The sequence below is a fragment of the Dorea sp. AF36-15AT genome (assembly GCF_003477705.1).
Lineage (GTDB): Bacteria > Bacillota > Clostridia > Lachnospirales > Lachnospiraceae > Claveliimonas > Claveliimonas ammoniilytica.
In genome coordinates this window covers 1-57,671 of the sequence record NZ_QUDV01000009.1, presented here as the reverse complement: position 1 = coordinate 57,671, position 57,671 = coordinate 1, and the positions used below count along the sequence as shown (strand labels likewise).

Annotated in this window: 52 protein-coding genes, 1 tRNA gene, 1 other RNA gene, 1 riboswitch and 1 other annotated feature (1 of these 56 running past the window's edge); of the genes, 51 read left to right on the top strand and 3 right to left on the bottom strand. The window is 43.4% G+C overall.

Translation table 11 applies throughout. The features are described from left to right. The 27 genes from DWZ93_RS14880 to cytX all read left to right on the top strand — a co-directional run. Positions 1–85, top strand: partial view of a helix-turn-helix domain-containing protein gene (locus DWZ93_RS14880; protein ID WP_178035716.1) — the 3' end only. The gene continues 596 nt to the left of window position 1, outside the view; the window shows 85 of its 681 coding nt (coding positions 597–681); its start codon lies beyond the left edge, outside the window; it ends in the stop codon at positions 83–85. Between the two features lie 266 nt (positions 86–351). Beyond that, on the top strand, positions 352–1,692 hold the full coding sequence (locus DWZ93_RS12410; RefSeq protein WP_118453113.1) for a sodium-dependent transporter: 1,341 nt from the start codon (positions 352–354) through the stop codon (positions 1,690–1,692). A 246-nt stretch (positions 1,693–1,938) separates the two neighbouring features. Beyond that, positions 1,939–2,487 (top strand): DUF3793 family protein, encoded by a 549-nt coding sequence (locus DWZ93_RS12405; protein ID WP_118453112.1) that lies wholly within the window; start codon positions 1,939–1,941, stop codon positions 2,485–2,487. Between the two features lie 30 nt (positions 2,488–2,517). Continuing rightward, the gene (locus DWZ93_RS12400) at positions 2,518–2,940 is read left to right on the top strand and encodes a flavodoxin (RefSeq protein WP_118453111.1); all 423 of its coding nucleotides are present in this window, start codon (positions 2,518–2,520) and stop codon (positions 2,938–2,940) included. Positions 2,941–3,071: 131 nt separating this feature from the next. Further along, on the top strand, positions 3,072–5,177 hold the full coding sequence (gene pflB, locus DWZ93_RS12395) for a formate C-acetyltransferase (RefSeq protein ID WP_118453110.1): 2,106 nt from the start codon (positions 3,072–3,074) through the stop codon (positions 5,175–5,177). 1 nt (position 5,178) lies between these two features. After that, positions 5,179–5,421, top strand: a complete 243-nt coding sequence (gene grcA3, locus DWZ93_RS12390; RefSeq protein WP_118383670.1) for an autonomous glycyl radical cofactor GrcA3 — start codon at positions 5,179–5,181, stop codon at positions 5,419–5,421. 21 nt (positions 5,422–5,442) lie between these two features. Further along, entirely contained in the window at positions 5,443–6,183 is a 741-nt protein-coding gene (pflA, locus tag DWZ93_RS12385; protein WP_118453109.1) for a pyruvate formate-lyase-activating protein, read from the top strand. Between the two features lie 98 nt (positions 6,184–6,281). Further along, on the top strand, positions 6,282–8,003 hold the full coding sequence (locus tag DWZ93_RS12380) for an ABC-ATPase domain-containing protein (protein ID WP_118453108.1): 1,722 nt from the start codon (positions 6,282–6,284) through the stop codon (positions 8,001–8,003). A gap of 104 nt (positions 8,004–8,107) precedes the next feature. Continuing rightward, positions 8,108–8,181, top strand: a tRNA-Arg gene (locus DWZ93_RS12375). A 61-nt stretch (positions 8,182–8,242) separates the two neighbouring features. After that, a complete protein-coding gene (locus DWZ93_RS12370; RefSeq protein WP_118383997.1) occupies positions 8,243–8,653 on the top strand; it encodes an SIS domain-containing protein in 411 nt (136 codons plus the stop codon). A gap of 173 nt (positions 8,654–8,826) precedes the next feature. After that, positions 8,827–9,978, top strand: a complete 1,152-nt coding sequence (locus tag DWZ93_RS12365; protein WP_118383998.1) for a hypothetical protein — start codon at positions 8,827–8,829, stop codon at positions 9,976–9,978. Positions 9,979–9,996: 18 nt separating this feature from the next. Continuing rightward, positions 9,997–10,788: a Uma2 family endonuclease gene (locus DWZ93_RS12360; RefSeq protein WP_118383999.1), complete on the top strand. Its 792-nt coding sequence runs from the start codon at positions 9,997–9,999 to the stop codon at positions 10,786–10,788. A 95-nt stretch (positions 10,789–10,883) separates the two neighbouring features. After that, the gene (locus DWZ93_RS12355; protein ID WP_199665573.1) at positions 10,884–11,588 is read left to right on the top strand and encodes a PrsW family intramembrane metalloprotease; all 705 of its coding nucleotides are present in this window, start codon (positions 10,884–10,886) and stop codon (positions 11,586–11,588) included. A gap of 325 nt (positions 11,589–11,913) precedes the next feature. Then, entirely contained in the window at positions 11,914–12,930 is a 1,017-nt protein-coding gene (locus DWZ93_RS12350) for a glycosyltransferase family 2 protein (protein ID WP_118453107.1), read from the top strand. A gap of 89 nt (positions 12,931–13,019) precedes the next feature. After that, complete coding sequence (locus DWZ93_RS12345) at positions 13,020–14,687, top strand: diphosphate--fructose-6-phosphate 1-phosphotransferase (protein ID WP_118384002.1); 1,668 nt, start codon at positions 13,020–13,022, stop codon at positions 14,685–14,687. A 135-nt stretch (positions 14,688–14,822) separates the two neighbouring features. After that, a complete protein-coding gene (locus tag DWZ93_RS12340) occupies positions 14,823–16,502 on the top strand; it encodes a S8 family peptidase (RefSeq protein ID WP_118453106.1) in 1,680 nt (559 codons plus the stop codon). A 76-nt stretch (positions 16,503–16,578) separates the two neighbouring features. Then, positions 16,579–16,785, top strand: a complete 207-nt coding sequence (locus tag DWZ93_RS12335) for a helix-turn-helix domain-containing protein (RefSeq protein ID WP_118453105.1) — start codon at positions 16,579–16,581, stop codon at positions 16,783–16,785. Continuing rightward, a complete protein-coding gene (locus tag DWZ93_RS15025) occupies positions 16,775–17,131 on the top strand; it encodes a KilA-N domain-containing protein (protein WP_243061282.1) in 357 nt (118 codons plus the stop codon). Before DWZ93_RS12335 ends, DWZ93_RS15025 begins: the two co-directional genes overlap by 11 nt. Beyond that, entirely contained in the window at positions 17,052–17,513 is a 462-nt protein-coding gene (locus tag DWZ93_RS15020) for a KilA-N domain-containing protein (RefSeq protein ID WP_243061281.1), read from the top strand. The genes DWZ93_RS15025 and DWZ93_RS15020 overlap by 80 nt, the downstream gene beginning before the upstream one ends. An 81-nt stretch (positions 17,514–17,594) precedes the next feature. Next, entirely contained in the window at positions 17,595–17,936 is a 342-nt protein-coding gene (locus DWZ93_RS12325) for a hypothetical protein (protein WP_118384005.1), read from the top strand. A gap of 668 nt (positions 17,937–18,604) precedes the next feature. Further along, the gene (locus tag DWZ93_RS12320) at positions 18,605–21,751 is read left to right on the top strand and encodes a response regulator (protein WP_243061280.1); all 3,147 of its coding nucleotides are present in this window, start codon (positions 18,605–18,607) and stop codon (positions 21,749–21,751) included. A 92-nt stretch (positions 21,752–21,843) separates the two neighbouring features. After that, complete coding sequence (locus DWZ93_RS12315) at positions 21,844–23,565, top strand: Na/Pi cotransporter family protein (protein WP_118453104.1); 1,722 nt, start codon at positions 21,844–21,846, stop codon at positions 23,563–23,565. Positions 23,566–23,620: 55 nt separating this feature from the next. After that, positions 23,621–23,726: riboswitch (TPP riboswitch) on the top strand. A 103-nt stretch (positions 23,727–23,829) separates the two neighbouring features. Further along, positions 23,830–24,651 carry a hydroxyethylthiazole kinase gene (gene thiM, locus DWZ93_RS12310; RefSeq protein WP_118384007.1) on the top strand — a complete coding sequence of 274 codons (822 nt, stop codon included), beginning with the start codon at positions 23,830–23,832 and terminating at the stop codon, positions 24,649–24,651. After that, positions 24,638–25,279 carry a thiamine phosphate synthase gene (gene thiE / locus DWZ93_RS12305; protein ID WP_118384008.1) on the top strand — a complete coding sequence of 214 codons (642 nt, stop codon included), beginning with the start codon at positions 24,638–24,640 and terminating at the stop codon, positions 25,277–25,279. Before thiM ends, thiE begins: the two co-directional genes overlap by 14 nt. Then, positions 25,276–25,923, top strand: a complete 648-nt coding sequence (locus DWZ93_RS12300) for an HAD family hydrolase (RefSeq protein WP_118453103.1) — start codon at positions 25,276–25,278, stop codon at positions 25,921–25,923. Before thiE ends, DWZ93_RS12300 begins: the two co-directional genes overlap by 4 nt. Positions 25,924–26,039: 116 nt before the next feature. After that, positions 26,040–26,855 (top strand): bifunctional hydroxymethylpyrimidine kinase/phosphomethylpyrimidine kinase, encoded by an 816-nt coding sequence (thiD, locus tag DWZ93_RS12295; RefSeq protein WP_118453102.1) that lies wholly within the window; start codon positions 26,040–26,042, stop codon positions 26,853–26,855. A gap of 1 nt (position 26,856) precedes the next feature. Beyond that, positions 26,857–28,035, top strand: coding sequence for a putative hydroxymethylpyrimidine transporter CytX (gene cytX, locus DWZ93_RS12290; protein ID WP_118384011.1), 1,179 nt, complete (start codon positions 26,857–26,859; stop codon positions 28,033–28,035). Here cytX and DWZ93_RS12285 read toward each other — a convergent pair. Next, positions 28,032–28,925, bottom strand: coding sequence for an RluA family pseudouridine synthase (locus DWZ93_RS12285; RefSeq protein WP_118453101.1), 894 nt, complete (start codon positions 28,923–28,925; stop codon positions 28,032–28,034). The genes cytX and DWZ93_RS12285 overlap by 4 nt on opposite strands. Before the next feature lie 71 nt (positions 28,926–28,996). Between DWZ93_RS12285 and DWZ93_RS12280 the strand changes: the two genes are divergently transcribed. From DWZ93_RS12280 to DWZ93_RS12245, 9 genes are all read left to right on the top strand, one after another. Further along, positions 28,997–29,473: an NUDIX hydrolase gene (locus tag DWZ93_RS12280; protein WP_118453100.1), complete on the top strand. Its 477-nt coding sequence runs from the start codon at positions 28,997–28,999 to the stop codon at positions 29,471–29,473. 25 nt (positions 29,474–29,498) lie between these two features. After that, on the top strand, positions 29,499–30,239 hold the full coding sequence (locus DWZ93_RS12275) for a peptidylprolyl isomerase (RefSeq protein ID WP_118453099.1): 741 nt from the start codon (positions 29,499–29,501) through the stop codon (positions 30,237–30,239). Next, positions 30,226–32,967, top strand: coding sequence for a translation factor GTPase family protein (locus DWZ93_RS12270; RefSeq protein WP_118453098.1), 2,742 nt, complete (start codon positions 30,226–30,228; stop codon positions 32,965–32,967). The genes DWZ93_RS12275 and DWZ93_RS12270 overlap by 14 nt, the downstream gene beginning before the upstream one ends. Before the next feature lie 141 nt (positions 32,968–33,108). Then, positions 33,109–33,420, top strand: a complete 312-nt coding sequence (trxA, locus tag DWZ93_RS12265) for a thioredoxin (protein WP_118384014.1) — start codon at positions 33,109–33,111, stop codon at positions 33,418–33,420. A gap of 130 nt (positions 33,421–33,550) precedes the next feature. After that, positions 33,551–34,099: a DUF6465 family protein gene (locus DWZ93_RS12260; RefSeq protein ID WP_118453097.1), complete on the top strand. Its 549-nt coding sequence runs from the start codon at positions 33,551–33,553 to the stop codon at positions 34,097–34,099. Positions 34,100–34,151: 52 nt separating this feature from the next. Then, positions 34,152–35,015: a TMEM198/TM7SF3 family protein gene (locus DWZ93_RS12255; protein WP_118384016.1), complete on the top strand. Its 864-nt coding sequence runs from the start codon at positions 34,152–34,154 to the stop codon at positions 35,013–35,015. Positions 35,016–35,136: 121 nt separating this feature from the next. After that, a complete protein-coding gene (locus DWZ93_RS12250; protein ID WP_118384017.1) occupies positions 35,137–35,979 on the top strand; it encodes a PHP domain-containing protein in 843 nt (280 codons plus the stop codon). A gap of 61 nt (positions 35,980–36,040) precedes the next feature. Continuing rightward, a complete protein-coding gene (locus DWZ93_RS14765) occupies positions 36,041–36,214 on the top strand; it encodes a hypothetical protein (protein WP_158567127.1) in 174 nt (57 codons plus the stop codon). Positions 36,215–36,240: 26 nt separating this feature from the next. Then, positions 36,241–37,605, top strand: coding sequence for an aldehyde dehydrogenase (locus DWZ93_RS12245; protein WP_442873184.1), 1,365 nt, complete (start codon positions 36,241–36,243; stop codon positions 37,603–37,605). Positions 37,606–37,690: 85 nt separating this feature from the next. On the opposite strand, the gene feoB is transcribed toward DWZ93_RS12245, so the two are convergent. Together feoB and DWZ93_RS12235 are read right to left on the bottom strand one after the other, a co-directional pair. Next, on the bottom strand, positions 37,691–39,736 hold the full coding sequence (gene feoB, locus DWZ93_RS12240) for a ferrous iron transport protein B (RefSeq protein ID WP_118453095.1): 2,046 nt from the start codon (positions 39,734–39,736) through the stop codon (positions 37,691–37,693). Beyond that, positions 39,729–39,962: a FeoA family protein gene (locus tag DWZ93_RS12235; RefSeq protein WP_118384020.1), complete on the bottom strand. Its 234-nt coding sequence runs from the start codon at positions 39,960–39,962 to the stop codon at positions 39,729–39,731. Before DWZ93_RS12235 ends, feoB begins: the two co-directional genes overlap by 8 nt. A 142-nt stretch (positions 39,963–40,104) precedes the next feature. Here DWZ93_RS12235 and DWZ93_RS12230 point away from each other — a divergent pair, with 142 nt between their 5' ends. The 15 genes from DWZ93_RS12230 to DWZ93_RS12165 all read left to right on the top strand — a co-directional run. Beyond that, positions 40,105–40,983: a putative ABC transporter permease gene (locus tag DWZ93_RS12230; protein WP_118384021.1), complete on the top strand. Its 879-nt coding sequence runs from the start codon at positions 40,105–40,107 to the stop codon at positions 40,981–40,983. Positions 40,984–41,132: 149 nt separating this feature from the next. Next, positions 41,133–43,076 (top strand): MSCRAMM family protein, encoded by a 1,944-nt coding sequence (locus DWZ93_RS12225; RefSeq protein ID WP_118453094.1) that lies wholly within the window; start codon positions 41,133–41,135, stop codon positions 43,074–43,076. A 16-nt stretch (positions 43,077–43,092) separates the two neighbouring features. After that, entirely contained in the window at positions 43,093–44,370 is a 1,278-nt protein-coding gene (gene leuC, locus DWZ93_RS12220) for a 3-isopropylmalate dehydratase large subunit (RefSeq protein WP_118384023.1), read from the top strand. Further along, entirely contained in the window at positions 44,370–44,864 is a 495-nt protein-coding gene (locus DWZ93_RS12215) for a 3-isopropylmalate dehydratase small subunit (RefSeq protein WP_118384024.1), read from the top strand. The genes leuC and DWZ93_RS12215 overlap by 1 nt, the downstream gene beginning before the upstream one ends. Positions 44,865–44,885: 21 nt before the next feature. Beyond that, on the top strand, positions 44,886–46,376 hold the full coding sequence (gene thrC, locus DWZ93_RS12210; protein ID WP_118453093.1) for a threonine synthase: 1,491 nt from the start codon (positions 44,886–44,888) through the stop codon (positions 46,374–46,376). 74 nt (positions 46,377–46,450) lie between these two features. After that, a non-coding RNA gene (ssrS, locus tag DWZ93_RS12205) (6S RNA) lies at positions 46,451–46,632 on the top strand. 312 nt (positions 46,633–46,944) lie between these two features. Beyond that, the gene (locus DWZ93_RS12200) at positions 46,945–48,267 is read left to right on the top strand and encodes a SpoIID/LytB domain-containing protein (RefSeq protein WP_199665943.1); all 1,323 of its coding nucleotides are present in this window, start codon (positions 46,945–46,947) and stop codon (positions 48,265–48,267) included. An 83-nt stretch (positions 48,268–48,350) separates the two neighbouring features. Continuing rightward, positions 48,351–49,256, top strand: a complete 906-nt coding sequence (locus DWZ93_RS12195; protein WP_118453092.1) for a YihY/virulence factor BrkB family protein — start codon at positions 48,351–48,353, stop codon at positions 49,254–49,256. Positions 49,257–49,317: 61 nt separating this feature from the next. Continuing rightward, positions 49,318–49,556 (top strand) — a binding site (T-box leader). A 116-nt stretch (positions 49,557–49,672) separates the two neighbouring features. Further along, positions 49,673–50,692: a phenylalanine--tRNA ligase subunit alpha gene (gene pheS, locus DWZ93_RS12190; protein WP_118384027.1), complete on the top strand. Its 1,020-nt coding sequence runs from the start codon at positions 49,673–49,675 to the stop codon at positions 50,690–50,692. 180 nt (positions 50,693–50,872) lie between these two features. Next, positions 50,873–53,293 (top strand): phenylalanine--tRNA ligase subunit beta, encoded by a 2,421-nt coding sequence (gene pheT / locus DWZ93_RS12185; RefSeq protein ID WP_118453091.1) that lies wholly within the window; start codon positions 50,873–50,875, stop codon positions 53,291–53,293. A gap of 19 nt (positions 53,294–53,312) precedes the next feature. Then, positions 53,313–54,338: a tRNA preQ1(34) S-adenosylmethionine ribosyltransferase-isomerase QueA gene (gene queA, locus DWZ93_RS12180; RefSeq protein ID WP_118384029.1), complete on the top strand. Its 1,026-nt coding sequence runs from the start codon at positions 53,313–53,315 to the stop codon at positions 54,336–54,338. A gap of 307 nt (positions 54,339–54,645) precedes the next feature. Then, the gene (locus tag DWZ93_RS12175; RefSeq protein ID WP_147364676.1) at positions 54,646–55,395 is read left to right on the top strand and encodes a LytR/AlgR family response regulator transcription factor; all 750 of its coding nucleotides are present in this window, start codon (positions 54,646–54,648) and stop codon (positions 55,393–55,395) included. Between the two features lie 578 nt (positions 55,396–55,973). Then, positions 55,974–56,714, top strand: coding sequence for a sensor histidine kinase (locus tag DWZ93_RS14760; protein WP_158574320.1), 741 nt, complete (start codon positions 55,974–55,976; stop codon positions 56,712–56,714). Positions 56,715–56,726: 12 nt separating this feature from the next. Continuing rightward, positions 56,727–56,870, top strand: a complete 144-nt coding sequence (locus DWZ93_RS14755) for a hypothetical protein (RefSeq protein WP_158574319.1) — start codon at positions 56,727–56,729, stop codon at positions 56,868–56,870. A 61-nt stretch (positions 56,871–56,931) separates the two neighbouring features. Beyond that, positions 56,932–57,671: ABC transporter permease (locus DWZ93_RS12165; RefSeq protein WP_330421783.1), on the top strand; the 740-nt coding region annotated here is incomplete at its 3' end.

Below are 57,671 nucleotides of genomic sequence, written 5' to 3'. Positions count from 1 at the left end.
TGTTTCATTTTTTACTACTTCACCAGGAGGAGTTAAACAAAACTATAAAACTAATATTGATATTGCGGAATTAATAGACAAATAATATCTTAGATAAATTCCTGTTTGTATGCAACAAACGTTTGAACACTTTTTGAACACCGCAACCGTGATGAAGTCTTCAAAGCCCCTTTCTATCAGTATTTGAGATTAAGTAAAACGGTTCGATTCCGGTCTGCGGCATTAAGTAAAACAAGAGAACCGTTGAAATTACAGCGTTTCTCTTATTTTTTATATTAAGAAGCAAAGGCAGGAATATGAATGGGCTTCGCCGATTGGTCGAGAACAGTGGTAGTTGGAGGATTTATTTAAATGGGGAAACATGAAAAGGAAAGAGACGGATTCAAGAGCAGGACAGGGTTTGTCCTGGCCTGCATCGGGTCTGCGGTTGGTATGGGAAATATCTGGCGATTCCCATATATGGTGTCAGATTGGGGTGGTATGACATTTCTGCTGCCATATATTTTGTTTGTAATATTGATTGCGTCTACCGGAGTGATTGAAGAGATGGCACTGGGACGGGCAGCGAAAGGTGGTCCGATTATAGCATTTGGCAATTGCACGGAGATGCGAACTGGTAATGCGAAAGTGGGAAACACAATTGGCTGGATTCCGGTGCTGGGATCGCTTGCCATGGCAATCGGATATACAGTGATAGTCGGATGGATTTTTAAATATACATTTCTTGCGATCACGGGTCAGATTGCAGACATGGGTCAGGATATGGATGTGATCGGAGGAGTGTTCGGAAGAACCGCGGCAGCATTTGGTAATAATTTCTGGCTGGTTATTGCTGTACTTATAACAGCTGTTATTATGGCAATGGGAATTGCCGGGGGAATCGAACGTGCCAATGGTGTCATGATGCCGCTGCTGTTTGTGTTGTTTGTCGGTCTGGGAATTTATATTTTTACATTGCCGGGAGCGGTCGGTGGATATCGTTATATATTTACGATTAATCCAAGTGGACTTTTGGATCCTAAACTTTGGATCTACGCGTTTGGGCAGGCGTTTTTTTCATTATCTATTGCCGGTAACGGAACTGTGATTTATGGATCGTATCTGAGTGAGTCGGAAGATCTTGTGAGTTCAGCACGTAATGTGGCGATTTTTGATACGATTGCAGCGATGCTTGCGGCGTTGGTGATCATACCTGGTATGGCAGTTGGCGGTGCGGAATTGTCATCGGGTGGCCCGGGACTGATGTTTATTTATTTGATCAATGTATTTAATGGTATGGCAGGTGGCAAAATAGTAGGAATTGTATTCTATATTTGTGTGCTGTTTGCTGGTTTAAGTTCTCTTGTGAATCTGTATGAAGCGCCAATTGCTGCTATGCAGGAGATATTTGGAATGAAGCGTGTGACTGCAGTGGGAAGTATTGCGGGATTCGGATGTATCAGTGCGCTTATGATCCAGGGGATCGTTTCGGGGTGGATGGACGCGGTATCAATCTATGTCTGTCCGCTGGGGGCGATGCTTGCAGCAATCATGTTTTTCTGGGTGGCTGACAGGGAGTTTGCACTGAAAGCTGTGAATACCGGACGAGAGAAAAAGATTGGAGCATGGTTTCTGGTGCTCGGAAAGTATGTGCTTGTTCCGCTGGCATTGGTGGCATTAGTTGCAGGGGCACTGCTTGGTGGTATAGGATAAAGTAATGGGATTACTTTTGTGTATAAAATAAAAGACATGGAATTGCTTGACACTTTAATGAGAATATATTATATTAGAAAATGAGTTAGGAATAACTAACTCATTTCTTTTAATCAACGGTTAGATAAAACTAATCCAAATGTGTTAAAACTAACTTGTGGGTTTAAAGAAAAAGAATAATTCATGCAGAATGGGTGACACTAAAAGAACTGAAAAGTGTCTGACAGGCTGAAAGGAGACCTCGGAATGGAAAGATATCTGGTGGAGAACTGTTCTCCAACGCTTGCTTCGCTGAAAACCGGGAATTTATTTTCATATAAATACGATTCGCTGGAAGAAGTAGAATTCTATGTGGAATTCTGGAATCAGTGCATGGCAGAGAAAGGGGTATCCGTATGTATTCTGAAGATCCGAAAGCAGACGGCATTGATCTACGTATTCAGAAAAAACTTTCTTGAGCGTGATATGAAGCGTCCGGGAGTGGCGGAACTTCTGAAAAAATGTGGATACGAAAGTACTGATGCAGACTATGCGCTCAGACACTTGCGAGGACGTCTGGAAAATAATGAGGATTTTCCACACGAAATCGGTCTGTTTCTTGGTTATCCGCTTGGAGATGTGATTGGATTCGTGGAGAATGAAGGACGTAATTCTTTGTGTTGTGGGTGCTGGAAGGTGTATTGCAATGAATGTGAAGCGTTGCAGACGTTTCAGAAATTCAAAAAGTGCACAGAGGTTTATACTCATCTGTGGAATCAGGGAAAGAGTGTTTTGCAGCTCACGGTAGCTGCTTGACATAAGTTTAAATTTAAGGAGGATATCATTATGAGCAAAATTGCAGTTGTATATTGGAGTGGAACAGGTAATACAGAGGCTATGGCAAATGCTGTGCTGGAAGGTGTGAAAGAAGTAGGAGCGGAAGGAGAACTTCTGAATTGTGGAGAATTTGATGCGGCGAAAGTGGCTGACTATGATGCAATTGCATTTGGATGCCCGGCTATGGGAGATGAAGTGCTGGAAGAAGGCGAATTTGAGCCAATGTTTGAGGGATGCGTGTCAGCACTGAAGGATAAGAAAATCGCGCTGTTTGGTTCTTACGGATGGGGAGACGGCGAGTGGATGAGAAACTGGGAAGATGAATGCCGTAATGCAGGAGCAGTACTTGCGTGTGACAGCGTAACATGCAATGATGCACCGGATTCTGATTGTGAATCTGCTTGTAGAGCACTTGGAAAGCGGTTGGCATAATTGACGTGAAAAATGTATTCAAAAATATACATTTTTTAAATGCGTTGGAGATTGACAAGAGAGTTGATTTGACGTTAGAATGATTGAAGCAGAACAGGGGACTGCGGGAAATATACTTTTAGGAGGAAGTTATGGAACAGGAATGGAATTCATTTGTTGGAGGAGTTTGGCAGAAAGAAATTAATGTCCGTGATTTTATTCAGAAGAATTATACACCATATGAAGGTGATGATTCTTTCCTGGCTGGTCCGACGCAGGCTACAAAGGATCTGTGGGATCAGGTAATGGAGCTGTCGGCTGAAGAGCGTGCTAAGGGCGGAGTTCTGGACATGGACACTAAGATTATCTCAGGTATTACATCTCATGGACCTGGATATCTGAATAAGGATAAAGAGAAGATCGTAGGTTTTCAGACAGATAAGCCGTTTAAACGTTCACTTCAGCCGTATGGTGGTATCCGTATGGCAGTTAAGGCCTGCGAAGATAATGGTTATCATGTAGATCCACAGATCGTTGATTTTTTCCAGAAACACAGAAAGACTCATAACGATGGAGTGTTTGACGCATATACACCGGAGATGCGTGCATGCCGTTCCAGTCACATTATTACCGGTCTTCCGGATGCTTACGGACGTGGACGAATCATTGGCGATTACAGACGAGTAGCTCTGTACGGAGTGGATCGTCTGATCGAGGATAAGCAGAGACAGAAAGACGGTACCAGAGTGATCATGTATTCTGATGTTACCAGACAGAGAGAAGAGCTTTCAGAGCAGATTAAAGCACTGAAAGAGCTGAAAGAGTTGGGTAATATCTATGGATACGACATTTCCAAGCCGGCTTCTAATGTAAAAGAAGCAATCCAGTGGCTGTATTTCGGTTACCTTGCTGCTGTTAAGGAGCAGAATGGTGCAGCAATGTCGCTGGGAAGAACTTCTACATTTATTGATATTTATGCAGAAAGAGATCTGAAGAATGGCACATTCACAGAGGAAGAGATTCAGGAATTTGTTGATCACTTCATTATGAAGCTTCGCCTGGTTAAATTTGCCAGAACACCGGAGTATAATGCACTGTTCTCTGGTGATCCGACATGGGTAACAGAGTCTATCGGTGGTATGGGTATCGATGGTCGTACAATGGTAACTAAGATGTCATTCCGTTACCTGCATACACTGGAGAATCTTGGAACAGCACCGGAGCCGAATATGACCGTACTGTGGTCAACAAGACTGCCGAAGAACTTCAAGAGATTCTGTGCTAAGACATCCATTGCATCATCATCTATCCAGTATGAGAATGATGATCTGATGCGAGTAACACACGGAGACGATTATGCAATTGCTTGTTGTGTATCTTCTATGCGTGTCGGTAAAGAAATGCAGTTCTTTGGCGCTCGTGCGAACCTGGCTAAGTGCCTGCTCTACGCTATCAACGGTGGTGTGGATGAGGTATCTAAGAAACAGGTTGGACCAAAATACCGCCCGATTACTTCAGAGTATCTGGATTACGATGAGGTTATGGATCGTTTCCAGGATATGATGAAATGGCTGGCACAGGTATATGTTAATGCACTGAATATCATTCATTATATGCATGACAAATACTGCTATGAGCGTATTCAGATGGCACTTCATGATAAGCAGGTAAAACGCTGGTTTGCAACCGGTATTGCAGGTCTTTCAGTTGTTGCCGATTCGCTGTCAGCGATCAAATATGCAAAGGTTAAGACGATCCGCGATGAAAATGGAATCGTTGTTGACTATAAAGTAGAGGGAGATTTCCCGAAATATGGTAACGATGATGACCGTGTAGATGACATCGCTTACACTGTAGTAAAAGAGTTCATGCATTATATTAAGAGTAATCATACTTACCGTGGAAGTATTCCGACAACATCAATCCTTACGATTACATCCAATGTTGTATATGGTAAAAATACAGGATCCACACCAGACGGAAGAAAAGCAGGTGAGGCATTTGCTCCGGGAGCTAACCCGATGCACAAGAGAGACAGCCACGGTGCAGTAGCATCTCTGAGCTCTGTGTCTAAGCTTCCATTTAAAGATGCACAGGATGGTATTTCTAATACATTTTCTATCATTCCTGGAGCGCTTGGTAAAGAAGATGCAGTATATATGAGCGATATCAGCCTGGATGACTTGAGTTTCTCTATGGAGCCAGACTGCGCTTGTGAGGAACCGAACCTTACAGATGACAGAGAGGAGGAAATGTAATATGAATATCAGCGAATCACAGATTGATAATTTGGTAAACCTTCTGGATGGCTATGCAGAAAAAGGTGGACACCATCTCAATGTTAATGTATTTACAAGAGAGAAACTCCTGGATGCACAGGCACATCCGGAAAAATATCCGCAGCTTACCGTCAGAGTATCCGGTTATGCAGTAAACTTTAATAAACTGACGAAAGAGCAGCAGGATGAGATCATCGCAAGAACTTTCCATGAGAGCATGTAAGGTTCTGGCGGGGAGAATCAATTGACAGGATATATTCATTCCACAGAGAGCTTCGGGACCGTAGATGGTCCCGGAGTTCGTTTTGTAATATTCTTTCAGGGATGTCCTATGCGTTGTAAGTACTGCCACAATCCGGATACGTGGGAGATTAATGCGGGCACGGAAGTGACCGTAGAAGAACTCTTGGAGCGCTATGAAAGAAATAAAGAATTCTACCGCAAGGGTGGAATTACAGCTACAGGCGGAGAACCGCTGCTGCAGATTGGATTTCTGACGGAGCTTTTTACAGAAGCGAAGAAGCGTGGAATCCATACCTGTCTGGATACATCTGGCATTATGTACAGCAAGGAAAAGCAGGACGAATTCGAGCGGTTATTCCATGTGACAGATCTGGTGCTGTTGGATATTAAACACAGCGATCCGGCAGGACATGTGGAACTTACCGGAAGAAAGCAGGAAGCGGTACTTCAGTTCATGAAAGCTCTTGAAAGGGCAGAGATACCGGTAGTAATTCGGCATGTGGTAGTGCCGGGGATTACTGACGGTGAAAAGGAACTGACAGATACCGGACATCTGATCGGAGGTCTGCGTAATCTGGTGGGATTGGAGATCCTGCCATACCATACGATGGGAATTAATAAGTATAAAAATATGGGCAAAGAATACCCTCTGGAAGGTGTGCCAGAGATGAAACCGGAGCAGGCAAAGAAAGCGCGTATGACCATATTGAGAGCAATACAGGAAGTGAGGAGAAATTTGTAGGAATTTCTCCTTTCTCTTTATGTTATAATAAGATGTCAGGAAAAACACGAGGCAATCCACAGGCATCATAATAAGAAAAGAAAAAGGATGGAATAAGTATGAATACAGAGGCACAATTAAGAGAGCAGTTGAACAGGATTAATCGCAGAAGCTATCCTGCGTATAAAGATCTGAGAGGAAGTTATCAGTTTCCGGGATACATTCTGCATATTGACCATGTGCAGGGAGATCCATTTGCAGCTCCATCTAAAGTGAGTGTTGAAGTTATGCAGAAAATGGCAGGGTTTCCAAAGACACTTTTTAGTGAACCACATAGGAGAATAGCGTTACAAGATCATCTGATTCGTGAATTTGGAAAGGTAATGAGCGGATATATGTTTCAGGCAAAAGGTTCCGGCAAAAGTGGTCTGATGAGTATATCAAAATGCGGTCAGCAGGTGCTGGAACGAACCGCTTTGACAATGGATGACAGGCGGATTCTGGTGAGATTTGAAGTGGGCTTTTCTGCAAATGGACGTACGATCAATGCGCCGGAACTGGAGAAGATACTTTTTCGTTTTGTCCCGGAATGTGTGAAACGAGCATTATACTATAATAACATGGATGCGAAGAAGATTCAGGAAATCGTGGAATTGGCAGATGATCAGCAGGCAATCAGGGAACAGCTTCCAGAGCGCGGGCTTGTGGCGTTTGTGGCAAATGGTGCGATGCTCCCACGAGAAAGTGGTGTGTCAGATCGACCAATGCGAGGAGCAGTGCCATTTGAATCGCCGGAATCAATGGAAGTAGAACTTACACTTCCGCATAAAGGTAAAATCAAAGGCATGGGAATTCCCGAAGGGATCACCTTGATCGTTGGCGGTGGCTATCATGGTAAATCTACTCTTTTGAAAGCACTGGAACTTGGAGTGTATAATCACATTAAGGGAGACGGAAGAGAATATGTGATTACTGATCACACGGCGATGAAGATACGTGCGGAAGATGGACGGGCTGTGTCTCATGTTAATATATCTCCATTTATTAATAATCTTCCAAACGGAAAAGATACGGTGGATTTCTCGACAGAAGATGCCAGTGGATCAACTTCACAGGCTGCGAATGTAGTGGAGACAGTAAATGCAGGCGCAAAAGTATTATTGATTGATGAAGATACTTCTGCAACTAACTTTATGGTGAGAGATGAATTGATGCAGTCAGTGATCGCTAAGGATAAAGAGCCAATCACGCCATTTATCGATCAGGCAAGGAATCTTTATAAAAATCAGGGCGTATCAGTTATTTTGGTTGCCGGAAGTTCCGGGGCGTATTTTCATATCGCAGATAAGGTCATACAGATGGATACATATCGTACATTGGATATTACAGAAAAAGTCAGAGCCATCTGTGAGAGAACACCGGAAAAGGAGGGCGGTGTTCATGAACTGGCGTTGAGTATGCTGGGCAATAATCTCTGGAAACAGAATGACAGAGTTCTTACAGCGTATAAGGTGGAAAAGAAACATGAACAGATTAAGGTAAAACAGTTTGGGAAAGACAGTTTTTCCATCGGTAAAAGTGCAGTAGAATTAAAGTATGTAGAGCAGATTGTAGATGTAGAGCAGACTACAACTTTGAGTTATGTGATGAAATACGTACTGGAACAATTAGAAAAGAACCCGCACACAGAGATTTATGAACTGTTGGAAATGATATGTGACAGGATCAATGAGGAGGGACCTGGAGCAGTGTGTGGCAGAAACGTGCCGGGAAATCTGGCAGAAGTGCGCAGACAGGAAATCTATGCCTGTGTGAACCGATACCGTGGATTCAGGATATAGGATAGGAGCTATATAGAAAAAAGTTTTAAAAAAGTGTTGACAAAACAGATGCTTTGCTATAAAATAAATTTTGTTGTGAGCGAGATAATTACTCACAACAATGTGTGGGCGTAGCTCAGCTGGATAGAGCGTTTGGCTACGGACCAAAAGGTCGGGAGTTCGAATCTTCTCGCCCACGTACTTAAGCCTGTAGGTGTTTGCCTACAGGTTTTTTTTATTCAGAGCATTTTGCACATTTAATGTGTTGTGCAGAAAAGCCGGCGAGGTTCCTTTCTCCGGCAGAAGCAGTTCACGGAGCGGGCGGATTTATGCAGTCTGGTGATGTATTAGTATGGGCATCCAGAGGCGGTAAGACTGATGAATTATTTCCGATATTAGACATTTGCCATAAGAAATCTGTGACCGTAATTGGTATTACGGAGAGGCCGGAATCAGAACTTGCCAAAGAGTCAGATATTATACTTCCGATTCGTGTAACGGAAGAGACGGATAAATATAATTGTCAGGGGACATCAAGCTTTGTGGCTGTAACAGCAGTGTTTGACGCGCTTCAGGCAGCGGTGATTGAAGAGACGGGATATCAGAATGAACAGTTTGCTTTGATTCATCCGGGCGGAGCTGTAGGAAAAAGATTAGCGGAAAAACGGTAAATTCGGGAATAAAAATAAGGTAAAAAAATAGAAACAGCACTATATACATAATAATGTGTATGGTGCTGTTATTTTTTTCTCAAAATAAAATAAATGAAAATAGATATTGACATAACAAACAAAACGAGTTAGCATAATAATAAACTTATGTAAAATTAAAAGGAGATGGGGAATTGGAAGAAAAAAGGAACTATGAGATTCTGAAATTTGTAATGCATGGTGACAAATGTTATATGAGTACGGATATTGTGAAGGGAAAACCGTTGATCGTATGGCTGAAATATCATGCGCACATTACAAAAGAACAGTTTTATGAATGGGCTCGGCAGATTATTGCTGATCTGGATCACTTTCACAGATGTCGTGGTAATCCTTGCTATCAGTATGTGAATCCATATAGCGTAATCGTTGGGGAGGATAGGAAGGTATATTTGTTGGATCTTGCAAGCAAAGAGCAGGAAGACATGATGCATCTTATGCAGCGGCGCTATGTGAGGGAAAATTTTCTGTCGCCAGAGAACCAGTATTATCAGAAGTCAGAAGAGAAGGAAGATATCTACGGTTTTGGCAAGATGATACAGTATGTTTTATCGTCAGTTGAGCTGGAACCTGAACTCAAATTTCTGGAAAGCGTACGTATTCAGAAGATTATAACCAGATGTCTGGATAAGCAGGGTAAGAAGAGGTATCAGAAATTATCAGATCTTTCAGGACAGTTTTCTTTGTCAGAAAAAAGAAATGGAAGTAAAAAGATAATGTATGTGATGATTGCGTTGGCAGTAATAGGACTGCTGGTCTTGTCAGGAAACAGGATTGTTTCATGCATATCCGGACAGAGTCGCCGACAGGGCGGACAGGATACGAAACTTGCTGATACAGAACGGAAAGAGGACATGAAGGCGCAGGCGTATCAGGAACAGTTTCAGGAGTTAAAGGAACAGTGGGAGACGGAAAGAAAAGAATTGCAGGATGAAAGTAGCAAGCGGGAGCAGGAATTGCTGTATGATCTGGCATTTGTGTATTTCAGTCAGATGAAAGATTATGAAGTGTGCAGCAGATATCTGGAAGAGATGAAAGAGCCGGATGCATTTGCAAAGGATATGGTCAGATTATGCGGGATGATGAGCAGGGCAGACGGAGAAGACGATAATACAGAGAAGCGGACTGAGGATGAAGAAGAGTCGGTGGAAATGTTATTGGAGCGTATGCGTCAGGAAATTCCGGATGAAGAGGATGAAAGGTATGCGGAGTGTATTGAATTCGCAAAAGAGCAGCTGCAGAAGGAGGATGTTGTGGAAGAACAGACATCCGGGGAAGAAAGTTAAGTACGAGGAGGCAGGAGTATGTATATAAAATCTAGCATCGAAGAAATGAAGAACCGAAAGAGAGAACTAGGATGGACGAACCAGAAGCTTGCAGATCAGGCCGGGATACCGGTGGGGACACTGAATAAGATTTTCAGCGGTATGACAAGATATCCAAGAGACAAGACGATGAATGCGCTGATTCAGGCACTGGGTATGGACTATTACACCATGGGAGGTAGTATAGAATTGTCCGTGGCAAGAGAACAAGGCGTCTATCAGTCTGGAAAGCCGGAACGAAGAATTCCGAGAAGTGCTTATGACGCACTTCCGGATGAATTGAAGGCAGAATTGATTGATGGGAAACTTTATTACCGCAGGTCTCCGTCTGTGAGACATCAGGAACTTCTGGTAATGCTTGCATCAGAGCTTATGTATTATATGCATAGCCATGGCGGGGGCAGAAAAGTACTGGCAGCTCCGTGTAATGTATGCCTGGAAGGAGATGATTATACGGTTCTGCAGCCAGACATTTTTGTGGTACAGCGTAAGGAAATGCTTCGGGATGGCAAGAACTGTATGGGGGCGCCGGAACTGATCATGGAGATTGTATCGGCAGAAGATTCCAACCATGATTATGAACTGAAGCGCCACAAGTATCAGAGTGCAGGAGTGAACGAATACTGGATCATTGATCCGGCGAAAATGAGGATTGTAGTGTATGCAGAGGAACGGGACGCTCTGCCGGCAATTTATACGTTTGATGAATGTGTAGAATCTGTGTTGTATGAAGGATTTCAGGTGGATTTTTCAAAAATGAAATACTGCTAGAAAATTTGTGATATAGGATTGACATTAACAGGTTGACTTGCGTGTTATTAGTTTATTATACTCAAAGTAAGATTATGAGAGAAGAGGGCATGTTTATGTTTGGAATCTACTATTATTATCGCAATTTAATTCTTCTTGCAGTTGTACCGGCAATCATTCTTTTGGTAAAAGTATATCAAAAGGACAAAGTTGAAAAAGAGTCTCCCAAGATGTTAGTGACACTGATTATGTGTGGAATATTCTCTGCGTTTCCGGCATTGCTGGTGGAGATGGCAGGGGATTGGGTGTTACAGAGCTTTCTGTCTGAAAACAGTCTGGTCTATCATCTGATTACCTGTATGATAATTGTGGCATATGCAGAAGAGGGTTCCAAATACATAATGTTAAAATTAAGAACCTGGAAATCAATAGAGTTTAACTGCCTGTATGATGGAATGTTGTATGCTGTGTACATTTCTCTTGGCTTTGCAGTGTTGGAGAATATTAGTTATTCTATCGGTTATGGATGGGGGACAGCGCTAATCCGTGCTGTGACAGCTGTTCCGGGACATGCATGCTTTGGCGTGTTTATGGGTGCGTTTTATGGATTTGCAAAGCAATATGAACGCATAGGACGAATAGATCTTTCCAGACGGTATCGAAAGTTTGCTGTTGTAGTGTCGGCATTTATCCACGGCTGCTATGATCTGATTCTTTCGGTGGAACTTCCGACGATTGCATTCTATACATATACAATCGCAATGTTTGTGTTGGCATTTCGGTTGCTTCGAAAGATGTCAGATATGGATCGGTACATATAGAATGAAAAAGAGTCCTAAAAGGGAGGATGCCGGGTCACCGCTTTCGCGGGCCCGGCACGTATTATGAAAAAGTTTTATCTATGTTAATTTACTTATCGTCTATCTCTTGTTGATGATTATAGTATAGCCGGTATCTGTGAAAAAATAAGGTTTAATAAGTGAAGTATTTTTGAAAGAAAAATGAACAAACTGTGAACAACTGGAGTTATGACGGCATATTTACGACCTTTTCGGACATTTTTTGGTAAAAAAGGCGAATTGGAAAAAGTGATAAAATGGGATATACTATTATGGTATCTATTGAATGAAGTGAAAGGATAGATTTATGAAGTATATTTCATTTGCAATTCCCTGTTATAATTCGCAGGAATACATGGCGCATGCGATTGAGACCATTCTTACCGGCGGGGAAGATGTAGAGATTATTATTGTGAATGATGGATCAAAAGATAATACATCTAAGATTGGACATGAGTATGCAGAAAAGTATCCGGATATTATCCGCGTGATTGACAAAGAGAATGGTGGACATGGTGACGCAGTTAATTATGGACTTGCCAATGCCGAGGGAAAATATTTTAAAGTTGTAGACAGTGATGACTGGGTTAATACAGAATCATTACAGAATATTTTGAATGTACTGAAGAAGATGGAAGAACATGGCGAAGAAGTAGATATGCTTATAGCCAATTATGTATATGAAAAAGAGGGAGTATCGCATAAGAAGGTGATTCATTACCGTAATGTACTGCCTCAGAACCAGATTTTTAAATGGTCAGATGTGGGCAGATTCCATATTGATCAGTATATTTTGATGCATTCAGTTATTTATCGTACTGATATGCTGAAACTGTGTCAGCTTACATTACCGAAGCATACGTTCTATGTAGATAATATCTATGTATATTATCCGCTTCCACATGTACGTAAGATGTATTATATGGATGAGGATTTCTACAGATATTATATTGGACGAGAAGATCAGTCGGTCAATGAAAAGGTTATGATCAAGCGTGTTGACCAGCAGATATTTGTAACCAGAACGATGATAGATATGTACCAGATGCGTCAGATTTCTAATAAAAAACTGCGCGCATATATGGAAAAATATCTGGCAATCATGATGACCGTTTCTTCTATTTTGTGCATTCGCTCCAAAGATCCGGAGAATATGGAAAAGAAGAAGGAACTCTGGAAATATCTGAGACAGAAGGATAAGAAGACATTTGTACGTATTCGATATGGCATTCTTGGTCAGAGTATGAATCTTCCGGGCAAGTCCGGACGTAAGATTTCATCACTGGCATATCTGCTTGCAAGAAAGATTATCGGATTTAATTAAAATATTTGAAGAGTGCGTGTGTTTATGGTAAAATACGTGAGGAACCGAATGGGTTAATTAATAAACATTATAATAAAGGAGAAATGATTATGAGAATTTCACCACTTCAGAAGGCAAGATATGAGTATACTCCAAAACTTCCTGGAATGCTCAGAAATGGTATCGCAGAAATCAGCGTAAAAGAAGGAGAAGCAACTCAGAGCGTTGCTGATCAGGAGAAGATTGCAGAGCTTTTCCCTAACACATATGGAAAGCCGGAGATCACATTTATAAAAGGACAGAACACAGCTGCAGATAAGAAGCAGGTTGTAGGTGTTATCCTGTCAGGTGGGCAGGCTCCTGGTGGACACAACGTAGTAAGTGGTCTGTATGATGCACTGAAGGCTACTAACAAGGACAATGTCCTCCTTGGATTCAAGGGTGGTCCGAGCGGACTTTTGGAAGATAAATACATCGAGATGACAGATGAGTACATTGATCAGTATAGAAATACCGGTGGATTTGATATCATCGGTTCCGGAAGAACGAAGCTTGAGACTCCGGAGCAGTTTGCAGTAGCAGCAGAAGTATGCAAGAAGCACGGAATCACAGCGATCGTTATCATCGGTGGAGACGATTCTAATACAAATGCATGTACACTTGCTGAGTATATGGCGGCTAATAACACAGGCGTTCAGGTAATCGGATGCCCTAAGACAATCGACGGAGACCTTAAGAATGAAGATATCGAGTGTTCATTTGGTTTCGATACAGCAACTAAGACATACAGCGAGCTGATCGGTAACATCGAGAGAGATGCTAACTCAGCTAAAAAGTACTGGCACTTCATCAAGGTTATGGGACGTTCAGCTTCTCACGTAGCACTGGAGTGTGCACTTGAGACTCAGCCGAACATCTGCCTGATCGGTGAGGAAGTAGCAGCTAAGAAGATGTCACTGTCTGAGATCGCTGATTACATTGCTGATTCTGTAGAGAAGAGAGCAGCTAACGGAGATAACTTCGGTGTAGCTATTATCCCAGAGGGTATCGTAGAGTTCGTTCCTGAATTCTCTGTACTGATCGCTGAGATCAATGAGCTTCTTGCGGGTGAGAAGACAGAAGAGTTCAATGCACTTCCATCATGGGATGCTAAATATGAATTCATCAAGGCTGGACTTACAAAAGAGTCTATGTCTGTATTTGAGATTCTGCCGCAGGGAATTCAGCAGCAGCTGTTCCTTGAGAGAGATCCGCACGGTAACGTACAGGTATCTCTGATCGAGTCTGAGAAGTTGTTTGCAGCACTGGTAGCTGACAAGCTTGCTGAGAGAAAAGCAGCAGGAACATACACAGGTAAATTCGCTACACAGCATCACTTCTTCGGATACGAAGGAAGATGTGCATTCCCATCTAACTTCGATGCTGACTACTGCTATTCACTTGGATACAATGCATTCATGCTGATCCAGTATGGCTTCAATGGATATCTTTCTAAGGTATCTAACCTGTCTAAGCCGGCTGAAGAGTGGGTTGCAGGCGGTATGCCGATCACTAAGATGATGAACATGGAAAGAAGAAATGGTAAAGATAAGCCGGTTATCAGAAAAGCACTTACAGAGCTTGATGGAGCTCCATTCAAGTACTTTGAGGCACACAGAGATCAGTGGGCTGTTGAGACTGCATTCTTATTCCCAGGTGCTATCCAGTACTATGGACCAGCTTCTGTATGTGATATCACAACAAGAACACTTGCACTTGAAAAAGGCGAAGAGATCTAATTAGATTTGAATAATGATATATTATTGTAAGGCGCACGGATTGACCGTGCGCCTTATTTTATGCAATAAAGCATCATTAGCAGGTTATTCATTTCATAGATATGAGAATAAAAGCGTGAACGTGTGGAGCGAAGTGTGAATAATCAGAAGCTGGAGAATTTATTAAACTTAGCATTAGATGCAGACGAGAATGAAAGAGAACGGTCTGAGATTCTGGATGTGGGCTATGATCCCATTGAAAAAGAGTGGGAGCTGATCGTAAAATATTCCGGAGATATAGATATGATCCGTCCACTGGTTGTGGACATGACAGTGCTTTTGAATGAGTATATGATTGTGACAGTGCGAGAGTCTGTGATTGATCAATTGTCTGCGATTCCACAGGTAGAATATATAGAAAAGCCGAAACGATTATATTTTCAGATTGCAAATGGAAAGAGGGTGTCTTGTATTGATTCAGTACAAGGTTCCCGGTTTGGGTTATCCGGAAAGGGAGTGCTGATCGGTATGATAGATTCCGGGATTGATTATAGTTTGGATGCATTTCTCAAAGCGGATGGAAGCACAAGAATCCGTTACCTTTGGGATCAGACAAATGGAAAAGAATATATTTCGGAAGAAATTAATCAAGCACTAAGCGCAGGAAATTTAGCAGAACGATATCGTATAGTACCAAGCGTTGACAGTTCCGGACACGGAACAGCAGTTGCTGGAATTGCAGCAGAGGTAGCATCGGAGAGTGAACTAATTGTGGTGAAAATGGGACTGCCAAGGCAAGAAGGATTCCCAAGGACAACGGAACTGATGCGAGGTGTAGACTATGTGATTCGGAAAAGTATAGAACTTGACATGCCTGTGGCAGTGAATATCAGTTTCGGCAATTCATACGGCGCGCACAACGGACAGTCGTTGGTTGAGCGTTATCTGGACAGCGTGGCGGGACTGGGACGATGCTGCATCTGTGTGGGAGCAGGCAATGAAGGCGTCGGAGCAGGGCATGCTTCCGGCATAGTAAGAACCGGTGAGGAACAACGGACAGAACTGGCGGTACAGGAAAAAGAAGCAGGATTAAATGTACAGATCTGGAAGAATTACACGGATGAAATGAGCATTACGCTTGTGAATCCGTCAGGTATACAGATCGGACCATTGCAGGAAGTGCTTGGACCACAGCGATTTCGTGTAGGACAGACAGAACTGTTTTTATACTATGGCATGCCAGCTCCTTACAGCACAAGACAGGAAATCTTTATTGATTTTCTGGCAGTAAACGATTATATTGCTTCTGGGCTGTGGCAGATCATTCTGACTGGCAATCGAGTGGTAGATGGAAGATATGACCTTTGGCTTCCGGGAGGTGGTGTGCTAAATAGCGGAACCGGATTTACCAGGCCAAGTGCACAGGCAACCATGACCATACCGGCAACGGCAAGTCGGGTGATCACCATTGGTGCATATGATGCAAGAACATTTACCTATGCGGATTTCTCCGGACGTGGTCCGGCAGACGAAAACACTTTCTGGGAAACGGCGAAGCCGGATCTTGTGGCACCCGGGGTGGCGGTAAGAAGTGTGGCGACAGGTGGAGGATATGGAGAGTATACAGGGACTTCATTTGCAGTACCATTTGTAACAGGGAGCGCAGCACTACTGATGGAATGGGGAATCATAAAAGAAAATGATCCCTACCTGTATGGGGAGAAAGTAAAGGCATATCTTAGAAGGGGGGCGAGAGAGCTGCCGGGATTTGCAGAATATCCCAATAATCAGGTGGGGTATGGGAGACTATGCCTTTCAGAGAGCATACCAAAATGAAGATGATAGATGTAGTAATAAATGAAAAAATATGCTACAATACATACACAATGTGTAAATGAAAAGGGGGGAGAAAATGGAAATAAAAGATAAAATAAAAGAATTACGAGAAAGTACCGGAATGAACAGAAAGGAATTTTGTGAATATTTTGAAATTCCATACAGAACAGTAACAGAGTGGGAACGAGGAACCAGAAAGATGCCAGATTATGTGTTACGTTTGTTGGCGTATAGAGTAAGGATGGATAATCTTATCGTAAAGGAAGATGTGAATGAAGAATAAAATAATTGAAGTGCAAAACGTGCAGATTTCTATTTCGAAACAGGAGTTAGATGATTATATTTGTATTACAGATATTGCTAAAGCTAAATCAGATTCTGTCAGGGCAGCAGATGTGGTAAGAAATTGGTTAAGAAATCGTGGTACTTTGGAATATTTGTCTGTATGGGAACAGATATATAATCCCAATTTTAAAGTGTTCGAATCCGAACACTTTAAAAAGCAAGCAGGGTTATTGACTTTTACACCTAGTGTTTCGGAATGGGCAAATGAAACAAATTCAACGGTTAAAGGAAGAAGAAAACAATTCTGGACAAAAGGAATGGGATGCAAAACGTTTTTTAAGTAAAAATAATTATCTGATCCAGACGGATGCTGTAAAAAGATACTTGCTTCCTCAAATGAATTACAGAGAAAACCTTCAATGGCTGGCATATGCGGAAGAAGCAGATATATTAAATGTAGCATTATTTGGATTTACGGCGAAAGCATGGAGAGAGGCAAATCCTGAACTTGCGAAGAAAAACAATGTCAGAGATTTTGCAACAATTAATGAATTAACAGTTCTATCCAATCTGGAATCACATAATGCACAGATGCTGCGTGAAGGAAAAGAAAAAGGAGAAAGATTTAAAATATTACAAGAGATTGCTGAATATCAGCTGAATGTCTTGAATGCAGCTGAAGAGATTAAAATGATAGAGAGTGATGGAGGAATGCCAGAGGTATGAATTTGAGGAGAATTTTGTAAAGTATTTTTCCTATATCATAATATTTGATGTAGGATATAACAGCCAAGGAAGAGGAAAAATATGGATTACGTTTATAACTATAATGATATGCAATTTTTTGCCGAAACAAAAAATGATATAGAAGAAAGAATGCAGAGAAGGCTTACTTATTACAGAATGTACTTATATGCGTATATGGTTGGGAAAATCAGCAAAGAAAAGACGGAAGGCTGTGTAAAGAAAAGCAAGATGTCTTCGTTCTGGGACAAAGAAAGTTGTTTAGAGCAGAAAATATATGGGATGATGACAAAATGGAAGGTAAGACATCCTATAATTGGGATTGTTCTTTGCACGATATTAGGAAGTGTGCTTCTTAGTTTGGTGACGGAAATTATTATAGATGCAATTATTATGATGCTATAAAAAGCCGCATATTTTTGCGGCGATTTGATCTTATTTTATGTATCGATATTACACAGGAAAAGGGGCGGCAGCATGGATATAATTAAGTTAAAAGAAACGATACTCCAGGATAAGGTATTTCTAATTCAGATATTCAAAAAATATTCGGTTTGGGAGAAAAAGAGAAGGCCAAGGCATCGAGACTTCTTACCAGTGCCGTTGAAGGTGGATATATTAAAGTAATGGACCCGGATACAACACCCAGATATAAAAAGTATATTCCATATTGGGCATAATTTAAGTTTCGCTAAGCTTGATTTGATAGGCTGGCTATAGTGGTAATAATATGACATTTGTTGATGGATAAATGTGACAATGACGTTACATCCTCCCCACTGATTTTGTGACAACAATATAACGTCCTCCGTTCCAAAACAACGGTTTTATAGGAAAAATCGAAGGAAAAAAGGTTAAAAAGTTTGTAGCGATGACTTGACATCCTCGGGGGAGGTTGTGTTTGGAGAGAAGTTTACCAAATCAAAAATCAGATGTAAAGATATTGTAAGCATAAGGCAAGTTTGTTACGATATATAAGTCGAGGTCTTGGATTTGCGGTACTTGTGAAAAATGATTCCGTTATGATGGAAGACTGTGTGGGAAAAGAATTGGAGTGATACGGAGCAGTAGAAATGATGAAAAAGACACAAAATAAATTAACATATATTATGCGTACATTGATGATGGTGATGACGAGTATTTTGATCATATTATTTTTTGTCATCATATCGCTTGTTGGACAGATACAGGGAACTGCACGAGTGGTGAATTATGCCGGACTGGTGCGTGGCGAAACCCAGCGTATGATCAAGCTGGAAGATGCGGAAGAACCACAGGATAAGATGATGAATACCATCAGTTCCTATATTCAGGGACTCCGAGAGGGAAGTAGTGATCTGAACCTGGTGTGTCTGGATGATAAGGATTTTCAGAACAAGATGGAAGAACTGGACTCTTATTTTGAAGAACTTAAAAAAGAGATTCTGTCGGTCCGTGAGAATGGGTATGAGAATACGGATATTATCGAGAAGAGTGAGACTTTTTTCGGCATCTGTGATGAGGCGGTTGGTTATGCAGAAGCATATTCTCAGCGAAAAGCTTCAGCATTGAATGTGTTGGAGCAGATTGTATTTGCGGATATTGCAGGTCTTATTATCCTGATTGCATTTGAACTGATCAAAGCATTGAGATTCGCAGCGCAGAATCGTATGCTCCAGAAGAAGGTATATCTGGATGAGGCGACAGGACTTCCAAATAAGAATAAATGTGAAGAAATCCTGGGGAACCCGGAACCGGTACCGTTGGATGGACTGACAGCAGTCTGTGTATTTGACCTGAACAATCTGCGTACGATCAATAATAATCTGGGTCACGAAAAGGGGGATGAGTATATCAGATCCTTTGCGGTGGAATTGCGAAAAGCTGTACCAGTTGAATATTTTACAGGAAGAGATGGCGGCGATGAATTTATTGCAGTATTTCATGGACTGGATCATTCGGAGATAAGGAGAATGCTTCGGATGATTCGGGAGCATATGGTTGCGTATTCTGCAGAACACCCGGAGATGCCGCTAAGCTATGCAGTAGGATATGCATTGTCCTGTGATTTTGAACAGTGTACCATGCGGGAATTATTCCGATTGGCGGATAAGAATATGTATGTAGATAAGAATCATGCCAAGATGGAAGAGGCAGCGGAAAGACAGAGAAAAAACCGGAGCCTGCTGGCCTGGGTGAGGAAACAGGAATACTATTTTACAGATTGTATTTACTGTGATGCTATGTTGGATCAGTACCGGATACTGCGTGCAGGTTCCGAGTTCTTCCTGGCGGAAGAAGGAAGTTATTCCGGAGCAGTCGAACAGATTGTGCAGATATTAGCTACAGATGATACTCGTAGAGATATGTGGAGGAAGCTGCAGATTGATTATATACAGATACATTTGAGTAAGGAAAAGGAGATTATACAGTCATATCTGAGCGGAAATGTACCACCTGTGAAGAGAGGACGTATGACAATCCTGGATGTGGACCATGCGCCAGATGGACGTCTGCATCATTTTATCCTTGGCTTTGAACCATTCCGTGACCGGAAGGAAGTTGCACAGAATGAAAAGCTGCAGCTGACCAGATATTATGATCAGGTGAAACATTCTCTGATGGAAAACGGTGATTATGTAGATGCGCTGATGGAGACGGCACAGGCGATATATTCAGTGGAATTGACACATGACTGTCTGGAAAAAGTGTATTATCCGGAGGGTGACCCTGACTCTGATTCTCATATAGAACCACCGTATTCTTATAATGCATATTGTGCAGAACGCAGAAAATATGTGACGGAAGACACACTGGAAAATTACCGGATCATGGATTCTTCTGAAAAGCTTCTGGAGCGTTTTGAGAATGGTGAGAAGCAGATTACGGTGGAATACTGTGAGCGCGGTGTAGAAAGAAGATTATACTGGCTTCAGAAGACGGTGCTCATGTCCAGAGATATGGTGTATGACAGCAGAACGCAGCAGGAAAGCAGAGTGGTTCATGGTATTATTCTGTTTAAGGATACATCAGAGTTCCATGAGAAGGAGCATCAGGAAAAGGAACGCCTGGAATCAGCATTTCATAAAGCAGATCTGGCAAGTAAGGCGAAGACAGAATTCCTGAACCGTATGAGTCATGATATCCGTACGCCGATCAATGGTATCATGGGTATGTTGGAGATTATGCGTCGGGCAGAAGAAGATCCGGAGAAGAGCAGAGAATGTATGGAAAAAATACAGATTTCAGCAGGTCATCTTCTGGAATTGATAAATGATGTGCTGGATATGAGTAAGATTGAAGTAGATCAGATTGAACTTCCAAGAGAACCATTTGATCTGGTAGAATTGATGCGGGAAGTGAGAGCGTTAGTAGAAGCACAGCTTACGGAGATGGGACTTGAACATCGAATTTCCAGAGGACATATGGTACACACATCGCTGATTGGAAGTCCGTTGCAGCTTCGTCAGATTATGGTGAACCTGTTTAGTAATGCAATTAAATATAATAAAGAAGGCGGTTCTATCGAGACCTATGCCGGAGAATTATCCTGTGACGGAAAGATAGTATACTATGAATTTATCATTACAGATACCGGTGTTGGCATGAGTCGGGAATTTGTAGAAGAACATTTATTTAAGCCATTTACGCAGGAACAGTCAGATGCAAGAACACAGTATAAAGGAACCGGTCTGGGTATGTCAATCGTGCAGGGGCTGATTCAGAAAATGCATGGTTCCGTTCAGGTAGAGAGTGAGCTTGGGAAAGGGACAAAAATTACCTGTCAGATACCATTTGAGCTGGATACAGAAAGCGAAATGATAAAAGAGACAGGGGGAATATCAGATGTCACTGCAATAGAAAATCTTCATATACTTCTGGCGGAGGATAACGAGATTAATATGGAGATTGCGGAATTTTACCTGGAGGATATGAAGATTAAGGTAGATAAAGCGTGGAACGGTAAAGAAGCTGTGGAGATGTTTGCTGCTTCTGAACCTGGAACATATGATATGATCCTGATGGATATCATGATGCCGGTCATGGATGGACTGGAGGCGGCCAGATACATCCGTCAAATGGAACGGAGCGATGCGAAGAAGATTCCGATTCTGGCACTGACAGCGCAGGTGACATCAGAAAGTATCGTAGAATGCGGCAAGGCCGGAATGGACGGACATCTTACCAAACCGATCGAGGCACAGAAGCTGAAAGAGAAGATTTTTACATATTTTACATAGATTTAACCTAAATCTGCAAAGATAATCATATTTCTCTGATAATGTTTACTTGATAAAGAAAGAGGAAACACATAGGAAATGAGGAGAATGTGATGAATGAAGTATGTAAGGTAGTATTTGGATTGGCTGGCGGTCTGGCACTGTTTTTGTATGGGATGAACAGTATGAGTGATGCGCTGCAGAAGGCTGCCGGAGAGAAAATGAAGAAGATTTTGGAGTTCCTGACTAAGAATCCGATTATGGGAGTGCTGGCAGGAGCACTGGTTACAGCAGTGCTGCAGAGCAGTTCTGCAACTACAGTTATGGTGATTGGTTTTGTCAGCGCCGGACTGATGAGTCTGCCACAGGCAATTTCTGTTATTTTTGGTGCCAATATTGGTACAACAATGACTGCACAGCTTATGGCATTTAAGATTACAGACTATATATATCCGATTATTTTTGTTGGCTTTATGCTTTACTTTGCTTCTAAGAAAGAAAAGGTAAAGAATGTTGGTCTGGTTATTTTTTCTTTTGGTCTGTTGTTTGAAGGCATTGAGATCATGGGAAGTGTTATGAAGCCACTTGCAAACAGCCCGATTTTTGTAGAACTTATGGCGAAAGTATCAGATATTCCGGTGCTTGGTGTTCTGCTTGGTGCCGTGATGACGCTGGTTGTGCAGAGCAGTTCAGCTACGATTGCGGTGCTGCAGAATTTTGCGTCACAGCCTGGACCGGATGGAGTGACCAGTGTGATCGGTCTGGCAGGAGCAATTCCGATTTTGTTTGGTGATAACATTGGTACAACGATCACAGCATTGTTAGCATCCATCGGACAGTCTAAGAATGCCAAGAGAACTGCGCTTGCACACAGTATTTTTAATATTACAGGAAGCATAGTATTTCTGTTCCTGATTCCGGTGCTGGCGAAGTTTGTACAGTTCATTTCGCCAAAAGGACCGGAAGTGGAGGTGATTTCCAGACAGATTGCCAATGCGCATACCACGTTTAATGTAGTCTGTACATTAGTATGGTTGCCATTGATTCCATTGATGGTGAAGATCGTGACAACGATCGTACGCGGAGATGATACGAAGAAAGTACATTCTTATGAACCACAGTATCTGGATGATAAGATGATAGGTCAGCCGATTCCGGCAATGTACATGGTTTCTAACGAGATTAACCGTATTGCAACATCTACAGAAAAGATGTTGAAGATTTTGAAAGAAATCGTATCAGGAGATAACAAGGAAGAAACAAAATCGTTGTTTAAGAAATATCACGATGCGATCAAGACGCTGCAGGATGCAATTGTGACGTACATCTCAAAGTTGTTTACCGGTGGTGCACTGACGGAAGTGCAGGCAGAGCGGGTTGCAGGATATCTTGCGATTGCCAATAACATTGATCGTATTGCAGACCGATGTGGAGATGTGGTAAATATTTATGAGCGTATCGGTACATCAGAGAAGATTTTGTCAGAACAGGCAAAAGAAGAACTGGCACAGTGTGTGACTATTGCAGAAGAATTGTTTGAACAGGCAATTACAGCGGTGGCAACAGACAATGTGGATCAGGCGGAACAGGTGATTCAGGATAAGAAGCGCATGCGCAAGGCACAGAAGAAAAGCACCAAGAAGCATCTGGAACGTTTGCAGGAGAATCTGTGTGATCCGGAGCTTACCAGAGCATATTCCGGTATCCTGCTGAATCTTGACCGTGTGGCAGATAACTGTACCGGTATTGCAGAAGAAGCATTGGACCGTGTGACTTATGTGAGATTTGATACAGAAGAAAATGCACAGCAGAATGTAATAGCAGCAAATGCATAAACAATTGACATTTAGAATAAGACTTCATATAATGATACTGGAGTTCATAAGTAATGAATGAAGATAGGGGAGCTTGTGAGACAGGCTGAGAGGAAACAGGAGTTTCGACCCTTTGACCTGATGCGGATAATGCCGCCGTAGGAATCAATATATGATTTTTTTCGGAGACACCTGCATGGGTGTCTCTTTTTGTGCGGTAAACTGTTGTGCCAAAATCGTGCTTGCACAAATTTCTATAATCATTTAATGAAAGAAGGAAACTGTATGTTAGGAAAATACCTGAAACAAGTCAGAACGAAAGCACCTCTGATCCATAATATTACCAATTACGTTACGGTTAATGATGTGGCGAATGTGCTTCTGGCATGTGGCGGAAGCCCGATTATGTCTGACGAACCGGCAGATATTATTGATATTACTTCTATATGTAATGGGTTGAATATTAATATCGGTACGTTGAATGTGAGAACGATTGAGGCAATGTATGCTGCCGGTGAGAAATCGAATGAATTGAACCATGCAGTGCTGCTTGACCCGGTGGGTGCCGGAGCGAGTAAACTGCGGACCGATACTGCGCTTGGCTTGATTGAAAAGATCCATTTTGATGTGATCCGTGGAAATATTTCAGAGATTAAGACACTGGCACTCGGCAATGGAACAACGAAAGGCGTAGATGCTGATGTGGCAGATGCAGTTACAGATGAGAATCTGGATCAGGCAGTGGTATTTGTGAAAGACTACGCGGCTCAGAGTGGCAGTGTGATTGCAATCACCGGAGCAATCGATCTGATCAGTGACGGCAAGATCTGCTATGTAGTACACAATGGACGTCCGGAAATGGGACGGATCACAGGTACGGGATGCCAGTTGTCTGGCATGATGACGGCATTTCTGGCAGCCAATCCGGATGATATATGTGGTGCGGCGGCAGCAGCAGTGTGTACGATGGGTCTTGCAGGTGAGATTGCATATGATTATATGCAGCCGGGAGACGGAAATGCGACATATCGCAACCGGATCATTGATGCTATTTATAATATGACTCCGGAGATGCTGGAGAAAGGAGCAAAATATGAAGTTCGATAGAGAAGATCTGTTACTATATGCTGTGACAGACAGCAGATGGCTGAATGGGGAACGCCTGTATGATCAGGTGGAGAAAGCACTGAAGGGCGGTGCGACTTTTATCCAGCTTCGTGAAAAAGAACTGGATCAGGAACATTTTTTTGAAGAAGCAGTAGAAATCAAAGAACTGTGTGCCAGATATCACGTCCCGTTTGTAATCAATGATAATGTAGAGATCGCACTGAAAATGGATGCAGATGGTGTGCATGTGGGACAGGATGACATGGAAGCCGGAGATGTAAGAGCGAAACTTGGCTCAGATAAGATTATCGGGGTGTCTGCGCATACCGTAGAGGAGGCACTTCTTGCTGAGGAACGTGGAGCTGATTATCTGGGAGTAGGGGCTGTATTTCCGACCGGGTCGAAGACGGATGTAGATGTATTGGACGGAGGGATGATCCGCGAGATCACAGAGGCGGTACATATTCCGGTCATTGCTATTGGTGGGATTGGTAAAGACAATGTAGAAAAACTTGCCGGAAACGGGCTGGACGGCGTGGCTGTGATCAGTGCCATTTTTGCGCAGAAAGATATTACTGAGGCTACGAGGGAATTGAAGGAAGCGGTATTCAGGATGGTGAATGCATGATCCGCGGGGCAATCTTTGACGTAGATGGAACGCTTTTGGATTCTATGGGAATCTGGGAAGTGGCAGGTGTCCGGTATCTGGAGAACATTCAGGTAGAACCGGAACCGGGACTGAGCAAGATTCTGTATCCGATGACGATAGAAGAGGGCGTGGCATATACGAAAGAGCATTATAATTTACCGCAGTCGGCAGAAGAGATCACACAGGGGCTTCTGATGGTAGTCAGAGACTTCTATTACAAAGAGGTACAGGCAAAAAAAGATGTGATAGAGTTTCTTGAGAAACTATATACGAATAAAATTCCTATGATAATTGCTACGGCAGGTCATAAGGAATATGCAGAGGCAGCGTTGAAGCGACTTGGCATGGACCATTATTTTCAGGAAATCCGGACCTGTTCTGAACTTGGCAGGGGTAAGCATGAGCCGGAGATTTATCTGCAGTGTGCATCGATAGTGGGCAGAAAGCCGGAAGAAATAATGGTATTTGAGGATGCCGGATATGCGATTGAGACTGCAAAGAATGCAGGTTTTATTACGGTTGGTATCCGGGATATGAGCAATGGAGATGACTGGCAGCAGATTCGGGAAACGGCAGATTATGTGTTGGAAGACTGGTCTGAGGCAGGAAAACTGCCGCTATAAGACGATATAGTTACGGGAGTAATCCGACGGCTGATTGGGGGCACCACCTTCAGTCGTCCCGCAGTAAGCGGAAAAATTAATGCATAGATAGATACAGAAGAAAGGAAGAATGAGGTATGAGAACAGCATTAACAATCGCTGGAAGTGATTCCAGTGGAGGCGCCGGAATTCAGGCAGATATTAAGACAATGATCAGCAATGGCGTATACGCTATGAGTGCGATCACAGCTCTGACTGCACAGAATACAACCGGAGTCACAGGTATTATGGAAATAACGCCAGAATTTCTGGAAGATCAGATGGATAATATATTTACCGATATTTATCCGAATGCAGTGAAGATTGGTATGGTATCTTCGGATGCATTGATCAATAAGATTGCAGATAAGCTGGAAGAATATAAAGCAAAGAACATCGTAGTAGATCCGGTTATGGTAGCTACCAGTGGAGCAAAACTGATCTGTGATGAAGCAGTTGATGCATTGAAAAAGCGCTTGCTTCCGATTGCAACCGTGTTGACTCCGAATATTCCGGAGGCAGAAGTGTTGTCTGGTATGGAGATCCATACAGAAGAAGATATGATCAAGGCAGCAGAGAAGATTGGAACAGAATATCACTGTGCAGTACTCTGCAAAGGAGGACATCAGTTAAACGATGCCAATGACCTGCTGTGGAGAGACGGCGAATATAAATGGTTCTACGGAGAGCGTATTGATAATCCGAATACGCATGGAACCGGCTGTACACTGTCCAGCGCGATTGCATCGAATCTGGCAAAAGGATATGATCTGGATACTTCAGTAGAGCGTGCAAAGAAATACATTTCCGGTGCGCTGGCAGCAATGCTTGATCTGGGTAAAGGCAGTGGTCCGATGAATCACGGATTTGCAATTAAAAATGAATATACGGAATGCGCAAAGGAGGAAGTCTAAGATGAAGGAAAAGAGAACCTCAATCTTTGAGAATGGTCTGATCTGGTTTGGCGCAGGCGTATCGCTGGCAGAGATCCTTACCGGTACAGCATTTGCACCGCTTGGATTCCAGAAAGGTATTCTGGCAATCATTATCGGTCACATTATCGGATGTACCATGTTATTCCTGGCAGGTGTGATCGGCGGTAAGACCAGAAGAAGTGCAATGGAAACGGTTAAAATGAGTTTTGGACAGAACGGCGGAGTATTCTTTTCTTTTTTAAATGTCCTTCAGCTGGTTGGCTGGACGGCGATCATGATCTATGATGGTGCGTTGGCAGCAGATGGCGTATTGAATACCGGAAGATGGGTGTGGTGTCTGGTAATCGGAGCATTGATCATTGTGTGGATTCTGGTAGGGATTACCAATCTTGGCAAGGTCAATACCATTGCAATGGCAGCTTTGTTTATCCTGACACTGGTACTTTGCAAGGTAATCTTCTTCAGTGGAGCGGCAGGAAATGTGGATACAAGTGAGGCAATGTCCTTTGGCGCAGCTGTAGAGCTGGCGGTAGCGATGCCGTTATCATGGCTTCCGCTGATCAGTGACTATACAAGAGAAGCAGAGGAGCCGGTGAAAGCAACAGCAGTCAGTGCTGTTGTTTATGGTATCATCAGCTGCTGGATGTACGTGATCGGTATGGGTGCGGCGATTTACACCGGAGAGTATGATATTGCTCAGATCATGGTGAAAGCAGGACTTGGAATCGCAGGACTGTTGATCATTGTATTTTCAACAGTAACTACCACGTTCCTGGATGCGTATTCCGCAGGCATTTCTGCTGAATCTGTATTTTCCAAACTGAATGGAAAATATGCAGCCGTAGCAGTGACCGTGATCGGTACTGTTGGGGCGATCGTATATCCGATGGATAATATTACGGATTTCCTGTATCTGATCGGTTCTGTATTTGCACCGATGATCGCGATCCAGATCGCAGACTTCTTTATCCTGAAACGTGCAGACAGTCTGTCAGATGCGATTGATGTGACGAACATTGTAATCTGGATTGTAGGATTTGTATTATATCGATACTTAATGGGTGTGGATATTCCGGTAGGAAATACACTTCCGGATATGGCAGTGACCATTGTGATCTGTGTCATTATCCGGAAATGCATGGGAAGCAAGAAAGCTTAATCGGCATTCAGTGTTGCCTGCATGTCATCTGGGAGAGGAGCGGTGAAAGACATTATTTCTCCAGTGATCGGATGACAAAATGAAAGTTTATGAGAATGAAGAGCCTGACGACCAATGTGGCGCATGTCCGGATTGTAGAGATAATCTCCGATCAGTGGATATCCCAGATGCTTCATATGAATGCGGATCTGGTGTGTGCGTCCGGTCTCAAGCTTCAATGCGACCAGACTGTAATGTCTGGTCGTTTTTACAACATGATAATGGGTGATAGCGGTTTCGCCGTTATCCCAGTCCACCATACGCTCGATGATGGTGCCGGGTTTTCTGCCGAGTGGGGCAGAGATGGTGCCAGCTTCGGGCGTTACGTGTCCAGAGGCAATGGCAAGGTATTCCCTGTGGACTTCCCTGCGTCCGGTCATCGAAGAGAGAATTCCGGCACTGACCAGATGTTTTGCCACGACAGTAAGTCCGGAGGTATCCCGATCCAGTCTGTTACAGCACCGGAAGATAAATGGCTTGTCCTGCTCTTGGTAGTACCACGCCAGTGCATTGGCCATTGTATTATAGTAATTATTCAGGGAAGGATGGATTGGCATGCCGGCCGGTTTGTTCAGGACAATGATATCTTCGTCTTCATAGACAATATCTAAAGGTAATTCTACCGGTGGGATTTTGTCAGAGCATTTGGTCTCACTGATGCGGACACTTAAACAGTCCCCTTCGGCAAGCTCCTGCCGCATATAATAATGGACGCCATTCACCAGAATGCTTTCTGGCATATGCTTAATGGAAGAGATATTCTGGGAAGAATATCCCTTACGTTTCAAAAACTGTTCCACGCGGAGTCCGGCGGCAGTCTTATCTATCTGATAATTTATCGTTCGATTCATTGCATTTCCTCCTAAATTCCGATAAACTAATCATAGCACATTTGAAAAGCTTTGGAAAACAGGAGAAAAGCATGGAATCCTTAAGTACACTTTGTTATATTGAAAATGATGGAAAATATCTGATGCTTCACCGCAATGTGAAGGAGAACGATGTCAATGAAGGTAAGTGGATCGGCGTAGGCGGTCATTTTGAAGCGGATGAGAGTCCGGAGGAATGCCTGCTCAGGGAAGTAAAAGAAGAGACCGGGTATACACTGACATCTTATCTGTTCCGGGGCATCGTGACCTTTGTATCAGGAAGCGGTGTGACGGAATATATGTCGTTGTTTACGGCCGATGGATTTAAAGGCGAAGAGATTCCGTGTGATGAGGGAGATCTGGAATGGGTAGAGATCGACCGGATCGGAGAATTGAATCTATGGGAAGGTGATCGCATTTTTCTGAGACTTCTGGTGGAAAGGGAGTCATTTTTCTCACTGAAGCTGGTCTATGATGGACACGACCGATTAGTCAGTGCGGCTCTGGACGGGAAACCGATGGAGTTATAAGAAAGATATAGAAGGAGATAAGAACATGAAAGATGGAGTAATTGCAGTTGTTGCAGGAAAAGAGATTAAACAGGAAGAATTTGATTTATTTGTAGAGAATCTGCCGCAGGACAGAAAGGCATATCTGCAGTATCCGGGATTCAAGGAGAGACTGCTGGATCAGTATCTGGCGTTGTATACCTTTTCGGCAGATGCAGTTGAGCAGGGTCTGGATAAGACTGAGGAATTTGCACGTATTCTGGAGAATACCAGACGTGATATTCTGGCACAGCTTGCTATGCGCGAGGCAGTGAAAAATGTAAAGGTGACGGAAGAGGAAGCCAAAGAGTATTACGAAGCGAATCCGAATAAATTTAAGAAAGAAGAGACTGTGCAGGCGAAGCATATTCTGGTAGAGGATGAGGATAAATGCACTGACATCCTGAACAGTATCGTAAGTGGAGAGATCTCTTTTGAGGAAGCAGCAAAGCAGCATTCTACCTGTCCATCCGGACAGCAGGGGGGAGACCTTGGAGAATTCGGGCATGGTCAGATGGTCAAAGAGTTTGATGAGGCAGCATTCGCAGCAGAACCAGGCAAGGTTGTAGGACCGGTAAAGACACAGTTCGGATATCACCTGATCCGTGTGGAGAAGAAAAATGAGGCTGAGGTACAGCCATTTGAAGCTGTGAAAGCAACAATAGTGAACACACTTTTCCAGAAGAAACAGAATGACGCATATGAAGCAAAAGAAAAAGAGTTGAAAGAAAAATATGTCGAAATGTAAGTTGACGGCAGGAATTCTGGCGCACGTGGATTCCGGTAAGACGACACTGGCAGAGAGCATACTTTTTCAGACGGGAAAGATCCGTAAGCTCGGAAGAGTCGATCATGGGGATGCCTATCTGGATAATTATGAACTGGAGCAGAGCCGTGGCATTACGATATTTTCCAAACAGGCGGAGATCATGCTGGGTGACCGTCCGGTGACACTTCTTGATACGCCGGGACATGTAGATTTTGCGGCAGAAATGGAACGTACATTACAGGTGTTGGATTATGCAATTCTGGTGGTAAATGGAGCTGATGGTGTGCAGGGACACACGGAGACTCTGTGGCGGCTGCTCGCCAGATATCAGATTCCGACCTTCATCTTTGTAAATAAGATGGATCAGGCAGGAACGGATCCGGAAAAAGTGTTGACAGAATTACAGAACAGGCTGTCAGAAGGCTGCACAGCATTTCCAGGATCAGCCGGTCTGACTGAAGGCAATGCAAGGGTAGCGGTGTCAGAGAGCGAATGGCTGGAGAGCATGGCGATGTTAGAAGAAAATGCTATGGAAGAATATCTGGAAACAGATACGCTGTCGGCAGATACGATACGACGCCTGATACGCAGCAGACGTCTGTTTCCATGTTATTTTGGTTCTGCTTTAAAACAGGAAGGAATCGAAGCTTTTCTTCAGGGACTGGAAGCGTATACGGAATCACCGGTTTATCCGAATGTGTTTGGCGCGAGAGTCTATAAGATATCCAGAGATCCGTCAGGCAACCGGCTGACACATATGAAGATTACCGGAGGCAGTCTGAAAGTAAAAGAAGCACTGTTTGCTGAAGAAACAAATGAAGAACAAAAGAAAGAAAAAGTTAACCAGATTCGTATTTATTCGGGAGAAAAGTACGAGCTTGTGCAGGAAGCGGAAGCTGGCACTGTCTGCGCAGTGACTGGTCTCGCATTTACCAGACCAGGCATGACACTTGGTGATGAGAAGGATGTTTCGGCACCAATGCTGGAACCAGTACTCAGCTACCGTGTGCAGTATCCACGAGAAGTGGATGCGCATACCATGCTTGGCTATCTGAAGCAGTTGGAAGAAGAAGATCCGATGCTGCGGATTGTATGGAAGGAAGAAAATGGTGAGATTGGTGTTCAACTCATGGGCGAGATCCAGATTGAGATCTTAAGAAGCCTGATCGAAGAGCGATTTGGTATTGCGGTTACATTTGATGCAGGAAGTATCGTGTATAAAGAAACAATCCGCAATACGGTAGAAGGAGTGGGACATTATGAACCGCTCCGCCATTATTCGGAAGTACATCTGATCATGGAACCGGGTGAACCAGGCAGTGGTGTGGTGTGTGACACGGAGTGTAGTGAAGATATCCTGGATAAGAACTGGCAGAGACTGATTCTGACACATCTGTATGAGAAGCAGCACCGGGGCGTGCTGACAGGCTCTGTGATTACGGATGTTCATATTACACTGGCAGCAGGAAGAGCACATCTCAAGCATACGGAGGGCGGAGATTTCCGGCAGGCAGTATACCGTGCAGTGCGGCAGGGACTGATGCAGGCAGATAATGTGCTGCTGGAACCGTATTATTCATTTGCTATGGAGATCCCGGCAGAGAATGTGGGAAGAGCTCTGAATGACATTCAGAAGATGCATGGCGAATTTGAACCGCCGGAAACGGACGGTGATATGACAGTAATCACAGGAATGGCGCCGGTATCTGCTATGCGGGATTATCAGATGGAAGTGACGACCTATACCAGAGGCAGGGGACGGCTGTTTTGTACATTAGACGGTTATCGTCCGTGTGCAGATCAGGATACTGTGATAGAAGAAATTGGCTATGATCCGGAAGCAGATACGGAGAATCCGGCTGGTTCTGTATTCTGTTCCCATGGAGCAGGATATTATGTGCCATGGAATGAAGTGTTCTCGCATATGCATATCGAGAGTCAACTGAAAAAGCGGCAGGAGATTCAGAAGGACATGACAACTGATACGTCTTCTGCACGCCGTAAGGACCGCATGACCGGAAAGAAAGCACCGTCTTCGGCTGGCATCGGATGGAATGCCAAAGAAGAAAAAGAGCTGGAAGATATCTTTATCCGTACGTATGGCAAGATCGAGCGGAGGAATGCGCCTGTCGGTCAGACGGTAGTGACAGTGGACAGTAAGCCGAAAAAGCATCGAGATGACGGAATAGAGTATCTGCTGGTAGATGGTTATAATGTAATCTTTGCCTGGGATGAGTTAAAAGAACTGGCAAAAGATAATATTGAGGCGGCGAGAAATAAACTGATGGATGTGCTGAGCAATTATCAGGGCTTCCGCAGATGTGTACTCATTCTGGTATTTGATGCCTATAAGGTAGACGGTGAGGTACTGGAAATCCAACGTTATCACAATATCCATGTGGTATTTACCAAGGAAGCTGAGACTGCCGATCAGTATATCGAAAAAGTAGTCCATGAGATTGGAAGAAAACGACATGTGACGGTTGTGACCTCAGATGGCGTGGAGCAGGTGATCACAACCAGCCAGGGGGCACATCTGATCTCAGCCAGAGAATTTCGTGAAGAGATCGCATTTACAGAGAGGCAGATCCGGGAAGAATGGGACAGACACAGAGAATCTGATCGCAACTATCTGTTTGACCATATGGATGAAAATCTGGTGCGTCATATGGAAGAAGTGAGGCTTGGCAGAAAGAATCTGAAGTGAGATATTCATTAGATCTTAAATAGGGTTAATGAGATTTTTTGTGAGGATATATTGAGGAAAAACAGTGATATTTTTTCAGGTATCATGTATAATCTGATCAGGAACTTACAAACTATCTAAAAAAGAAAAGAGGATAAATATATGGCAGCAATACATGTAACAGCAGAACATTTTAAAGATGTAGTATTAAAGGCAGATAAGCCGGTATTGGTAGACTTCTGGGCACAGTGGTGCGGACCGTGTCAGAATATGGGACCGATCGTAGAAGAAATCGCAGATGAGTATCCGGATATTAGGGTGTGCAAGCTGGATATTGACAGCGCCATGGATATTGCCAGAGAATACCGCGTTATGTCTATTCCTACTTTTCTCATTTTTGAGAATGGAGAGGTTGTGAAACGTACAGTTGGAGAGCAGACAAAGCAGGAATTGTTGACTTTTGTCGGTAAATAAAATAGTTACGCTGTAATCTTTAATTGAAATATCTTCCAGAAGTGCTATAATAATTTCTGTTACATCAGAGGTCAGACAGAATGGGACAGCACATAAGTGTAGATAGAATATAGTATTTGGAGGATTTGTCATGGCAAGAACTAAGAAGACGGCTGGTAAGAATGTTGCAGCAGAGGCACAGGCAGCAGCAAGAAAGGCTGTGTCTGAAGCACAGGCAGTAGCAAGAAAGGTTGCAGCAGTTGAAAAGGCTGCTGAGACTTCAGAAAAGGCTGAGCCGGGTACAGAAGAAAAAGAAATCAAGACAGCAGCGGCAGTGAAGAATGCAGCAGCAGAAGTTAAGCCGGCAGCCAAGAAAGCGGTAAAAGAGACAAAAGCGGCAGCTAAGACAGCAGCAAAAGAGACAAAAGCAGCAGCTAAGACAGTTGTAGAAGAAACTAAAAAAGCTGCAAAGAAAGCAACTACAAGAAGAAGCAAAAAAGACATGAAGGTAAATGCTTACGTAGAATACTATGGCAAGCAGGTACATGAGAATACAATGATTGCTGATGTAAAGAAAGCATGGAAAAAGTCCGGTCACAAGATCGGTGAGATCAAGACTATGGATCTTTATATTAAACCGGAAGAAAGCAAAGTATACTATGTGATCAACGAAACAGAGAGTGGATCAGTAGAATTCTAATCGGCTCACCGGAAGATGCAGTCATGAAGGAGTAACACAAAGGAGAAGTAGTATGAGTGATATGATGACCCAGGTAAATCAGATAGTGGGCAATGGTTTGTCCTTTCTGCAGAGTACGGTTATACTGGCGGTTACGATCTGTATCGGATTGATCATCGGTCTGTTTGGATTGAAACTGGCACGTGTGTGGGCAGCATTGGTAGGACTGGTTCTGGGAGTGGCAGCAGGGGGCATCGTTTCTGTTGTGGCAGGACTGAATGGAATGGCTTCTGTGGGAGCTATGGCAGGAGGCGCAGTGATACTGGCGATTCTTGTATGTGTATTTTACAGAGTTGGTATATTTTTCTTTGTATGGCTGGCAATATTCAGCATGGGAGTATCGGCTATCAATCAGCAGGTTATACCGGTGATTGCTGTATGTGGCGTGTTAGGATTGGTTCTCGCGATCGTTACGATGAAGATGTTTGATCCATTGGTAATTATTATCACATCCATTTATGGTGGTTACATGGCAGGTAATGCAGCTGTTTCCATGTTGGGGTTAGGTAATTATCTGGCAGCAGTGATTGGAGTGCCGGTAGTGCTTATTGCAATCTGTGTGGCAGTACAGTTCATCATGCGATCCAGACAGGTTGGCAGGAAGCAGGTCAAGAAAGCCGGAGAGCACAGAGAAAAAGAATCCAGAGAAGCAGAAGTAGAGCAGGCACGAATGTTGCTTGACGATGATAATATGGATGATACAGAAGTAACCGATCTGGAAGATGACGATGATCTGGAGACAGATTACGACGATGTTCTAGACAGCGAGGACAGTCTGGATGGAGATTATGATGAGGATGAAGGATATCTTGATGATGATCTGGAATCCGGATATGATAATCTTGACTTTGATGATGATTTTAAGATCATAGAGTGATTTAAATGAAGTAGAAGGCAGTTTGCCAGTGACAGCAGAGACTGTGGCGGGCAGACTGCCTTTGTTGTATTTTGGCAGTAACGTGGTATAATAAAGAAAAAATGACAAAGGAGGCTTACACATGAAGATAGATATGCATTGTCATGTGCATGAAGGCTCGATTGACAGCCGGGTAAGCCTGGATGAATATATTACTGTTCTGAAAGAAAAAGGCTTTGATGGAATGCTGATCACGGACCACGACAGTTATCATGGTTACAGGCATTGGAAATATGAAATGAAAGGGAAAGCTCACCAGGATTTCGTAGTTTTGAAAGGCATTGAGTATGATACACTGGATGCAGGACATATGCTCTGCATTATGCCGGAGGGCGTTCGTATGAGGCTGTTGGAGTTAAAAGGTCTTCCGGTATCGATGCTGATTGAATTCGTACACAGGCATGGAGGTATCCTTGGCCCGGCGCATCCGTATGGAGCTAAATATATGAGTATGACCAATACAAAAAGGTATCGGAAGTCACAGGAATTTGTGAAAAGATTTGATTTTATAGAGGTGTTTAACGCATGCGAATCACAGGAGTCTAATGACAGTGCAGCCAGACTTGCGGCTGAATACGGGAAACCGGGAGTTGGTGGAAGTGATGCCCACAAGCCAGACTGTATCGGGACAGGCTATACGATACTTCCGGAGATGGTTACCTGTGAGACGGAGCTTATTAATCTGATCCGGGAAAAGGCAGCAATTCAGGCCGGAGGTGTTCTGTATGGCAGAACTACCAAGGAGAAAATGGGAGCATTTCACAAGATACTGGCAGATCTGTTCTGGTTCTATAACCGGGGAGGAGCTATGCTGAAGTATTTCAAACGGAGAAGAAAAGATAAGATTGAGAACCCGGTGACTCCGGTAGATCCGATCGAGATCCCATATCTTAAAAAAGCAAAAAAATTCCGCTCAAAGAAATAGGTGTACGGATTATTGGACACCTTACTTGCTATATTGATTACAGGAAGTGAGGTGTTCTTTTATGAAAAAATTAGGAAAGAAATTAGTAGCAGTGGCAGGTGTGATTGCGATGCTCATGATTATTCTGGTATATGGATTTGCAGAGACAAGGATACCGGGCATTGTATATCTGGCGATGTGGTGTGTGTGCGCAGCAGCAATCTGTTATGGCACCGACACACAGCTTGCCATCTGAGATAGTTGAAATAGGAGAACATTATGATGGAGTATAAGAGTATGCTGCATACGCAGAGAGCGTATTTTCAAACAGGTGATACTAAGGATGTGGAGTTTCGTATCCGCCAGTTAAAGAAGCTGTATCAGTGGATCACAGTACATGAACAGGAGATTATGGATGCACTTTATATGGATCTGAATAAATCAAATTTTGAAGCTTATGCTACTGAGATTGGTATAGTAAAAGAAGAGATTCGATATACATTAAAGCATCTTCGGAAATGGGCAGCACCGAAGAGAGTGCCTACACCGATCACGCAATTTCCATCGAAGTCTTTTATATATCCGGAACCGTATGGCATCGTGTTAATCATGTCACCTTGGAATTATCCGTTCCAGCTTACGATCGCACCACTTGTGGGGGCAATCTGTGCAGGTAATTGTGCAGTAGTGAAGCCATCTGCGTATTCACCACATACTACAAAGGTTATGGCAGATATGTTGAGAGAATTGTTTCAGGAGAAATATATCGCTGTAGTAGAAGGTGGCAGACAGGAGAATCAGGCACTTTTGAATGAAAAGTTTGACTATATCTTCTTTACAGGAAGTGTAAATGTTGGTAAATACGTCATGGAGAAGGCATCTGCACATCTGACACCGGTGAGTCTGGAACTTGGCGGCAAGAGTCCTTGTATTGTAGACGAGACTGCAGATCTGAAGCTGGCGGCAAAGCGTATTGTCTGGGGTAAGTTCCTGAATAGTGGGCAGACCTGTGTGGCACCAGATTATATTCTGGTACAGAACAGTGTGAAAGACAAGCTCGTTCGTTATATGGAAAAATATATCCGTAAGATGTTTGGAAAGGATCCGATGCAGAATCCGGATTATCCGAAGATGATCAATGAAAAGCATTATAACCGTGTACTGGGGCTGACGGAGCGGGCACACATAGTATGTGGTGGTGGATCTAATGTGGACATGCTTAAGATTGAGCCGACCGTGTTGGATCAGGTGACCTGGGAGAGCCCGGTAATGCAGGAGGAGATTTTCGGACCGCTGCTTCCGGTTCTTACATTTTATGATATTGAAGAGGCGATTCAAATGGTCAATGCCAGACCGAGGCCGTTAGCATTGTATTACTTCACGAAAGATAAGCAAAGAGAAGCCATGATGCTCAAACAGGTGTCTTATGGCGGCGGCTGCATCAATGATACGATAGTACATCTGGCAACGTCCCATATGCCATTCGGCGGCGTGGGCAACAGTGGAATGGGTGGCTATCATGGAAAGGACAGCTTTGACACATTTACACATAAAAAGAGCATTATGAAGAAATCGGTACTTCTGGATATTCCAATCCGGTATGCACCGTTCAAGAACAAATTGAATATATTAAAGAAGCTGATGTAGGCCATTATGCACAGATACGGAAAGATATAAAGAAAAAGAAAGGCAGCGGGAGCAATCCCGATGCCTTTCTTGTTTCACTTCGTATTTATCCTATTAACAGAAAGATATGATAGAACAGAAAACTCATGATCCAGGCAACACAGAGCTGGAACAGTACAAAGAGAATGGTAAGCTTTCTGCTTTCGGTTTCACGACGGATCGTAGCAATTGTTGCAGTACACGGAACATACAGCAGACAGAATACCATCAGCGCCAGAGCATTGGCAGTACCGAATCCAATACTGTTTAAGGCAACCAGCGCAGTGCTCATGCCATGTGCAGTAGCAATGTTTGAGATACCGAAGAGAACTCCACAGCTGGAGACTACTACTTCCTTGGCAGCGATTCCTGCGATCAGTGCAACGATGATCTGCCAGTATCCAAGACCTGCCGGTGCGAAGACAGGTACGATGGCTCTGCCGATATAGGAACCGAAGCTCTGGCTGATGTCTGTTACATACCCATTCGGGCCAAAGTTTAAAAGTACCCACATAACAACGGACGCCAGGAAAATGACGGTTCCTGCACGTGTCAGGTAATCCTTGACCTTTTCCCATACATAGATGGCTATGGTTCTGGCATTTGGTGTCTTGTATTCCGGAAGCTCGATCAACAGCGCATGTTCTGCTTTGCTGTTGTCAATCCGGGACAGGATGAATGCAGTTAAGATTGCCACGATGATACCCAGAAGATACATGCCATAGCAGACCAACATCGCATATTTTCCAAAAAACATAGAGGAAAATAATACATAGATCGGAAGTCTGGCACTGCAGGACATAAATGGTGTGATCAGGATAGTCTTTAACCGGTCTTTCCTGTGTTCCAGAGCCCTGGAGGCCATGACTGCTGGAACGGAACATCCGAATCCGAGCAGAAGTGGGATAAATGCGCGTCCGGAGAGCCCAAGCCCGCTCATGATGTCATCCATGACAAAGGCAACTCTGGACATATATCCGCTGTCTTCCAGAAATGCGAGGGCAAGGAACAGAATGAATATATTGGGCAGGAAGGTGAGAATACCACCTACACCTGCGATGATACCATCCACCACAAGGGACTGAAGCATCGGATAGGTATGTATGGAAGCCAGACCATTGGCTACCGCCGAAGAAAATAGATCCAATGCGATCTCAAAATATCCTTTCAGGAAATCGCCTACCGTAAAGGTCAGGAAAAATACCATTGCCATAATAAGTAAGAAGATTGGAAGACCGGTGTATTTGCCGGTGAGCCATCGATCAATCCGGTCTGTACGCTCTTCACGGCTGGATTTATTGACCAGTGTTTCGCCTATGATTTCCTCAATAAAATCATATTTTTGATTAATTAAATCTTTTTCATAGCTGCAATCCAGAATATCTGAGGTGTCAAGTGGCCATTGTTCGGAAGCACTGGTATCCTTTTCCATGTACTTAATGGCTAACCATCTTTTGTTCGGAAAGTCCGGATATGTATGCGTGATTCGTTCAATCAGAATATCAATTTTATCTTCAATATCATCTGTGTACACCATCGTATACTCCGCATGATGGTCATGGCGGTGCTTGCTGTGCAGTCCCGGATGATGATGGATCAGAGGATCCTGATGTAATACATCTTTGTGATGTGCAACGGCGTGCATTAATATGGAAAGCCCGGTTTTCTTTCTGGCAGATACCGGAATCACCGGGATGCCCAGCATTTCCGGGAGCCGGTGCAGGTCAATCTCCATGCCGCGTTCCTCTACAATATCCATCATATTCAGAGCAAGAACCACTGGTTTGCCAAGTTCGATCAACTGCAGTGTCAGATACAGGTTTCGCTCCAGGCTGGATGCGTCAGCTACATCGATGATCACATCAACTTCGTCGCTCAGGATACATTCGCGGGAGACTTTCTCTTCCATAGTATAGGAAGTCAGGCTATAGATACCCGGAAGATCGATCAGCGTGTAATCCTGTCCTTCGTAGGTGGTATGCCCTTCTTTCTTTTCTACCGTAACGCCCGGCCAGTTGGCAACCTTGAGATTGGCACCGGTATAAGCGTTAAACAGTGTGGTTTTACCGCAGTTAGGATTGCCGATAAAACCGACGGTAACAGAGTTATTCATGTGTGTGCACCTCCTCAATCTCAATGTGATCAGCAATACGTCTGCCGAGAGCAAAGCGTGTGCCGCGGAACTTGACGGTAAGTGCACCGTGCTTGTCATTATTTAATATAGTAATCAGACTGCCGTCTGTCAGACCGAGTGCTTCCAGCCGACGCTCCAATTGGAGCTCGATTTGTATGGACAGCACACGGTAAGTGTGTCCATTTAAGCCTTCTTTTAAAACCATAGTAATCCTCACTTTAATCTTATTGATAATTATTATCTATTATTTGAAAAAGTATAGCACCAATTGACGAAATTTACAACTTCCCATATAATAGTCGATAAGACTTAAATGGGAAATTAGATTACTGGGAAAGGAATAAAATATGGGAATCTATGAAATACTGGCGTACTTTTTTGTGTACGGTGTACTTGGATGGTGCGTGGAGGTCGCATTTGCGGCAGTAAAAGAAGGAAGGTTTGTCAACAGAGGATTCTTGAATGGTCCGATCTGTCCGATTTATGGAGTCGGAGTTGTATCGGTAATATTTTCATTACAGGGATTTTCAGAAAGTCTGTTAATATTATATTTGGCATCGGCTGTACTTGTAACATTTATCGAATGGCTGACAGGATATGTAATGGACCGGATCTTTCATCAGAAATGGTGGGATTATTCCGGACAGCCGCTTAATATCGGCGGTTATGTGTGCCTGCCATTTTCGCTGATCTGGGGTGTGTTCTGTGTGTTCATTGTTAAGTGTTTTCAACCGCTTGTTGCACATCTGATCGGGTACATCCCTCATATTGCAGGGATCGTAATACTGGTAATATTAAGTATTGCGATGCTTGCAGATCTCTATGTAACTGCATCTGCAATCCTAAAACTGAACAAACGTCTTGAAGCAATGGAAAAGATTGCTGCGGAGCTGCGGGAATTCTCTGACCGCATGGGTGAGAACATCTATGAAAATGTCAAAGACGGGATGGAGAAAGAAGAACAGCTTAAGAGTAAAGTGGCTAGTATGAAAGAAGTCAGAAAAGAATTGCGTGCTGAATACAGTGCCGGTAAGGAAGAATGGTACAAGAGTCAGCAGCAGAAGCTGGATGAACTGAAAGGACGTTATGACAGTCTGGTTAATGGACTTGGAAGTGTCGGCGAACGTCTGGTAAAGGCATTCCCGAATATGGAATCACGTATCCATAAGGATGCTTTGAGAGAAGTCAAGAAACGGGTGGCAATGCGTCGGAATAAAAGGAAATAAATGGTAAAAAAGGGGCTTTACGGTCTCTTTTTTTTACCGAAAAACGGGTTGAAATAAAACTTTAAAAATGTGTTGACAAAGATACCTTGAAAGAGTTATTATGTCGATACTCGAAGCGGAGAGATATTAAAAATTGGAGGAAAGGATACATGAAGAAGATAAGAGATAATAAGGGCAGAGCAGGTAGAATCATGCCACTTGCAGTTGCTGTTGTTGTATTTATCCTGTCATTCTGTGGGTGTGTGGGAGCGATATCAGTACGGGCAGAAGAACGCGAAGAAGAGAGCGATATAGAAGATGTTGCAGAACAGAACAGTGTGACACAGCGCCAGGCGGGCGGCACACATGTACTGACTTACTATGACACCAGGTACAACGACGGATTACTAAGAGTGGGATATTTTGAAATCGATGGTGGAACAACAGCAATGTGTGTGTGTCATGAGATGGAACCACCGACACAGACAGGAAGTACATTAACTACAGTAGCGGAGTATACGGCAGAAAATCGGGGGAACGAGCAGCTCCGGAAGATATATTACTATGGCTGGAAAGGTCCTGGAGATGTTGGAGCCAGCTATGTGGAAACATGTCTTGCCGGATCGGTGGCTAATGGTCATGATGATAATTATTATGGCTATGGACAGGCATTTATCAACCGGATCGCCGGACTTCCGGCAGCGCCGAAAGGATTTACGGTATATCTGCTGTCAGACGGAGCGGCGGCACATCAGAACCTGGGATATTGGGAATATCACCCGACAGGGTATGCAAGACTTAAAAAGACAGCGGAGGATAACGAACTGACGGAGGGCAATCGCTGTTACACCCTTCAGGGGGCAGAATATGGTGTGTATGCAGACGAAAGCTGTACGGATCAGAAGGCGGTGCTTAAGACGGATGCGAATGGAGAAACGACGGCAGTAGAACTTGCACCGGGCAATTATTACGTAAAAGAAAAGCAGGCACCTTTTGGGTATCGGCTGAATACGAATGTATATCCTGTGACAGTGGAAGCGGAGAAGACTGCTGTGGCAGAAGTAAAGGATACACCGGTGTGGAATAAGGCAGAAGTGTCAATCTGCAAAGCAGATGCCGAAACTGGTGAAAGTCAGGCACTTGGTGGAGCAGATCTTGCCGGTGCGAAAATGCGTGTGAATTATTATGCAGGATATTATGAGACAGATAATCTTCCGGAGGTTCCGGAACGGAGCTGGGTATTGGAGATAAAGGAAGAAAAGGGAGAGTCCGATAGCGCATATGTATGTCGGCTGGATGAAGCGCATCTTATAGAGGGTGATGCCTTCTATATGATGAATGATCAGGTGATACTGCCACTTGGAACGATCACGGTGGAAGAGATTGAGGCACCGAAAGGATATCTGCTGGATGGAATGCAGTTTCAGGATGAATCCGGGGAAGTACAGGAAGGCAGATATCTGACACAGATACGGCCGGACGGAGATACGGCTGTACTCACCGGGGGCAATGCGCATAAAGCATCAGATCATGTGATCCGTGGGGATCTGGAACTTATCAAGATTGCAGACGGCACCCATAAGAGACTTTCGAAAGTACCATTTAAGATTACCAGTAATACAACCGGGGAATCCCATGTGATCGTGACAGATGAGAACGGCTATGCATCAACGTCGGCAGAGTGGAATCTGCATACGTCAAATACGAATTGCGGAGAGAACATGGAGGATGGAGTCTGGTTTGGAATCGATACAGAGGGAACTCTGACCGCACCGGATGACTGCAAAGGTGCACTTCCGTATGATACTTATACGATTGAAGAGCTGAGGTGTGAGGCAAATCAGAATCATGAACTGATTCCACCTTTCGAAGTGACGATTAAAAAGGATCATGTGACGGTGAATCTTGGTACGATGACGGATGATAAGCCAGAGGTTCCGGAAGAACCGAATAAACCGGAGAAGGAGAAACAGGAAACTCCCGGACAGACTGTAAAAGCTCAGACAGTAAGAACCGGAGATGGAGCGAATTTATCAAATTGGATGCTTGTATGCATTCTTTCTTGCGTGGCTGTTATTGTGTGTGTTATGATTACACGTATGAAGAAAAGATAAAGGAGGAACATTCATCATGGGAATGACGATGACACAGAAGATTCTGGCTGCACATGCAGGTCTGGATCATGTGGAAGCAGGACAGCTTATTATGGCGAAGCTTGATATCGTTATGGCGAATGACATCACCGGACCAATGGCACTGCCGATCTTCAGACAGATGGCAGATAAAGTGTTTGATAAAGATAAGGTTGTTCTGGTACCAGATCATTTTACACCGAATAAAGATATTAAGTCAGCAGAGAACTCCAAGGCAATTCGTGAGTTTGCGAAGGATCAGGGTCTCAGCTGGTATTTTGAACAGGGCAAATCAGGAGTAGAGCATGCGATTCTTCCGGAGGCAGGAGTGGTTACAGCAGGAGAATGCATCATTGGTGCAGATTCGCATACCTGTACATACGGAGCATTGGGAGCGTTCTCTACAGGCGTAGGTACGACCGACATTTCTACTGGTATGGCTACCGGAGAACTTTGGTTCAAGGTGCCGAGTGCGATCAAGTTTGTACTGAAGGGAGAACCGTCTGAGTTTGTAAGCGGTAAGGATATCATTATCCATATCATTGGTAAGATCGGCGTAGATGGAGCTCTGTATAAATCAATGGAATTTACAGGAGAAGGTGTGTCACATCTTTCCATGGATGACAGATTTACGATTGCTAACATGGCAATCGAAGCAGGTGCCAAGAATGGTATCTTCCCGGTAGATGAGCAGACAAAGGCTTATCTGGCAGAGCACTGCAAGAAGGAATACCATGTATACGAAGCAGATGAGGATGCTGTATACGAGGATGTGATCGAGATTGATCTTTCAGAAGTCCGTCCGACCGTTGCATTTCCACATCTTCCGGGCAATGCTAAGACAATCGACGAAGTAGAGGCTATGGAGCCTATTAAGATCGACCAGGTAGTGATCGGTTCCTGTACAAATGGACGTATGTCTGACCTGAGAAAAGCAGCAGCTATCCTCAAAGGGCATACCGTACATCCGGATGTACGTGTTATGGTAGTTCCTGCTACACAGAAGATCTACAAGCAGTGTATCGCAGAAGGACTTCTGGACATCTTTGTAGATGCAGGATGTGCAGTTAATACACCAAGCTGCGGACCATGTATGGGAGGTCATATGGGTGTTATGGCAGCAGGTGAGAAATGTGTATCTACCACCAACCGTAACTTCGTTGGCCGTATGGGACATGTAGATTCTCTGATCTATCTTGCATCTCCGGAAGTGGCAGCAGCAAGTGCGATCGCCGGATGCATTGCGAATCCGGAAAAAGTAGGGGGTGACAGATAATGAAAGCATTAGGACATGTGTTTAAATATGGAGATAACGTAGATACAGACGTTATTATACCGGCCAGATATCTGAACTCTTTTGATCCACAGGAGCTGGCGAGCCATGCGATGGTAGATATTGATCCGGAATTTGCCGGGAAGGTACAGCCGGGAGATATTATCGTAGCGAGAAAGAACTTTGGCTGCGGATCTTCCAGAGAGCATGCACCGCTGTGTCTGAAGACTGCAGGCGTAAGCTGTGTTATCGCAGATACATTTGCACGAATTTTCTATCGTAATGCGATCAATATCGGACTTCCGATCATCGAATGTCCGGAAGCGGCAGAAGGAATTGACGCCGGAGATCAGGTTGAGATTGATTTTGACAGCGGACGTATATATAATCGTACCAAGGGTACTGAGTTCCAGGGACAGGCATTTCCTCCATTTATGCAGGAACTGATCTCTGCAGGTGGCCTGGTTAATTACATCAACAGCAAAAAGAACAAATAGTATATAACAGGAGAAATGATGATGGATGTACGATACAGAAGCACAAGAAATTCAGAGGTAACGGTAACAGCATCGCAGGCAATCTTAAAAGGTCTTGCGGATGATGGTGGTCTGTTTGTGCCGGATCATCTTCCAAAGTTATCTGTGTCTATGGAAGAATTAAAGGGAATGACATATCAGGAGACAGCTTATGCTGTAATGAAGGAATTCCTTACCGATTTTACTGAAGAAGAGCTGAAGAATTGTATTCAGAAGGCTTATGACAGTAAATTTGACACGGAAGAGATCGCACCATTAGTAAAAGTAGATGGCACATATTTTATTGAGCTGTTTCACGGAGCAACGATCGCATTTAAAGATATGGCACTTTCCATTCTTCCACATCTTCTTACTACATCAGCTAAGAAGAATCACGTGAAGAATGAGATCGTGATCCTGACAGCAACTTCGGGAGATACCGGTAAGGCTGCTATGGCAGGTTTTGCCAATGTAGAAGGTACACGGATCATTGTGTTCTATCCGAAGAACGGAGTCAGCAAGGTACAGGAGATGCAGATGGTGACTCAGACCGGAGATAACGTAGACGTTGTAGCAATTCACGGCAACTTTGACAATGCGCAGAGCGGCGTGAAAGCAATGTTTGAAGATAAGAAGCTTGCAGAAGATCTGGATAAGCATGGCTATCAGTTTTCATCTGCCAATTCAATCAACATCGGACGTCTGGTGCCGCAGGTGGTGTACTATGTATATGCCTATGCGAAGCTTTTGGATAATGAAGAAATACAGCCGGGAGAACAGATCAATGTTGTAGTTCCTACCGGTAACTTTGGCAATATTCTTGCTGCATACTATGCAAAGAATATGGGCGTTCCGATCGCAAAACTGATCTGTGCATCCAATGAAAATAAAGTGCTGTTTGATTTCTTCCAGACTGGTGTGTATGACCGCAAGGACAGAGAGTTCAAACTGACTACATCACCATCTATGGATATTCTGATTTCCAGCAATCTTGAGAGACTGATCTACCAGATCGCAGGATGTGATGATAAGAAGAATGCAGAGTTGATGCAGGCATTGAAGAGTGAAGGTGTGTATGAGATTACTGACGCAATGAAAGCAGGATTGAAAGATTTTGCAGCGGGGTATGCAACAGAAGCGCAGACGGCAGAGACTATTCATGATGTTTATAAAAAAACAGGCTATGTAATGGATACACATACTGCAGTAGCGGCACATGTGTGTCAGGAATATCAGGAGAACTCAGGAGACAAGACAAAGTGTGTAGTTGCCTCCACAGCCAGCCCATACAAATTTGCAGGCAGCGTTATGGCAGCAATCGATGAGAAGTATGCATCTGTAGATGAATTCGATTTATTGAAAGAATTGAGTCAGGTATCTAACACAGAGATGCCGAATGCGATCAAGGAGATTCTGAATGCGAACATTCTTCACACACTGGAATGTGATGTTGATAAGATGGAAGATACTGTAAAGGCGATTCTTGAGTTATAGAAGAATATTTGTAATTTTATATATTTTTTACTAAAATAGTGGAAAAAAATATATGATTGGGTTATAATAACTACAGTGACCTGGGATGCGCGACAACTTCTGTTGTTTTGAACCTACATTACTTTAAACGGGACTCTTATATCTCCGTAATATGTCAAGCCTCCAGATACGCAGGGGAAGGCAGAAAAGCGGATGCGGACACCCACCTAGCAGCAGCTAGGAGTCAAGAGACAGAAACCGGCATTTCGGGATATACAAAAGATAAAAGAACGGCTGCAAAGCCGTTCTTTTTATGCCCAAAGGGGTATTATTTAGAAACCCTTTCGGACGAGAAATCTGATGCGTCATGCTTGCATGTAAGTAACAGATTTCTCGTCCGTGAGGCGGCTCGAATAGAGACGCCGCCCATACATGAGCAAAATTAGCTGCGTAGCAGCTGAAAAGCACGAAGCATCGTGCGGTTTTGCGAATGCATGGGCGGGGTTCAAAAATGGGGTGGGGTTCTAAACCCACTACAAAGTTTCATACATTAGAGAAAGTAGTCTTGGAAAGAGATAAGAATACAAATATGAGAAGACAGAATCGATATATTTTATACATCATCAGTTTTATGGCGGTGCTTAGTCTGGTACTGGCGGGAATGCGTCTGGTACATCCGGAACGGATCGGAAATGGCAGATCCGGAGAGCAGACGGAGAGTAAATTGAAAGGACAGAGTGGAGAAACGGATCAGAATACCGGAATGGTGGAGAATCAGAATATCCGCGTGGCATTGATGACAAGCGGTTATGGAAGCGTGCTACACAGTTCGGTCAGTCTGGCAGCAGACAGTGGCCTGAGGCTAAAATATGATGGGCGGGAGGAAGATTGGACAGGAGGCGTGCTGACGCTTCTGGCAGATGATGTGCGGCTAAAGAATGGACATCTTTCGGCAGAACCGCTGAATCCGGATGAAGAGATCCGGGTGGAAAGTATTGAACGTGGCCGGGGAATACCATCTTATCAGGGAAAGATTGAAGTGTGGTCCGGTGAAGAAGGTATGACTGTGATTAATGAACTGCCGATGGAAAGCTATCTGTGCAGAGTTGTGCCGAGTGAGATGCCGGCGTCTTATGAAATGGAAGCATTGAAGGCGCAGGCGGTGTGTGCCAGAAGCTATGCAGTGCGACAGATGCAGGATTATGCATATCCGGAATATCAGGCACATGTCAATGACAGTGTAGAGTATCAGGTGTACAATAACAGTTATCCGGCAGATACAGCTACGCAGGCGGTAAAAGATACAACAGGTCAGGTGGTCTGGTATCAGGGAAACGTGGCTTCTACATATTACTTTTCGACTTCATGTGGAGAGACAACGGATATGACAGCCTGGGGCGGTGAGGTCAATGAAAGTAATGCATATCTTCAAAGTATATCTGTGTGTGGAGATGTCGGAGATTATGAAAAAGATCTGCCCTGGTATCAGTGGACGGCGGAGATATCATCAGAGCGAATGGCAGCACTTCTCAGTAATTATGCCGGTAAGGATCTGGGAACACTGGAGAGTGTGGAAGTAACCAGGCGAGGTGACGGCGATGTGGCAGCAGAACTGACGGCGGTTGGAAACGGAGGGAGTATTACGGTGGAGACAGAGAATAAGATTCGGACAGCCCTGGGAGGAAGTGGATATTCGATCGTAAGAAATGATGGACAGACCGTAGATAGTCAGAGATTACTTCCAAGTGCATTTATTTCTATAGAGAAGAAAGCGAACAGCTATGTGATCAGAGGCGGCGGCTATGGGCATGGTATCGGTATGAGCCAGAATGGAGCCAATGAAATGGCTAAGAATGGTAAAAATTACATGGAGATACTGAAATTATTTTATCAAAATGTAGAAATCCGATAGCGGAGAAACGGCTATTTGATATTTTTACTTGAAATAATTAAATGAAAATGGTATGATGCACATACTGATTTACGGAGGTTAGTATGAAAAGAGAGACCATAGAGAGGGTAATGAGAATTCCCAAGGATATGGGGAGACATCATGTTGGGGCATATGCAGCTCAGGCTGCATATTTCTTTATGTTATCGCTGATTCCGATTATATTGCTTTTGCTTACTATGGTAAGATATACGCCGGTTACGAAAGCAGATGTAATGACAGCAGTAGTGCAGGTATTTCCTACCAGTGTAGATTCCCTGATCACGTCAATTGTGAATCAGGTATATAACCAGTCAAGTACTATTATCCCGATTACAGTTATTGTGGCACTGTGGTCTGCCGGCAAGGGTGTATTATCAATTTCTACCGGATTTAATACAATTTATGGATGCCCAGAGACACGTAACTATATTTATCTGCGTTTCAGAGCGACATTTTATACAGTGCTGTTCCTGATTGCAATCATATTATTGCTGGTTATGTCGGTATTCGGTAATTCGCTGAATATATTTATCACGTCTCATATGCCTGCCATTAAGCATGTGGCAAATAAATTGATGGAATTGAGGATGGCGATTACGCCGGTTGTGGTAATCGGTTTTTTACTTCTTATATATAAGTTTTTACCAAACCGAAAAGATCTGTTCCGCAAGCAGATTCCGGGAGCGATATTTACAGCGATTGGCTGGTTGGTCATATCCTGGGTATTTTCTGTATACCTGGATATTTTCAAAGGATTTTCGGATATGTACGGTAGTCTGACTACAATCGTGCTGATCATGCTCTGGCTGTATTTCTGTATGTACTGTGTGTTGTTTGGAGCACAACTTAATATCTATATGAAAGATGTACTCTTTACCGGAGCAGATAAAAAGGAAACTGCTGAAGAGAAGGCAGATATTACAGAAGGAGCTTCGGAAACAGCTTCAGAAACAGATTCAGAAACGTAAGAATCGGCTTGACATTAAAAAAGTCAGTGAGTATAATGACTTTGTATTGTTTAAATCAAAGATAAAAGTGATGACCGTGTCAGTAGAGAACTGTTTTCCATCAGAGAGGGGCATACCACAGGCTGAAAGTAGCTCCGGGTTCAGGCAGGGATCGAATTTCCCACGTTAGCTGCATGTTTGAATATTTCGATATATGATGATTCGATAGTAGGACATGCCGTATTCGTACGTTACACGAACATGAGTGCCTGTCGTAAGATAGGAATCAGGGTGGTACCGCGAGTTAACCTCGTCCCTTTTGGGATGAGGTTTTTTTGTATTCGTTCAGAGTATTTTGGAAGTGGCTCTGAACGATATAGTTATTAAAGAGGAAACATAGTCATTTAATTATTTATGAAAGAGAAAGGAAGAGAAGGATGAAAGAAAGATTGGAAAGCATCCGCAGAGAAGCCATTGAAGCAATTCAGTCTGCTGATGTACCGGAGAAATTGAACGAAGCCCGCGTCAGATTCCTTGGTAAAAAAGGAGAACTGACTGCTGTTCTTAAAGGAATGAAAGATGTAGCACCGGAAGAAAGACCGAAAGTAGGTCAGATGGTTAATGAGACACGTGCAGCCATCGAAGAGATTCTGGAAGAAAGCAAGCAGAAAATGGAGCGTGCGATCCGTGAAGAAAAGATGAAACAGGAAGTTATCGACGTTACACTGCCGGCTAAGAAGAACATGGTAGGACACCGTCATCCGAATACGATCGCACTGGAAGAAGTAGAACGTATTTTCATCGGTATGGGATACGAAGTAGTAGAAGGACCGGAAGTAGAATACGATCTGTATAACTTTGAGAAACTGAATATTCCGGCAGATCATCCGGCAAAGGATGAGCAGGATACTTTCTATATCAATGATGATATTGTGCTGAGAACACAGACATCACCGGTACAGGCCCGTGTAATGGAACAGGGCAAGCTGCCAATCCGTATGATCGCACCTGGACGAGTATTCCGTTCAGATGAAGTAGATGCAACACATTCACCATCTTTCCATCAGATCGAAGGACTGGTTATCGATAAGAACATTTCATTCGCAGACCTGAAAGGAACACTGGAAGTATTTGCAAAGGAACTGTTCGGTGAAGATACCAAGACAAAGTTCCGCCCACATCATTTCCCATTCACAGAGCCAAGCGCTGAGGTAGATGTAAGCTGCTTCAAGTGCGGCGGTAAGGGATGCCGTTTCTGTAAAGGATCCGGATGGATCGAGATCCTGGGATGCGGAATGGTACATCCACACGTACTCGAAATGTGCGGAATTGATCCGGAAGAATACACAGGATTCGCATTTGGTGTAGGACTGGAAAGAATCGCACTTCTGAAATACGAAATCGACGACATGAGATTACTGTACGAAAACGATATCAGATTCTTGAAACAGTTCTAGTGAGCACACAACAGAAGGAAGCACGAACGAAGTGAGTATTTACTTCTGTGTGCGAACGGTTCGACAGAATCGGGAGCCTCTTGGGGAGGCGGCGCCGGGAACCGGCGGGATTCTGGAGACTTAATAAGAGCACACAATAGAAGGAAGCACGAATAAGTGTTACATTGAAAGGAGATTATAATGGATACTTCATTATCATGGATAAAAGCATATGTGCCGGATCTGGATGTGACAGCGCAGGAATATACCGATGCGATGACACTTTCCGGTACAAAAGTAGAAGGATTTGAAAAAATGGATGCAGATCTGGACCGCATCGTAGTAGGTCAGATCGACAAGATTGAGAAGCATCCGGATGCAGATAAACTGATCATTTGTCAGGTAAATATCGGAACTGAGACGATTCAGATCGTTACAGGTGCTCCGAATGTAAAAGAAGGAGACAAGGTACCGGTTGTTCTGGACGGCGGACGTGTGGCCGGAGGTCACGAGCCTGGACAGCGTGTAGCCGGCGGTATCAAGATTAAGAAAGGCAAGCTTCGCGGTGTACCGAGTAATGGTATGATGTGTTCCATCGAAGAACTGGGATCTAACCGTGATATGTACCCGGAGGCACCGGAATACGGTATCTACATTTTCCAGAAAGATGTAGAAGTAGGAAGCAGTGCGATCAGCGCACTGGGACTGGATGATGTGGTATTTGAATATGAGATCACATCCAACCGTGTAGACTGCTACAGCGTGATCGGCATTGCGAGAGAAGCAGCAGCTACATTCCGCAAGGAATTCCATCCGCCGATTGTAACACCGACTGGCAATGACGAGGATGTCAATGACTATGTAAAGGTTACGGTCAAGGATCAGGAACTCTGCCCGAGATATACAGCAAGAGTTGTAAAAAATATTAAGATCGGACCGTCACCGGAGTGGATGCAGAGAAGACTGGCATCTGTTGGAATCCGCCCGATTAACAATCTGGTAGATATTACCAACTATGTAATGGAAGAATATGGACAGCCGATGCATGCGTATGATCTGGATACGATCGCAGGCCGCGAGATCGTAGTGCGCCGTGCAGAAGATGGTGAGAAATTCGTAACTCTGGATGGACAGGAAAGAGAGATGGACAGCTCTGTACTGATGATTTGTGATGGCGAAAAATCGATCGGTGTAGCAGGTATCATGGGTGGCGAGAACTCTATGATTACAGATAATGTTAAGACAATGCTGTTCGAAGCTGCATGCTTCAACGGAACCAACATCCGTAAATCAGCTAAGAAGATCGGACTTCGTACCGATGCATCCGGCAAATTCGAGAAAGGTCTGGATCCGGAAAATGCACAGGCAGCAATCGACCGCGCATGCCAGTTAGTAGAAGAAATGGGTGCCGGAGAAGTTGTAGGCGGAATGGTAGACGTCTATGCGGAGAAGAGAGAGCCGTCAAGAGTTACATTTGACGCAGAGAAGATCAATGCACTTCTCGGAACAGATCTGACGAAAGAACAGATGCTTGGCTATCTGAAGTTAGTAGAACTGGAATATGATGAGACTACGAATGAGATCGTAGCTCCGACTTTCCGTCAGGATATCCACCGTCTGGCAGACGTGGCAGAGGAAGTTGCAAGATTCTTCGGATATGACAATATTCCGACCACACTTCCAAGCGGAGAAGCTACGACAGGTAAGCTGTCTTACAAGCTCCGTATTGAAGAGGTGGCAAGAAATATCGCAGAGTTCTGCGGATTCAGCCAGGGTATGTCATATTCCTTCGAGAGCCCGAAGGTATTTGATAAATTATTACTGCCGGAGGATTCCAAGCTTCGTCAGGCAATTGAGATCCGTAACCCGCTGGGTGAGGATTACAGCGTGATGAGAACGACATCCCTGAACGGTATGCTGACATCACTTGCTACCAACTACAACCGTAGAAATAAAAATGTAAAATTATACGAACTTGGAAATGTATATCTGCCAAAGGCACTTCCGTTGACAGAACTTCCGGATGAGCGTATGCAGTTCACTCTGGGTATGTACGGAGAAGGCGATTTCTTCAGCATGAAGGGTGTCGTAGAAGAGTTCTTTGACAAGATCGGACTGCACAAGAAAGAGACTTACGATCCAAACGCAGGCAAGACATTCCTGCATCCGGGACGTCAGGCTAATATCATTTACGATGGAACCGTAGTCGGATATCTGGGAGAAGTACATCCGGACGTTGCAGATATCTACGGAATCGGAGAGAGAGCATACATCGCAGTGATCGATATGCCGGAGATCGTAGCGCGTGCTACATTTGACCGTAAATATGAGGGAATTGCCAAGTTCCCGGCTGTAAACCGTGACCTCAGTATGGTAGTGCCGAAGAACATCATGGTAGGACAGATTGAAGAAGTAATTGAGAAAAATGGCGGAGCTCATCTGGAGAGCTACTCACTGTTTGACCTGTACGAAGGAGCTCAGATCAAACCGGGATTCAAGTCTGTAGCTTACTCTATTACATTCCGTGCAAAAGACAGAACACTGGAAGAGTCAGATATTTCCAAAGCAATGGATAAGATTCTTGCCGGTCTTGAAGCTATGGGAATCGAGCTTCGCAAATAGAACGGAGAGATAAGATAATATGAAACGACAGGATTTTTATTTTGATCTGCCGGAAGAATTGATCGCACAGGATCCGCTGGAGGACCGCTCCAGTTCCAGGCTCCTGGTGCTAGACAAAGAGACAGGCGAGACCTCTCATCACATTTTCAAAGAGATCGTGGATTATCTGAACCCGGGGGACTGTCTGGTGATCAATGACACCAAGGTGATTCCGGCGAGGCTGATCGGTGCCCGTGAGGGAACCGGAGCCAAGATAGAAGTGCTTCTGCTGAAGCGCAAAGAGAACAATGTGTGGGAGACACTGGTAAAACCTGGCAAGAAAGCAAGACCAGGCACACGGATCGTGTTCGGCGAAGGTCTGCTGGTTGGTGAAGTCATCGATGTCGTAGAGGAAGGCAACCGCCTGATCAAGTTTGAATATGAAGGAATCTTTGAAGAGATTCTGGATCAGCTTGGACAGATGCCATTACCGCCGTATATCACACATCAGCTTGAGGACAAGAACCGTTATCAGACCGTATATGCCAAGCATACCGGATCTGCGGCTGCACCGACAGCGGGACTTCATTTCACACCGGAGCTGCTGAAGCAGATCGAGGAAAAAGGCATAGATATTGCCAGAGTTACACTGCATGTAGGACTTGGAACCTTCCGCCCGGTTAAGGTAGATGACATTCTGGAGCATCACATGCATTCAGAATTTTACCATATTGATGCCGAAGCGGCTGAGAAGATTAACCGTGCCAAGGACAATGGCGGACGCGTGATCTGCGTGGGAACCACAAGCTGCAGAACTGTAGAGTCGGCAGCAGATGAGAACGGACGCCTCAGAGAATGCAGCGGATGGACAGAGATCTTCATTTATCCGGGATACAAGTTCAAGATTCTGGATGCACTGATCACGAATTTCCATCTGCCGGAGTCTACACTGATCATGCTGGTATCCGCACTGGCAGGCAGAGAGCATGTGCTGAATGCATATCAGGAAGCAATTGAGCAAAAATACAGATTTTTCTCCTTTGGAGATGCAATGTTTATAAAGTAGAATATAAAAAGAAAAGGATCTGTTGCTTTACGATTGAGAAATCGTGAAGTGGCAGATTTTTTTGTATTGCGATGAGTAAAAGTTTGAGTTGGATCAGGACCTTGACAATCGCATACAATCTTGGAATGTGTTTTTTGATACTTACGAAGATTATTTTTTGATGATGATTTATGTTTTGGGAATTTGTCTGCCAGAAAATATTCATGGGCAGAAAATATCTAATTCATGGTCAATATTTCGAAGCGATGATAAAATTATGTTATAATTTGTAACAAAAAATCTACTTTTATTGTATTATTATATCAGAATGGCAAGCAGTATACATTTGTATGGAGGGAGAATATTGATAAATATTGCAATAGTGGATAATGAGAAAAGCGTCTTGGAAAATATCCGTGAAATTTTGTTAAATCTGTCGGGGGAATTCAAAGATGTACATATAGACACGTATGAGAAAGCGGAGAATTTCCTAGTGGCATTTGAAACAACCAGGTATCAGATTTTGATTTCTGATGTGGATATGCCGGAGATAAACGGTATTGAAATGGGCAAAAAAGCGCGCGATCGTGATCCGAATATTTATATTATTTTTCTTACGGCTTATGTGGAATATGCAATTGAAAGCTATCGTATGGAAGCATACCAGTATATTCTAAAAGAGGATGTTGAAGAAAGACTGCCGGAAATAATAGAGAGACTGATTGAGATTGTGCGGAATCATTCAATAAAGTATTGCTATATAGGTTCGGATACACAGAGAGTGAAAATGTGTCAGGATGATATTATCTATATACAAAAAGCGAAAGGAACAAAGTATACGAGCTTTTTTACCGTGAAAGGTGAAGTACGTGAACGAATCAGTATTGAGAATGTTTTGGAAAAATTAATGAGTGATGAATTTGTAATAGTCGATAGGAGCAGTGTGGTTAATTTAAGGCATATTATGAAAGTCAGGGATAATGTGATTTATCTGAGCAATAGAGATGCTGTTGAAGCAAGTCATGCAAGGATCAAAAAAGTAAAAGAAAATATTCGGAAATACTGGGAGGAGCAATAGCTGTGGGGAGTGTATGTTTTATCCTGTTGTTCGTAGTTTCTTTGGTGGAAGTTATAACAGGCTATTATTTGATGTTATATACCATTTTTGACAGAAAAAAGATGAACAGATGTTATAAAGGTATTCTAGTAGTGAGTTCTCTGTTTATTTCTGTTTTACTGACTGCAAACAGGCGTTTATGGTTCTTTTCGAGAACTATGTTCCTGGTGGAGGTCATTTTATTTTGTCTTGTTATATTTGTCATAAGGAAAAAAGGATATTTGTTTATATTCAGCTATGTTTGGCTGTATTATGGAGTGCTTACATTGTTGGATTTCATAATAGCTTTTTTTAGTATGACATTGTTGGGAGAGAAGTTTTTGCCAAGAGTTTTTTTGAATGCAGTATCTTTGGAACAAATTGTTATCTTTACATTATCACGAATAATTCTTATATGGTTAGCGATATTGATCATAAAATATAAGTGGAAGATTAATGAAGAGTATACAGGATATTTTGTGTTAATTGACATAATTATATCTCTTTTGATACTTAGGTATCAGAAAAAACTGGTTGAAATGGCTATAGGAGAAATATCCATGAACGGGTTGGATGGTGGCTTTTCGCTTCTTGGCGTATTGGTGATTGCCACAATCATTGTACTTTTTTTCCTGAAAAATCGCCTTATGGCGAAAGACCAGAAGATACTGGAATTACATGACAGTATTTTGGAACAAAGATACCAATCTTTGTTAGAGAGTACGGAAAATAGCTGGCGGGCTGTACATGATATAAGACATCACCTGCTGGGGCTGCGTATGATGGTTCAAAAGGGGGAATGGCAGCGAATAGAAGATTATTTGAATGAACTTGATCAGGAATATCTTGAGGTGAAAGGTGTAGTATGGACCGGAAATTACTTTCTTGATTTTATATTGACACAGAAGAAACAAAAGGCGGAAGAAAGAGAAATACGTTTTGATATAGAGACTGAGATGGTGTCGATCGGTGGCCTGACAGAAGCAGAACAAAGCATACTGTTTGGAAATCTGATTGATCATGCGATTGAGAACTGTGAAGAAGCAGATGAACAAGGCAACTGGATACGTGTTGAAATAAAAAAGCGGATGGATATGACTTTAATAAAAATCAGTAATAATGTTGTGAAACGACCGTTATTTTTGAAAAAAAGACTAATCAGCGGTGCGGCAAATTCGTCTGTGCATGGATATGGAATGAAAAGCGTAGAACGAATCGTGGAACGTCATGACGGCGACCTGATTCAGGAGACGTTAGAAGACAGGCATTGCGTGATGGTTAGTTTTTACGATAATATGTAAAGGAGCAAAAAAATGAGAAAATTGACTGCCAAAGAAACGAAAAAAGTTGTGGGTGGTACAACATATACCTGTAAGTATTGTAGCTTTAAAACAACATCGCAGAATAAGATAATATTGCATTATAAGAATATTCACAACTTTGAGTATGGAAAATAGTTATCAGAAGATCCATGACATTGTGTCATGGTTCTTTTCGCTAACGAATGGAGGAGCGGATATGGGAATTATTTTTAAACTAACCTTACGTTATCTGAAAAAGAATAAAAAGCGTACCAGAGCTACCATCCTTGGAATTGCATGCACGATGATCATTCTCACAACGATTTCGCTCTTTGCCAATACTCTGATGGGAATGATCCGGGAGAGCATCCGGGAAGACCAGGGAAGCTGGCATTTGATCTTCCATGATTTGGATCAGGAACAGTATGAAAGCCTGAAAGAGAATAAAAAGCTATGTAATGTATCGGAAACGGAATGCGAAGACTGCGAACCGGATGCAGGTTTGTGTGTGGCTGCTGAAATGAAAAACGTCAGTTGGCGTATGTTTGTCAGAACACAGAAAATCGGCAAAAAGATCGGCATGGAACAGCTTCCGGAGGAAGAGTGGCGGCGCCTTCCTTATCGTGAAACGGGAAAATACAATATTACCTATCATATAGAACTTTTAGAATACTATGGACTAAATGACGAAACCAGTATGAGCGTGGGCGGAATCATCAATGTTATAGTTACAATGGTGATGCTTATGGGCTGTGTGCTGATTTACAATGCCTATTCCATCTCTACGTTTGAAAAACTAAGATATCTGGGAACATTGGGAAGTATCGGGGCGAGTAAATTTCAAAGGATTTGTGTGGTTTACTGGGAAGGAATACTGGAAGGACTCATTGGAATCCCAGTCGGAATCGGAGCGGGGATCTTACTTACGAATGGTATCGTAAAATGGCTGGAAAATAT

What these genes read in the sequence shown, in the direction of transcription:
- DWZ93_RS12410 (WP_118453113.1), top strand. Translation starts at nt 352, where the DNA reads ATGGGGAAACATGAAAAGGAAAGAGACGGATTCAAGAGCAGGACAGGG.
- DWZ93_RS12405 (WP_118453112.1), top strand. Translation starts at nt 1,939, where the DNA reads ATGGAAAGATATCTGGTGGAGAACTGTTCTCCAACGCTTGCTTCGCTG.
- DWZ93_RS12400 (WP_118453111.1), top strand. Translation starts at nt 2,518, where the DNA reads ATGAGCAAAATTGCAGTTGTATATTGGAGTGGAACAGGTAATACAGAG.
- pflB (WP_118453110.1), top strand. Translation starts at nt 3,072, where the DNA reads ATGGAACAGGAATGGAATTCATTTGTTGGAGGAGTTTGGCAGAAAGAA.
- grcA3 (WP_118383670.1), top strand. Translation starts at nt 5,179, where the DNA reads ATGAATATCAGCGAATCACAGATTGATAATTTGGTAAACCTTCTGGAT.
- DWZ93_RS12380 (WP_118453108.1), top strand. Translation starts at nt 6,282, where the DNA reads ATGAATACAGAGGCACAATTAAGAGAGCAGTTGAACAGGATTAATCGC.
- DWZ93_RS12370 (WP_118383997.1), top strand. Translation starts at nt 8,243, where the DNA reads ATGTGTTGTGCAGAAAAGCCGGCGAGGTTCCTTTCTCCGGCAGAAGCA.
- DWZ93_RS12360 (WP_118383999.1), top strand. Translation starts at nt 9,997, where the DNA reads ATGTATATAAAATCTAGCATCGAAGAAATGAAGAACCGAAAGAGAGAA.
- DWZ93_RS12355 (WP_199665573.1), top strand. Translation starts at nt 10,884, where the DNA reads ATGTTTGGAATCTACTATTATTATCGCAATTTAATTCTTCTTGCAGTT.
- DWZ93_RS12350 (WP_118453107.1), top strand. Translation starts at nt 11,914, where the DNA reads ATGAAGTATATTTCATTTGCAATTCCCTGTTATAATTCGCAGGAATAC.
- DWZ93_RS12345 (WP_118384002.1), top strand. Translation starts at nt 13,020, where the DNA reads ATGAGAATTTCACCACTTCAGAAGGCAAGATATGAGTATACTCCAAAA.
- DWZ93_RS12335 (WP_118453105.1), top strand. Translation starts at nt 16,579, where the DNA reads ATGGAAATAAAAGATAAAATAAAAGAATTACGAGAAAGTACCGGAATG.
- DWZ93_RS15025 (WP_243061282.1), top strand. Translation starts at nt 16,775, where the DNA reads ATGAAGAATAAAATAATTGAAGTGCAAAACGTGCAGATTTCTATTTCG.
- DWZ93_RS15020 (WP_243061281.1), top strand. Translation starts at nt 17,052, where the DNA reads ATGAAACAAATTCAACGGTTAAAGGAAGAAGAAAACAATTCTGGACAA.
- DWZ93_RS12325 (WP_118384005.1), top strand. Translation starts at nt 17,595, where the DNA reads ATGGATTACGTTTATAACTATAATGATATGCAATTTTTTGCCGAAACA.
- DWZ93_RS12320 (WP_243061280.1), top strand. Translation starts at nt 18,605, where the DNA reads ATGATGAAAAAGACACAAAATAAATTAACATATATTATGCGTACATTG.
- DWZ93_RS12315 (WP_118453104.1), top strand. Translation starts at nt 21,844, where the DNA reads ATGAATGAAGTATGTAAGGTAGTATTTGGATTGGCTGGCGGTCTGGCA.
- thiM (WP_118384007.1), top strand. Translation starts at nt 23,830, where the DNA reads ATGTTAGGAAAATACCTGAAACAAGTCAGAACGAAAGCACCTCTGATC.
- thiE (WP_118384008.1), top strand. Translation starts at nt 24,638, where the DNA reads ATGAAGTTCGATAGAGAAGATCTGTTACTATATGCTGTGACAGACAGC.
- DWZ93_RS12300 (WP_118453103.1), top strand. Translation starts at nt 25,276, where the DNA reads ATGATCCGCGGGGCAATCTTTGACGTAGATGGAACGCTTTTGGATTCT.
- thiD (WP_118453102.1), top strand. Translation starts at nt 26,040, where the DNA reads ATGAGAACAGCATTAACAATCGCTGGAAGTGATTCCAGTGGAGGCGCC.
- cytX (WP_118384011.1), top strand. Translation starts at nt 26,857, where the DNA reads ATGAAGGAAAAGAGAACCTCAATCTTTGAGAATGGTCTGATCTGGTTT.
- DWZ93_RS12285 (WP_118453101.1), bottom strand. Translation starts at nt 28,925, where the DNA reads ATGAATCGAACGATAAATTATCAGATAGATAAGACTGCCGCCGGACTC.
- DWZ93_RS12280 (WP_118453100.1), top strand. Translation starts at nt 28,997, where the DNA reads ATGGAATCCTTAAGTACACTTTGTTATATTGAAAATGATGGAAAATAT.
- DWZ93_RS12275 (WP_118453099.1), top strand. Translation starts at nt 29,499, where the DNA reads ATGAAAGATGGAGTAATTGCAGTTGTTGCAGGAAAAGAGATTAAACAG.
- DWZ93_RS12270 (WP_118453098.1), top strand. Translation starts at nt 30,226, where the DNA reads ATGTCGAAATGTAAGTTGACGGCAGGAATTCTGGCGCACGTGGATTCC.
- trxA (WP_118384014.1), top strand. Translation starts at nt 33,109, where the DNA reads ATGGCAGCAATACATGTAACAGCAGAACATTTTAAAGATGTAGTATTA.
- DWZ93_RS12260 (WP_118453097.1), top strand. Translation starts at nt 33,551, where the DNA reads ATGGCAAGAACTAAGAAGACGGCTGGTAAGAATGTTGCAGCAGAGGCA.
- DWZ93_RS12255 (WP_118384016.1), top strand. Translation starts at nt 34,152, where the DNA reads ATGAGTGATATGATGACCCAGGTAAATCAGATAGTGGGCAATGGTTTG.
- DWZ93_RS12250 (WP_118384017.1), top strand. Translation starts at nt 35,137, where the DNA reads ATGAAGATAGATATGCATTGTCATGTGCATGAAGGCTCGATTGACAGC.
- DWZ93_RS14765 (WP_158567127.1), top strand. Translation starts at nt 36,041, where the DNA reads ATGAAAAAATTAGGAAAGAAATTAGTAGCAGTGGCAGGTGTGATTGCG.
- DWZ93_RS12245 (WP_442873184.1), top strand. Translation starts at nt 36,241, where the DNA reads ATGGAGTATAAGAGTATGCTGCATACGCAGAGAGCGTATTTTCAAACA.
- feoB (WP_118453095.1), bottom strand. Translation starts at nt 39,736, where the DNA reads ATGAATAACTCTGTTACCGTCGGTTTTATCGGCAATCCTAACTGCGGT.
- DWZ93_RS12235 (WP_118384020.1), bottom strand. Translation starts at nt 39,962, where the DNA reads ATGGTTTTAAAAGAAGGCTTAAATGGACACACTTACCGTGTGCTGTCC.
- DWZ93_RS12230 (WP_118384021.1), top strand. Translation starts at nt 40,105, where the DNA reads ATGGGAATCTATGAAATACTGGCGTACTTTTTTGTGTACGGTGTACTT.
- DWZ93_RS12225 (WP_118453094.1), top strand. Translation starts at nt 41,133, where the DNA reads ATGAAGAAGATAAGAGATAATAAGGGCAGAGCAGGTAGAATCATGCCA.
- leuC (WP_118384023.1), top strand. Translation starts at nt 43,093, where the DNA reads ATGGGAATGACGATGACACAGAAGATTCTGGCTGCACATGCAGGTCTG.
- DWZ93_RS12215 (WP_118384024.1), top strand. Translation starts at nt 44,370, where the DNA reads ATGAAAGCATTAGGACATGTGTTTAAATATGGAGATAACGTAGATACA.
- thrC (WP_118453093.1), top strand. Translation starts at nt 44,886, where the DNA reads ATGGATGTACGATACAGAAGCACAAGAAATTCAGAGGTAACGGTAACA.
- DWZ93_RS12200 (WP_199665943.1), top strand. Translation starts at nt 46,945, where the DNA reads ATGAGAAGACAGAATCGATATATTTTATACATCATCAGTTTTATGGCG.
- DWZ93_RS12195 (WP_118453092.1), top strand. Translation starts at nt 48,351, where the DNA reads ATGAAAAGAGAGACCATAGAGAGGGTAATGAGAATTCCCAAGGATATG.
- pheS (WP_118384027.1), top strand. Translation starts at nt 49,673, where the DNA reads ATGAAAGAAAGATTGGAAAGCATCCGCAGAGAAGCCATTGAAGCAATT.
- pheT (WP_118453091.1), top strand. Translation starts at nt 50,873, where the DNA reads ATGGATACTTCATTATCATGGATAAAAGCATATGTGCCGGATCTGGAT.
- queA (WP_118384029.1), top strand. Translation starts at nt 53,313, where the DNA reads ATGAAACGACAGGATTTTTATTTTGATCTGCCGGAAGAATTGATCGCA.
- DWZ93_RS12175 (WP_147364676.1), top strand. Translation starts at nt 54,646, where the DNA reads ATGGCAAGCAGTATACATTTGTATGGAGGGAGAATATTGATAAATATT.
- DWZ93_RS14760 (WP_158574320.1), top strand. Translation starts at nt 55,974, where the DNA reads ATGAACGGGTTGGATGGTGGCTTTTCGCTTCTTGGCGTATTGGTGATT.
- DWZ93_RS14755 (WP_158574319.1), top strand. Translation starts at nt 56,727, where the DNA reads ATGAGAAAATTGACTGCCAAAGAAACGAAAAAAGTTGTGGGTGGTACA.